Genomic DNA, 57,671 nt, shown 5'->3' with positions numbered 1-57,671 from the left:
CCCCGGTCAGGAGGCGCGGGTCACCGCCACGGTGACCGCGCGCGACGGCCACGGCGTCACCATGTCGTGGGGGACCGAGCTGCCCTGGGTGCAGGTGCACACCGCCGACCGTCCCGAACCCGAGAACGACCGCGTCGGGTTGGCCGTCGAGCCCATGACCTGCCCGCCGGACGCCTTCAACTCGGGTGACGACCTCGTGCTGCTCGCCCCGGGCGAGGCCCACACGGCGAGCTGGACCATCACCGCGTTCTAGCGCGGCCCGACACCTCCGAACCAGCACGACACCCCACGAACCCGGGGCGTCGCGCTGGTTCGGGGGTGTCGCGCCGGGCCGCCCTCAGACGGCGACGGGTTCGGTCTGCCAGGTCATGGCCGACACCGTGCCGGGCAGGCAGCGTTCGAGGGCGGCCTCGAGCGCCCGGCGCGTGCGGCGTGCCGTCAGCTCGTCCCGGACGACGACGTCGAACCGCAGGGCCTCGGGCAGCTCGGTGAGCAGCACGGTCCCGGCGTCGGCGAGCTGCACGAGGTACTGGCCCACCTCGACCTTCGCGGCCCGGTGCTCGGCGAGCAGGCGGCGCGACAACCAGAACAGGCCGGCGGCGTCGTGCGCCGTGTGGACGGTCGCGGTCGCGGTGATCATGGGCACACTGTGACGTGACGACCGCTCACGCGCGTGAACGGCGTGTGGCGAACGTGTAAATCCTGTCGCGACACGCCGGGCGCCGACCGACTTGACAAGCACCTGGACCTCGTTCAGTATTGCCCAGCACCACCGATGTGAGCGCTCACATTCTCAGGTCAGCGCTCGACCGTCCCCGCGACGGGCCATCCCGCTCCACTCCGCGACACCCCAGCCACACGTTTCCTGACGAAGAGGTCAACCGTGAACAGCTCCTCCCTCCGCCGCCCGGCCGCCCACCGGGCCGTCCGCACGTCGCCCGCCCCGCGCCTCCTCGCGGTCGCCCCGGCCTGACGTCCCCCTCAGCCCCGACGGGCAGGCCTCGCGCACCCGTCGGCCCGGCGCGTCCCCGGCCACCCGAGCCGTCGAGCGCCCGCACCACAGAGATCCCCTCACAGCACCATCACCCGTCATCGACGACGCCGTCGAGATGACACCTGACACGAATGGAACAACCGTGAAGAAAAAGCTCCTCGTCGGCATCGTCGCCGTCGGCATGGCATTCTCCCTGGCCGCCTGCTCCGGCGGCGGCGGCGGACGCGGCGGTGACGCCGGCGGCAGCAGCAGCGGCGACAACGCCGGTGCGCTGGTCGGCGTCGCGATGCCCACCAAGGTGTCCGAGCGCTGGATCAAGGACGGCGACGCCGTCAAGAGCGCCCTCGAGGACAAGGGCTACAAGGTCGACCTCGAGTACGCCGACAACAAGATCCCCCAGCAGGTCCAGCAGATCAGCAACATGATCACCAAGGGCGCGAAGGTCCTCATCGTCGCCTCGATCGACGGTGGCTCGCTCAGCGACCAGCTCGACTCGGCCGCCAAGGCCGGCATCAAGGTCATCTCGTACGACCGCCTGCTGACGGGCAACGAGAACGTCGACTACTACGTCTCGTTCGACAACTACAAGGTCGGCGTCGACCAGGGCACCAGCCTCCTGACCGGTCTCGGCCTCGCCGACGCCGACGGCAAGAAGGTCGACGGCGCCTCGCCCAAGACCATCGAGGTCTTCGCCGGCAGCTCGGACGACAACAACGCCACCTTCTTCTTCAACGGCGCGATGGACACCCTGAAGCCCTACATCGAAGACGGTTCGCTGACGATCGGCTCCGGTCAGGACCAGTTCACGCAGGCCGCCACCGCGGCATGGGACCCGGCCACCGCCAAGGCCCGCATGCAGAACCTGATCGCCTCGACCTACTCGGGCGGCACCAAGCTCGACGGCGTGCTCTCGCCCTACGACGGCATCTCGATCGGCATCATCTCGGCGCTCGAGGGTGCCGGCTACACCAGCGACGCCCTCCCGGTCATCACCGGCCAGGACGCCGAGGCCGCCTCGGTCAAGTCGATCATCGAGGGTCAGCAGTACTCGACCATCTACAAGGACACGCGTCAGCTCGCCGACCAGTCCGTGGTGATGGCCGACGACCTGCTCACCGGCAAGACGCCCGAGACGAACGACGACAAGACGTACGACAACGGCGTGAAGGTCGTCCCGACGTACCTCTTCCAGCCGACCATCGTCACGAAGGACAACTACAAAGAGGTCCTGATCGACAGCGGCTACTACACCGAGGCCGACCTCAAGTAGGTCCCTCCCCTGCGAGAACCGAGGAGGCGCCGGTCGCCGACCAGCGCCTCCTCGCTTCTCTGCTCCCCAGCGGCACCCACCCGACACACGGAAGAAGGAACACGTGGCGAACACGATCCTCGAGATGCGGGAGATCACCAAGACGTTCCCCGGCGTCAAGGCCCTGCAGGACGTCACGCTCGAGGTCGAGCGCGGCCAGGTCCACGCGATCTGCGGCGAGAACGGCGCCGGCAAGTCGACGCTCATGAAGGTGCTCTCGGGCGTCTACCCGAGCGGCTCGTTCGACGGCCAGATCCTGCTCGACGGCCAGCCCGTCGACTTCAAGAACATCAACGACTCCGAGGCCGCGGGCGTCGTCATCATCCACCAGGAGTTGGCGCTCAGCCCGTTCCTCTCGATCGCCGAGAACATCTTCCTCGGCAACGAGCAGTCCAAGAACGGCTTCATCGACTGGAACAAGACCAACCTCGACGCCGCCGGCCTGCTGGCCCGCGTCGGCCTGCGTGACAACCCGGTCACCAAGGTGGTCGACATCGGAGTCGGCAAGCAGCAGCTGGTCGAGATCGCCAAGGCGCTCTCGAAGCGCGTGAAGATCCTCATCCTCGACGAGCCCACCGCCGCCCTGAACGACGACGACTCGGCCCACCTGCTCGACCTGATCAAGAGCCTGCAGGGGCAGGGCATCACGTCGATCATCATCAGCCACAAGCTCAACGAGATCAAGGCGATCGCCGACAAGGTGACGATCATCCGCGACGGCAAGACGATCGAGACCCTCGACATGCACGCCGACGAGGTGTCCGAGGACCGCATCATCAAGGGCATGGTCGGCCGCGACCTCGAGAGCCGTTACCCGGCCCACGAGTCGAAGGTCGGCGACGAGCTGCTGCGCATCGAGGACTGGACCGTCCACCACCCCCTCGACTCGACGCGCGAGATCATCCACCAGGCCAACCTCGCCGTGAAGGCCGGCGAGATCGTCGGCATCGCCGGGCTGATGGGCGCCGGACGCACCGAACTCGCGATGAGCGTCTTCGGCAAGAGCTACGGCACCGGCATCTCGGGCACCGTCTACAAGCGCGGCGAGAAGATCGACACGTCGACGGTCAGCAAGGCCATCGCCGCGGGTCTCGCCTACGCCACCGAGGACCGCAAGAAGTACGGCCTCAACCTGATCGACGACATCACGCGCAACGTGTCCGGTTCGGCCCTCGGCAAGCTCGCCAACTGGGGCTTCGTCAACCGGTCCGAAGAGAGCACCGTCGCCGAGCGCTTCCGCAAGAGCATGAACATCAAGGCGCCCACCGTGGCGTCGGTGACGGGAAAGCTCTCGGGCGGCAACCAGCAGAAGGTCGTGCTGTCGAAGTGGATGTACGCCGACCCCGACGTGCTCATCCTCGACGAGCCCACCCGTGGCATCGACGTCGGCGCCAAGTACGAGATCTACACGATCATCAACCAGCTCGCCGACGCGGGCAAGGGCGTCATCGTCATCTCGTCCGAGCTGCCCGAACTGCTCGGCATCTGCGACCGCATCTACACCCTCTCGGAGGGGCGCATCACGGCCGACGTTCCGATCGCCGAGGCGACCCCCGAATTCCTCCTGAAGTACATGACCCTCGAACGAGAGAGCCCCGTCAATGAGCGCGCCTAGCCCCACCCAGGCCACCGACCCGAAGCCCACGGGCGGGTCGCCCACCTCCCGTCAGCCGCAGTCCGGTTCGGGTGGCAACCCGATCACGGGTGCCGTCTCGTACCTCGGCGGGCAGCTGCGCCAGATCGGCCTGTTCATCGCGCTGATCGTCATCGTGCTGTTCTTCCAGGTCACCACGAACGGCATCACGCTGGCACCGATCAACGTGTCGAACCTGGTGGTCCAGAACAGCTACATCCTGATCCTGGCCATCGGCATGGTGATGGTCATCATCGCCGGCCACATCGACCTCTCGGTCGGCTCCATCGTCGCCTTCACCGGCGCCATGGCCGGCGTCATGATCACCCAGTGGGGCCTGCCCTGGCCGCTCGCCGTCGTGCTCTGCCTCGTGCTCGGCGCCCTGGTCGGGGCCTGGCAGGGCTTCTGGATCGCCTACTTCGGCATCCCGGCGTTCATCGTCACCCTGGCCGGCATGCTCGCGTTCCGCGGTGCCGCCCAGATCGCCCTCCAGAGCCAGCAGATCTCGCCCTTCCCCCAGGGGTTCCGCGACATCGGGTCGGGCTTCCTGCCCGCCTTCGGCACGACCGGGTACGAGCCGCTGACGCTCGTCCTCGGCGCCGTCGCCTCGTTGGCCCTCATCGGCACCGGCCTCCGCGGCCGTGCCACGCGTCGCAAGTACCAGCTCGAGGACGAGCCCTTCCTGTGGTTCATCACCAAGATGGTCTTCACGGTCGCCCTGGTCATGTACGTCGGGTTCCTGCTCGCCAGCTACTCGGGCACCCCGATCGTCCTGGTCGTGCTCGCGGTGCTCGTCGTCGCGTACTCGATGATCATGAAGAACTCGGTGTTCGGCCGTCACGTCTACGCGATCGGTGGCAACCTGCACGCCGCCGAGCTGTCCGGCGTCAAGACGAAGCGCGTCACGTTCCTGCTCTTCGTCAACATGGGCGTCATCGCCGCCCTGGCCGGCGTCGTCTTCACCGGCCAGCTGAACCTCGCCAGCCCCAGCGCCGGCAACGGGTTCGAGCTCGACGCCATCGCGGCCGTGTTCATCGGTGGCGCCGCCGTCACCGGCGGCATCGGCACGGTCACCGGCGCCATCGTCGGTGGTCTCATCATCGGCATCCTGAACAACGGCATGTCGATCCTCGGCGTCGGCACCGAGTACCAGTCCCTGATCAAGGGCCTCGTGCTGCTCGCCGCGGTCGCGTTCGACGTCTTCAACAAGCGTCGCGCCGCCTCGTCCGGCAAGTAACGAGCGGTCACCATCCGCGAGAGGCGCGGTTCCCGGTCACGGGAGCCGCGCCTCCTCGTCTCCCCGCCCCCGGCGGGCACCGACCAGACCGCAGGAGGCGCGGGCCGGCCGCACACGACGCCACCGTCCCGAAAACCGAACCGAACTAGGATCACCTCGTGGCAACCCTCTTCGACGTCGCGGCCGCAGCCGGCGTCTCGCACCAGACCGTCTCGCGGGTCGTCAACGGCGACCCGACGGTCCGTCCCGCCACCAAGGCCAAGGTCGACGTCGCCATCGACGAGCTCCACTACCGGCCGAGCCTCACCGCCAGGGCGCTGGCCAGCCGCAAGACGAGGTCGCTCGGCGTGATCAGCACGGGGTTCCCGTTCTACGGGCCGTCGAGCACGATGCACGGCTTCAACGGTGCCGCCCGACGAGCCGGGTACCAGGTGTCGATGGCCACCCTCGACGTCGACGACCGGCAGGGCATGCGGCAGGCCCTCGACTCGCTGGTGGGCCAGAACGTGGCGGCCATCGTGCTCATCGCGCCCGACGCCGAGGCCCTCGAGGTGCTGCGGCGTTCCGGGGTGTCGGTGCCGCTGGTCACCGCCGACAGCGAGGCCGAGGACGGCCACCACACGGTCTCGTTCGACCAGGCCGCCGGGGCCGAGGCGGCCGTCGAGCACCTCGTCTCGCTCGGTCACCGCCGCATCGCCCACGTCGCCGGGCCCGACGGGTGGATGGACGGCCGCGACCGCGAGCGGGGCTGGCGCGAGGCCTGCGAACGGCTCGGCGTCGACTCGACGGTGCTGCTGCGCGGCGACTGGACCCCGGGCTCCGGTCATCGCATCGGCCGAGAGCTGGCCGGACGCGACGACGTCACGGCCGTGTTCTGCGGCAACGACCAGATGGCGCTCGGCGTCGTGCACGCGTACGTCGACGCCGGTCGGGTCGTGCCGCGCGACGTGAGCATCGTCGGCTTCGACGACATCCCCGAGGCCGAACACTTCGTCCCGCCGCTGACCACCGTGCGGCAGGACTTCGAGGCACTCGGGCGCCGACTCATGACGACCGTCGAGGCCGTGCTCGCCGGCGACGAGGCGCCCGTGGCGGCACTCGACCCCGAGCTCGTCGTCCGCCGCTCGACGGCGGCCCCGGCCCGCTGACCGACCCCGAACCGCCCGTGCGAGATTGCACGGTCCCACTCGCTCATGTGAGAATGTGAGCGCTCACTTTCGCATCAGGACAAGGACGTTCCATGGCTGAGACCGCCATCCCCTCCGACCCGTCGCCCGCGGCTCCCGACCCCGCCGGCGCCTCGGCCGAGACGTACGTCGTCGGCGTCGACTACGGCACGCTCAGCGGCCGCGCGGTCGTCGTGCGCGTGCGTGACGGCGCCGAACTGGCCAGCGCCACGTTCGAGTACCCGAACGCGGTCGTCGACCGCACGCTGCCCGGAACGGGCGAGCGCCTGCCCGCCGACTGGGCCCTGCAGGTGCCGTCCGACTACGTCGACGTGCTGAAGAACGCCGTTCCCGAGGCCCTCCGCGCGTCGGGCGTCGACCCCGCCGCGGTCGTCGGCATCGGCACCGACTTCACGGCCTGCACCATGGTGCCGACCACCGCCGACGGCACCCCGCTCAACGAGCTCGACCGCTTCGCCGGCCGCCCGCACGCGTTCGTCAAGCTGTGGCGTCACCACGCCGCGCAGGGCCAGGCCGACCGCATCAACGAGCTGGCCGCGTCGCGGGGCGAGTCGTGGCTGCCCCGGTACGGCGGGCTCATCTCGAGCGAGTGGGAGTTCGCCAAGGGGCTGCAGCTACTCGAAGAGGACCCCGAGGTCTACGCCGCGACCGAGCACTGGGTCGAGGCCGCCGACTGGATCGTCTGGCAGCTCAGCGGCCGCTACGTGCGCAACGCCTGCACCGCCGGGTACAAGGGCATCTACCAGGACGGCGAGTACCCCAGCCGCGAGTTCCTCGCCGCCCTCAACCCCGACTTCGCCGACTTCGCCGAGACCAAGGTCGTGCACGAGATCGGCGCCCTGGGCGACGTCGCGGGCACGCTGACGGCCGAGGCCGCCGGCTGGACCGGACTGCCCGAGGGCATCGCCGTGGCCGTCGGCAACGTCGACGCGCACGTCACGGCCCCGGCCGCCAAGGCCACGCAGCCCGGCCAGATGGTCGCCATCATGGGCACGAGCACCTGCCACGTCATGAACGGCGACAAGCTCGCCGAGGTGCCCGGCATGTGCGGCGTCGTCGACGGTGGCATCGTCGACGGCCTCTACGGCTACGAGGCCGGTCAGTCCGGCGTCGGCGACATCTTCGCCTGGTACGTGAAGAACCAGGTGCCGCAGTCGTCGGTCGACGACGCCGCGGCGGCCGGCAAGAGCGTGCACCAGCACCTCACCGACCTCGCCTACGAGCAGCCCGTCGGGGCCCACGGCCTCGTGGCCCTCGACTGGCACAGCGGCAACCGCTCGGTGCTCGTCGACCACGAGCTGAGCGGCGTCATCGTCGGCCAGACGCTCAGCACGACGCCCGAAGAGGGCTACCGGGCCTTGCTCGAGGCCACGGCGTTCGGCACGCGCCGCATCGTCCAGGCCTTCGAGGAGTCGGGCGTGCCGGTCACCGAGTTCATCGCCGCCGGCGGTCTGCTGAAGAACAAGCACCTGATGCAGACCTACAGCGATGTGCTCCGCATGCCGATCTCGACGATCACGAGCGAGCAGGGCCCGGCCCTCGGGTCGGCCATCCACGCCGCCGTCGCCGCGGGTGCCTACCCCGACATCCGCTCGGCGGCCGAGGCCATGGGCAGCGTCGACCGGGCGACCTACGTCCCCGACGAGGCCGCCGCCGACGCCTACGACGCGTTGTACGCCGAGTACCTCCTGCTGCACGACTGGTTCGGTCGGGGCGGCAACGACGTGATGCACCGCCTGCGGGCGATGCGTCGCGAGGCGACCCGCGCCTCCTCGGCTCCCTCGGCGACGACCGAGGGCGGTGGAGGCACGGATGCCGTCGAACAGGACGCCACCGCCTCCGCCACGAGCGACGCGCAGGTGACCGCATGACCGGCTGGATCGACCGCTCGACGCAGGCGGCCATCGACGCCACCCGAGAAGACGTCGCCACCCTGCACGCCGAGCTCGTGCGCTACGGGCTCGTCGTCTGGACGGGCGGCAACGTGTCGGGTCGCGTGCCCGGCACCGACCTCTTCGTGATCAAGCCCAGCGGGGTGCTCTACGACGACCTCACGGCCGAGAACCAGATCCTCTGCCGCCTCGACGGCACCGTGGTCGAGGGCACGCCGGGCAGCGACCGCAGTCCGTCCAGCGACACCGCCGCCCACGCCTACGTCTACCGCACCATGCCGCACGTCGGCGGAGTCGTGCACACGCACTCGACCTACGCCACGGCCTGGGCCGCGCGCGGCGAGGCGATCCCGTGCGTGATCACGGCGATGGCCGACGAGTTCGGCGGCGAGATCCCCGTGGGGCCGTTCGCGATCATCGGCGACGACTCGATCGGCCGCGGCATCGTCGCGACGCTCGAGGGGCACCGCAGCCGGGCCGTGCTGATGCAGAACCACGGCGTCTTCACGATCGGCAAGGACGCCCGCGACGCGGTCAAGGCCGCCGTCATGACCGAGGACGTGGCCCGCACCGTCCACATAACCCGCCAGCTCGGCGAACCCATCCCCATCCCGGCAGAGAGCATCGACGCCCTCTTCGACCGGTACCAGAACGTCTACGGACAAGCACCCGCAGGAGAACTGAAGTGACGAACGACACCCTCGACCCCACCGCCTTCCTCGCCTCACGCGAGGTCTGGTTCCTCACCGGCAGCCAGGGCCTCTACGGCGAAGAGACGCTCCAGCAGGTCGCCGACCAGTCGCGTGCCATCGCCGACGAACTCGCCGCCGCCTCCGACGTGCCCGTGCGCCTCGTCTGGAAGCCCGTCCTGACCGACGCCGACGCGATCCGTCGCACGATGCTCGAGGCGAACCTCGACGACTCGGTCATCGGCGTCACGGCCTGGATGCACACCTTCAGCCCGGCCAAGATGTGGATCGGCGGCCTCGACGCCCTGCGCAAGCCGCTGCTGCACCTGCACACGCAGGCCAACGTCGCGCTGCCCTGGGCCGACATCGACTTCGACTTCATGAACCTCAACCAGGCCGCCCACGGCGACCGCGAGTTCGGCTACATGCAGACCCGTCTCGGGGTGCCCCGCAAGACCGTCGTCGGCCACGTCAGCGACCCGCGCGTGCAGCAGCAGGTCGGCACCTGGATGCGCGCCGCCGCGGGCGCCTCGGCCATGCGCTCGCTCAAGCTGGCACGCTTCGGCGACAACATGCGCTTCGTCGGCGTGACCGAGGGCGACAAGACCGAGGCCGAGCTGGCCTTCGGCGTCCAGGTCAACACCTGGGGCGTCAACGAACTGGCCGAGGCCGTCGCCGCGGCGTCCGAGACGGCGATCGACGCGCTCGTCGCGGTGTACGAGGCCGAGTACGACGTGGTCCCCGCGCTGCGGGCGGGCGGCGAGCGTCACCAGTCGCTCCGAGACGGTGCGGCGATCGAGATCGGTCTGCGCTCGTTCCTCGAAGAGGGCGGGTTCAGTGCCTTCACGACGAACTTCGAAGACCTGGGTGCACTCAAGCAGCTGCCCGGCCTCGCGGTCCAGCGCCTGATGGCCGAGGGCTACGGCTTCGGTGCCGAGGGCGACTGGAAGACCTCGGTGCTGGTGCGTGCGGCCAACGTGATGGGCGCCGGGCTGCCGGGTGGCGCCTCCTTGATGGAGGACTACACGTACCACCTGGTGCCCGGCGAGGAGAAGATCCTCGGGGCGCACATGCTCGAGGTCAGCCCGGCGCTGACGTCGGGGCGCGCCTCCCTCGAGGTGCACGCGCTCGGCATCGGCGGCAAGGACGACCCGGTGCGCCTGGTCTTCTCCGCCGACCCCGGCCCGGCCGTCGTCGTCGCGATGAGCGACGTGCGCGACCGCTTCCGCCTGACGGTCAACGTGGTCGACGTGGTCGACCCCGACGAGGACCTGCCGAACCTCCCGGTGGGGCGCGCGGTGTGGAAGCCCCGTCCGTCGTTCGCCGTGTCGGCCGAGGCGTGGCTGACGGCCGGCGCCGCCCACCACACGGTCATGTCGACCGCGGTCGGGCTCGAGGCCTTCGAGGACCTCGCCCGCATCGTCGAGACCGAGCTGCTCGTGATCGACGAGGACACCCGCATCCGCGACTTCCGTCACGAGGTCGCCTGGAACGCCGCGTACCACCGCCTCGCCCGCGGCCTGTAGGCCGCGCCCGGCTCGCGCCCTCCGCGCATCGAGTGGTCCCGGATCGTCCTTCGCCCCACGGCGAACGACGGTGCGGGACCATTCGTCGTCGCGATGGCCGGGCCTGCTCGACCGCGTCTGCCCCGAGGAGGCGCGGGTCTAGATCCAACCGAGATCTCGCGCGTCCGAGGCGGCCCGTCCGCGGTCGGGCGCCCCGACCTTGCGGACGGCGGACGAGATCAGGTTGCGCACCGTGCCCTCGGCGAGGTGCAGCTCGGCGGCGCACCGTCTGGTCGAGAGCGACCGGTCGACGAGGCGCAGGACGTCACGCTCGCGTGCCGTGAGCGGGCACGCCTCGGCGCGGAGGACCGTGGCCGCCAACCTCGGGTCGACGTGGTCTTCTCCGGCAGCCGTTCGCCGGACGACGGCGAGGAGTTCGTCGATGCTCGCCCGCTTCGAGACGACCGCGTCGATGCCCGACTGGACGATCTGACGGACGAGCACGGCGGGTAAGCGGCGACCCAGGACGACGACGGCGTCGTGCCCCTCGCGCAGTCGCCGGGCGGCGTCCACGACGTCGGGGTGGTCGTCGGCGTCGATGACCAGCACGCTCCACGGGGGTGGCCCTGGTTCGGAGCAGGGCTTCGCGGAATCGTGGATCGCGACAGCTTTCAGCCCCGGCGTCACACGGATGCACGCCTCGATCGCCGACCGCGTCAGCACCTCGTCGGCGACCACGCACACGTCGATCGGCCCGTCGGTCGACATGGCATCCCCCTACTCGTCATCGACTTCGTGACCAGTATGTCTCATGACGTCGACATGACGGATGCGTGGTGACTTCGTGACGGCCGTGACTTTCGAGTCGAGCTGCCGATGCCGAGACTCGGAGGTGTCTCGTCGACTCGACGTGGGAGGAGGGAACGCATGAAGAAAATCGAGAGCACGACGCTCAAGCCGGGTAGCGCAGCACGCTGCAACGGCGGATGCCTCTGCACCTGACATCCGGGGCGGGCCGCCCATCGGGCGGTCCGCCTTCCCCGTCAGTCCGGTGACCGCATCTCCCGAAAGTCGACATGTCCCTTCCCATCTTCACCCTCTTCGAGGTCGTCCGATACGAACGTCTTTGGTCGGCGCTCCGCGCCGCCGGGCCCGCTGCCGCGTGGCGACTCATGAACGACATCGCCCGGTTCGACCTGCCCGCCTACGACTCGATCGCCGACCCGTCCGACACGAGCGCCGGCATGGCGGCCAAGGCCCGTGCCGCCATGGGGGGCTTGCCAGGTCTCGCCTCCGTCGACATCGACGCTGCAGCGGGGCGATATGGCGACTACGGGCCTCGGATGCAATTCGAGTCGACGTTCGTCACGCTGTGGCTCGACGACCGAGCTCGGCTGGACGAGGTCGTCGAGGTTCGTGGCGGCGAGCACCTCGAGGAGGCGAGGGAGCACGGCCGTGGCGCCCTGGCCTTGCCCCTGCACTTCGGGGCGTCCTACGTCGTCCCGCCGATCATCGCGCACCGACACCCCACGCGCTTCGTCTTCAACAGGATGAACTTCGACGAGCTCCGGGATCGGGCGTTTCCCTCTCTCGATGTCGACGCCTTCGCCATCGACGACGACGCGACCTTCCGAAAGGGGCTCCGAGCGCTCAAGGACGGGCTCGTCTTCGCAATGTTCCCCGAATACGATCCCAGAGGCCGAGGCCGTCACCACACCGTCGTCCCGTTCCTGGGGGCTTCCGTCGTCGCACCGCAGGGGCCGGCCCTCATGAGTCGTGCCGCGGGCGCAGCCATGCTGCCGATGCACCTCGACCGGACGGGAGAAGCTCACTTCGTCCTGACGATCCACCCGGCGATTCCCGCCCCGACAGATGACGTCGAGGTCCAGGGGTCGACGGTCGCGTTGTGGCGACTCATCGAGAGGCTCATCCTCGACGGCCGCGCCGGCGACTGGGAGATGTGGACCGACTTCGATCTGATGCGGACGGAGTCGGCGGCATGAGCACGGTTCCGCTCGTCGAGATCCGAGAAGTGTCACGGCTCTTCGAGAGCCGAGGTGGGAGACCGCCCGCCGTCGACCGTGTCTCGTTGGACCTTCACGAGGGCGAGATCATCGCGATCGTCGGTCGCTCCGGCTCGGGCAAGTCGACTCTGGTGCAGATGGTCGGTGCTCTCGACACGCCCGATCACGGTCAGATCGTCTTCGACGGAATGACACTTTCTTCCCTCTCCGAGGCGGAGCGCACCGTCCTGCGAAGAGATCGCATCGGATTCGTCTTCCAGGACTCCCACCTCGTCCCGACCCTGTCGGTGCTCGAGAATGTCGCGCTCACGTCACTCGTCGCGGGAAGACGCCGCTCGGAATGGGCGGATCGAGCGCACGCGCTGCTCGACGAACTCGGCCTCGACGGTCTCGGATCGGCCCGTCCGGCCACCTTGTCGGGCGGAGAGGCCCAGCGTGTGGCCCTGGCTCGAGCGCTCTTCTCCCGTCCGTCTCTCGTCCTCGCCGACGAGCCGACCGGCGCGCTCGACAGTGCGACCTCACGGGATGTCCTGAGGCTGCTCCGGGGCATGGTCGTCGACGACCAGGCGTCAGCGGTCGTGGTGGTCACCCATGACCTCGAGACCGCCTGCATCGCCGACAGGATCATCGTCCTGCGAGACGGCCGAGTCATCGCCGACGAACGCTTCACACCGGCGGCCACGATCGACAGCGTCGAGGGGAGGGCCCATGAAGAACGCGTTCGCGCTTGGTTGGCGGAACATCGCTGACGGACGGCGGCGGGCAGGACTCACCGCCCTCACGGCAGCCTTGGGGGTCGCCCTTCTCACGGCCTCACTCGTCACCGGGCTGACGGCGCGCCAGACGGTCGTCGACGGAATCGATTCGTTGCTCACGTTCGGGGACGTGGGCATCGTCCCCGAGGTGGATCGTGAGTTCGTCGACGAGGGTCTCGTGGACGCACTCGCCGCCGATGCCGGAGTCGTGTCGTCGCTCCCCACCCTGAGTCGAGAGACGGTCGTGGTCGGCGCGACGGGTGAGGCCGAGGCCCTCCTCCTGACCGGGGCCCCGGCCGGGCCGGACTCACTCGCCTCCCAGGTGGTCACCGACGGTCGAGCTCCTCGACCGGGCTCGGACGAGGTCCTGGTGCCGACAGATGTCGCAGACCGCATGGGCGCCTCCCTGGGGAGTCGAATGTCGATGACGACTCCCTCGGGCGTCCGCTCGTTCGACGTGGTGGGGCTCGTCGACCCCCGCTTGTTGGGTGTCTTCGCCCGGGACAACCTCTTCACCGACCTCGAGGTCGTCCAGAGGGCGTTCGGGCTCGAGGGTGACCTCACCCGTCTCGACCTCGAACTCGATCCTGCAGTTGCGTCCACCTGGGCAGCAGAACACCGAGCGGCGCTCCCGTCCGGCGCCGTCTTCCAGGACACGTCGGCCGTGGCCGACGGCCTCGGGCCCATCGAAACGGCCGTGACGGCGGTGATGGCAGGGCTCGCTCTGGTCGCCCTCGCCGTGTCGGCACTGCTCGGTTCACTGGCGAGCACGGCTGCCGTCCGAGCACGGCGCCGTACCTACGGTGTGCTGCGGGCCACGGGCGCGTCCACACGGTGGTTGGTCTCGTCGGTCGGCGCCGAGATCGCCATCGTCGCAGCGGCCGGAACGGTCGTGGGCGTCGCGGTCGGCGTCGCCGGCGCTGCGGTGGTGATGAGTCGGATGGACGGGGAGGCTCCGTCTCTTCCGACCCTCACCCTCTCGGTCGGTCTCGGCGTCCTCGCGGGAGCGACCTCCGCCACGCTCGGGGCCCGACGAGCCGTCGCCGACGTCCGTCGAATTCCGCCGGCGTTCGTCGTGAGGGGCGTCGAACCCGCAGACGGTTCGCCCGGATCGTGCTCACGGCGACGAGCCGTCGCGGTCGCCGTGGTCGCATCGGTCTCGGGGCTGGTGATCTGGGCCCTCGACGCAGGCGCCGTCCTCGACGCTCTGGGCCTGGTCGCCCTGGCGGTCTGTGCGGTGGCCCTCTCCCGCCTCGCGATCGCGCCCCTGGCGGCGTTCGCGGCCAGGCTCCAGTGGGCCGCCGACCTGGCGCGTCGCCGACCGACCCGCGGCAGGTCGACGGTGACCGGGGCTCTCACCCTGGTGGTCTTCGGTGCGGTGTCGCTCGCCACCTGCGTCGGTGCCGTCGCCTCCGCGACAGGGGAACAGATCGATCGGCAGTTCGGGGCCGACGTGCAAGTCACGTCGGTCGTGCCCTTGTCGGACGACGCCGAGCCGATCGTCGTCGTCGACGGCGTTCGGGACGTCGCGCGGTCGGTGTCCGGTGAAGCCACCGTCCTGTCGGCGTCCGCCGAACTCGACGTGCCGTTCCAGGCGATCGACCCCGAGACCTGGTTCGACGTGTCGGGGCTCGCGTGGTCCGCCGGTGGCGGATCGAGAGGTGTCGAGTTGCTGAGGGCCGGTGGGGGCATCGCTCTGCCGAGGGGGGTCGCCGAGTCCCTGACGGTGGCCCCGGGTGATGAGGTCGTCGTGTCGGCCGGGGGGACCCAGGTGTCCCTCGAAGTCGTCGGGCTCTTCACCTCGGTGGCCACGGGGCAACAGGTCGTCATCGACCGCAGGACGGCGGGCGAACTCGGTGTCACGGGGGTCTCTCGGTGGGACGTGTCGGCAGACGGAGGGGTCGATGTCGCCGACTTGTCAGACCGCGTCGCCGCGCAGGTGGTCGGAGTCCCCGGTGTCGACGTCATCACCGCCGAGGCGACGAGGGATCGTGCAGCCTCCGAGACGGCAGCCCTCACGGCAGGACTCTTCGCAGCGGTGACGGTGACTCTGGCCCTCGGGGCCCTGGGGGCCAGCAGCACGCTGAGCCTCGACGTCGAATCGCGGCGTGATGAACTCGCCGTGCTCCGCACCGTGGGGTGCCGACGTCGCGGCGTCGGTGCCCTCGTCGCCTGGGACGCCACCGTGATCGCCGTGGCGTCGCTGAGTGCAGGACTGCTCCTCGGCTCGTTCGGGGGAGCACTCGGGACGCGGATCGTCTCGAGGCTCCTCGGCGTGGGGGTCGACCCGGTGGTCGATCCCGTGACGATCGCGGGAATCGTCGGCGTGACGGCGATCGCTCTCGCCATCGCCGCCGTGGGGCCGGTCCTGCGGGCCTCCCGCACGGAGCCCCTGACGATTCTGAGGGGCACGTCATGAGCGCTGACGCGAGAACGGGCTCAGCCGCCCGCCCCCGTCTGCGAGACAGCATCATCGTCGTCCAGCTCGCAGACGGTCGCCTGCAATTCAGGGCAACGTACGAGCGGGTCGTGTCGACCTTCTCCGTCGAGCCCTGGGTGGCGGACCTCGTCCCGCTGCTCGATGGGACTCGCACGCCAGTGCAGCTCGCCCAGACGCTTTCCTTGCTTGATCGCGGAGCGCTCGAGGACGTGCTGGAGGTCCTCGAATCCGAACGCTTCCTGGCGTCGGAGGCATCTTCCACCGACCGTGCCACGAGGCATTCGCGTCAGCTGCAGCTGTTCGACGAGATGATCTCGGCCGATGAACTGTCCGCAGTCGCTCGAGGACACGACGCCTCGACGATCCAGAGCCGGCTCACCGGTGCGTGCGTGGTCGTGGTCGGCGTCGGTGGTGCTGGTTCGTGGGTCGTCCAATCGCTGGCCGCGGCTGGGGTGGGAAGGCTCGTGCTCATCGATCCCGACGTCGTCGAACTCTCCAATCTGAACCGGCAGGTGCTCTTCGATTCCGGAGACATCGGACGAGTCAAGGTCGACGCAGCCGCAGAGCGAGTCGCCGAGATCGACGCGGACATCACCGTCGACGTCTGGCGCACTCGGGTGGACACCGCGGAACAGCTCGCGACCCTGCTCTCGGGTGCCGATCTCGTCGTGAGTTGCGCAGACCAGCCCTCGGTGCCCGTCGTGGCCGACGTCGTGGCGACGGCGAGCACCGCGGTCGGTGTCCCGCACATCGTCGGAGGCGCGTACGGCGCCCTGCTCGGGGTGCCGGGTGTCACCGTCCTGCCCGGCCGAACGACGTGCTGGTCGTGCATCCGTGCCGCGACAGCCGACGATCACGGACGTGCCGCGCGAACTCTGAAGGGTTCTTCGCCCGGCGGCTCAGCCGCCCCGTTGGCCGGCGTGGTGGGGAACATGACGGCATGGGAGGCGCTCCGGATACTGCTCGGGGCACCACCGGCACTCGCCGGAGGTGTCCGCGAGGTCGATCTCGCCAGTTTCGACAGCGTCTGGCGTCCGATCCCACCACGTCTCGAATGCGGATGCGTTCCATCGTCCGAGACGACCGGTTCGACCTGACGATCGCCAAGACCGGGCATACGGCGACGACCGTCGTTGTTCACCCCCGCATGAGCATTCCCCTCTCGATCCTCGACCTCGCCCCCGTCGCACCCGGTCAGACCGTGCGCGAGAGCTTCGCGGCCTCCGTGGCCCTGGCGCAGCAGGCCGAGGCGAGCGGGTACCGGCGGGTCTGGTACGCCGAGCACCACAACATGGCCTCCATCGCCTCGAGCGCGACGTCGGTGTTGATCGCCCACATCGCGAGCCAGACCTCGACCATCCGCCTCGGCTCGGGCGGCGTCATGCTCCCGAACCACTCGCCGCTCGCCATCGCCGAGCAGTTCGGCACCCTCGAGACCCTGCACCCGGGGCGCATCGACCTCGGCCTCGGCCGAGCCCCCGGCAGCGACCAGGCCACGTTCCGGGCCATGCGCCGCGACCCCTCGTCGTCCGAGCGCTTCCCGCAGGACGTCGTCGAACTGCAGGCGTTCCTCGCGGGGGAGTCGCGCGTCGCCGGCGTCCAGGCCGTCCCCGGGGCGGGCACGAACGTGCCGCTGTACATCCTCGGTTCGTCGCTGTTCGGTGCCAAGCTCGCCGCCGCCCTCGGTCTGCCCTACGCCTTCGCCTCGCACTTCGCCCCCGGTGACCTGGTGGACGCCGTCTCGGCCTACCGTCGCGAGTTCCAGCCGTCGACCCAGCTGAGCGAGCCGTACGTGCTCGCCGCCGTCAACGCGATCGTCTCCGACGACGCGGACGACGCCGACACGCAGTTCGCCGCCGTCAAGCGTCAGCGCCTCATGATGCTGCTGCGCCAGAGCGGGCAGATCGACCCCACCCGCGAGTTCGGCGACGACGAGCTCGACCACCTGCTGCGCACCCCGGTGGGGCAGCACGTCCAGACCATGACGACCTACACCGCCGTCGGCACGCCCGGCGACGCACGCGAGTACATGGAGCAGTTCGCCCGCACCGCCCAGGCCGACGAGCTGATCGTCGCGCACTCGGCCTCGTCGACGGAGGCGCGCCTCCGGTCGGTCGCGCTCCTCGCCGACGCGATGCAGCTGGCCCCCGCCGCCGCGTAGCCCGCCGGCGCCTCCGGGCGAGACGCGCAGCGCCCCTCCCGCCGGACACCGCCGAGTGGACGAGACACCGAGAAATGCGACGGTGTGTTGTCCGCTCGGCGGTGTCTCCGTCGGGGCAGCCGGTGGCGACGCGGCGGTGGTGACGCCGCGGCGGCCAGGCCGCGGCGGCTACGGCGCGGTGAACAGGAAGACGAACACGACGGCGGCGGGCTGCAGCGTGGCCCCGCCGAGCAGCATCGTGCGCCGCACCCACGGTCGCGACGAGATCGCGGGCGTGCCGAGCAGGGGGCTGAGGGGCATGAGCAGGCGGAACAGGCTCTGCTGGGGCAGGAACACCGCGACGAGGTAGGCGAAGAACCCCGCGGTGAACGCGACGACCTCGTGACCGAGCCGCAGCGTCGAGCGTCGGGTCACCCAGAACGTGAACGACGCGATGATGGCCAGCACGAGCACGATGCCCCCGATGCCCAGCCACCGCCCGGCGAGGAGGAACCACGGGGTCAACGGCACGAACGCCGGGCGGCCGACGTAGTCCACCCACCAGGCCATCTCGGTCTCGAGGTAGGCGTCGGACTGGCCCGTGACCACGTGGGCGACCACCGGCCAGGCGAGTCCCGCCGCGGCCATCGAGAGCCCCGCCACGACGATCGTCGTCAGCTCGCGCTTCGGCATCCGTCCACCGACGACGAACTCGCGCAGCCCGGCCCAGGCACGACGGGCCGACGCCCGGGCGGCGAGGACGAGGGCAGGAGGCGCGCTGCCGATCCCGGCGATCCGTCGCGTCCCGGCGTCACCGGGGGACCGCGGCGTCGACGCGGACGGCGCGTCGGCACTCGCCGTGCCGTGCCCCGTGATCGAGGTCGAGGTCGAAGCGGAGGACGTGGTCGAGGCAGCGGCGGCGGAGGCAGCGGCCGTGCGGGCCTCGGGACGCTCCCGTTCGGTGTGCCAGCGCACGATCAGGTGGATGCCGAGCGCCAACGCGAGGGCGAGCGCCCCGGGTCGGACGAACGAGGCGACGATGCCCGCCGCCGCCACGAGCGGGTAGTTCCGCCGCTGCATGGCGAGCAGGCCGCCGAACATCAGCAGGAGGAAAAGGCTCTCGGCGTAGCCGACCGACATGACGAACGCCATCGGCCCGAAGCAGAACAGCAGCACGGCCCAGAGGGCGCCGGTGCGTCCGACCTTCGTCACGAGCAGGCGGTGGAGGACGACGGCCGCAGCCGCACCGAAGACGGTGGCGAGCAGAGGGGCGGCGACGACGAAGTCCATGCCCGTGGCGACCATCAGCAGGTGGCAGAGGTACGGGAAGACCGGCAGGAACGCCCACTCGTTCGGCAGCACCTCGCCGGTCGCGTCGGTGGGCAGGGTCGAGGGATAGCCGTGCAGCGCGATGGTGCGGTAACGGTCGGCGTCCCACGACGAGGTGAAGTCGAGGAAGCTGCGGTCGCTGCCGGGGGTGATGAAGGTCGCACCGGCGAGTTTCGCGACCTCGTAGACGGCGAAGAGGACGCTCGTCGAGAACAGCCGCGACGCGAGGTAGACGACCAGCACGCTGCGCCAGCTGCCCGAGAACCGGTCGGCGAGACCGATCGAGAAACCGGGTCGGCGCAGCCTCGCCGCCGAGGGCGACGCGATCGTCTCGCGGCTCACCGCCCCGCCCCGTGTCCGGTCATCTGGACGACGCTACCAAGAGTCGGCTGTGACGGGGCAAGATCGTCCCGTGCCCCTTCCGTCCTTCGCCGCCCTCGGGATCGACGACGTGGCCGTCGCGGTCTACCGTCACGTCGTCGCCGGGGCCGGGCTGGCGGACGCCGCGGGAGCGGCGGCCGGGCCGACTCCCCAGGCCGTGGCACGGGCCGTGCACCTCGACGAGGCGACGGCCCTGGCCGCCCTGGAGCGCCTCCGTTCGCTCGGGCTCGTCCAGCGCTCGGCGGGGGGCGAGGGCTACGGCGCGGTCGACCCGCGCGTGGCCGTGCCGGCCGTCGTCGCCGCGCGTGCCGACGCGCTCGTCGAGGTGCGCGCGGCCGTGCCCGAGCTGGGAGCGCTGTTCGACGAGGGCCGCCGCCCGCACGACGCCGACGAACTCACGCGGGTGGTCGTCGGGCACGCGGCCGTGGGGGACTGGTACTCGAGGCTGGAGCACCGGGCGACCACCGACTTCGTCGCCTTCGACCGTCCGCCCTACGTGGTCGCGTCGAACGAGTCCACCCAGCGGGTCGCCCTCGGGCGCGGCGTGCGGTGGCGGGCGGTCTACACGGTCGCCAGCATCTCGGCCGACGGCAGCTGGCAGGGCGTCCACCGCCTCGGCGCCGACGGGGAGGAGGCCCGCATCACGCACGACCTGCCGGTCAAGCTCGCCGTCGCCGACCGCCGGGTCGCCCTCGTCTCGATCGGGCACGACCCCGACCGGCCCGAGGCCCTCGTGACCGAGTCCGAGCCGCTCGTCGCCGCCCTCCACGACCTGTTCGAGGCCCGGTGGCGCAGCGCGTTGCCCGTGCCGGGCACCCCAGGGGCCGGTGGGGCCGCGGTCGACTGGGCCGCGGTGGCCGCGCGACTGGCGTCGTCGTCGTCGACCGTGCCGGCGACGTCGGGAGCCACCGTGCCGTCGCGGGACCAGGAGGCGCGACTCGCGATGCGACCCCCCACCCCCGCCGAGCGCGACCTGCTCGCCCTCGTGGCGGCGGGGGCGACCGACGAGGTGATCGCGGGTCAGCTCGGCATCTCGTCTCGCACGCTCCGGCGGCGCCTGCACGCCCTCTTCGACGAGCTCGGCGCGAGCAACCGGTTCCACGCCGGAGTCGAGGCCGCACGCCGCGGCTGGGTCTGAGTCAGCCGACGCCCAGCCCTCTCACGGCTCACCCATCGAGTCGCCTCGATAGCGTCCGGACGTGATCGATCGTCCCCGTGCGGAGCCCTCGTGCTGAGGCTCTCCCTGATGTCCGCGGGCACCCTCGCGGCCGTGTACGCCGTGGCCGGGGCGCTCGTGGTCTCGACGGTGCGCCGTCCGCGCGGGGCCCGCACCTGGTGGCGCTGGGTCGCCGCAGCCGCCGCGCTGGGGGCCGGCCTCGGCGCGCTGGTCACCTGGTGGCTCGGAGACGTCGAGGACGTCCTCGACGTCCCGCCCACCTGGGTCGACCGTCTCTGGGTCGGGGCCCTGCTGGCGGTGGTCGGCGCGGCCGTGGTCGCCGTGGTGCGCGGAGGCGCGGGGCGGCGGGTCCTCGCGGCCTCGACGATCGTCGTGACGGCCCTCGCCACGGGCCTCGCGATCGACCGCGACAGCGGGCTCTTCCCGACCGTGGGGGCCCTGCTCGGCGTGTCGGACGTCTCGCCGCTCGTCGTCCCGGTCGCGCAGGGGGCGGCCGTGCGGGCCGGACGGACGTCGACCCCGGCGGCCCCGGACCTGGGACGCACCTGGCGGGCACCCGCCGACCTGCCGTCCCGCGGACGGCTCGGCAGCGTCGCCATCCCGGGCACGGCGTCCCACTTCGACGCACGGGACGCCCTGGTGTACCTGCCGCCCGCCGCCCTCGTGGCCGATCCGCCGCCCCTGCCCGTCGACGTCGTCCTGTCCGGACAGGGTCCCGGCGCCGCCCCGGAGAACCTCGTCGACGCCGGACGGATGGTCGAGACCCTCGACACCCTCGCCCGCACGCATCACGGCCTCGCGCCGATCGTCGTGATGCCCGACCAGCTCGAGCGGCCGACCAACAACCCGATGTGCGTCGACGGACCCCTCGGTCACAGCGAGACCTACCTGACGGTCGACGTGCCCCGGTGGATCACGAGCCACCTCTCGGTCCAGGCGCCCGGTCGGGCCTGGGCCGTGTCGGGCTTCTCGGAGGGCGGCACCTGTTCGCTCCAGCTGGCGGCTGGCCACCCGGAGCTCTTCGCCTCGTTCGTCGACGTCTCGGGGCAGCGGGGACCACTGCTGGACGGGGGAGCACGGGTGACGGTCGAGCGCGGCTTCGCCGGCGACCGGGCGGCCTACGACGCCGCCCAGCCGCTCGCCGTGCTGGCCGCCCGGGCCCCCTACGCCGACAGTGCCGGTTTCTTCGCCATCGGCGGGACCGACTCGCGCTACGGGCCCGTGATGCCCGTCGTCGCGGCGGCCGCCCGGGCCGCGGGCATGGACGTCACCCGCCACGTCGTGCCCGGCAGCGGCCACGACTGGTCGACGGCGTCGCGCGGGCTCGGCGCGGGGACGGCCTGGGCGGCGGCGCGGCTCGGGTTGACGACGCGGTAGGGAGGCGCGGCGAGGTGACCGTCCGCCGAAGGGGGGACGACGGCGGTGCCCCGCCCGCGCCTCCTCGTGTGAACTCTGTGGCCGAAGCCGGTCAGTGGCCGGTTTCGGCCATGGCCCCTACTAGAGGGTCACCGACATTCACAGGTAGTTCTTATGGATCGACCGCGGCCCGGGGCTGCGGCGCACCACCGACAGCACGTCCCGAACGACGTGCATCGAAAGGCGATCCGTGATCACACCATCCGGCCGACGCAGGCCGACCGCTCCGCCCCGCACCCGACTCCGTGGCGGTTTCGCCACCCTCCTCGCCACCGGCGTCGTCGCCGCGGGCCTCGTCGCGGTGCCGGCCACCGCCTCCTTCGCCGCCGACGGCCCGGCCGTCGTGGGCGACAGCCAGTTCTCCGACGGCAAGTACATCGTCACGCTGCGCGAGCCGGCGGCCGCGACCTACGAGGGCGGGCAGCCGGGCCTCGCCCGCACCGCGGTGCCCGAGGGCAGCGACCTCGACGCGCAGAGCGCTCCCGTGCAGGACTACGCCGAGCACCTCAAGGGCGTCCAGCAGGACGTCGCGGCGGCGGCCGGCGCCACCGTCCAGGCGAGCTACGCCATCACGACCAACGCCTTCGCGGCCGACCTCACGGCCGCCCAGGCCGCCGAGCTCGCGAGCGACCCCTCGGTCGCCGCCGTCTCGAAGAACGAGCTGCTCAAGCTGCAGGCGACGCCGTCGACCGAGTTCCTCGGGCTGGGCGACGCCGAGGGGAACGGCGGCGTCTGGGACGCCGTCGGCGGACGCGAGAAGGCGGGCGAAGGAGTCGTCGTCGGCATCATCGACTCGGGCATCGCGGCGGGCAACGCCTCGTTCGCCGGCGACCCCCTGGGGTCGGCCAGCGACACCGAGCCCCACCTCGACGGCGACCGGACCGTCTTCGCCAAGGGCGACGGCGGCACCTTCACCGGCGTGTGCCAGACCGGCGTGCAGTTCGACGCGGGGGACTGCAACACGAAGCTGATCGGTGCGCGGTACTTCGTCGACGGCTTCGGCGTCGGCAACATCGGCACCGAGGAGCAGGGCGAGTACCTCTCTCCCCGCGACGGCAACGGCCACGGCTCGCACACGGCGTCGACCGCCGCGGGCAACGCCGACGTCGAGGCCACCATCGGCGACCGTTCGTTCGGCACCGTCTCGGGCGTCGCCCCGGCCGCCAAGATCGCGGCCTACAAGGTCTGCTGGGACGGCCCCGACCGCGTCGCCACCGACGACGACGGCTGCGCCACGCTCGACCTGATCGCCGCCATCGAGGCCGCGGTCACCGACGGCGTCGACGTCATCAACTACTCGATCGGCGGAGGCGGGGCCACGAGCACCTTCTCGGCCACCGACCAGGCGTTCCTCGGCGCGGCCTCGGCCGGCGTCTTCGTGGCGGCCTCGGCCGGCAACGACGGCCCGACCGCGACCACCGCCGACAACGCGGCACCGTGGATCACCACGGTCGCGGCGTCGACCATCCCCAGCTACAGCGCGACGGTGCAGACCGCCGACGGCACGAACTACCTGGGCGGCTCGATCACCGTGCCGACCGGCACCGACGGCCTGACGGGCGACTTCGTCTCGTCGACCGCCGTCGCGGCCGACGGCGCCGACGCCACCGCGGTGACCCTCTGCGCACCGGACACGCTCGACCCGGCGAAGGCCGCCGGCACGATCGTGCTCTGCGACCGCGGCGTCTACGACCGCACGGCCAAGTCGGCCGAGGTCGAGCGCGCCGGCGGCATCGGCATGGTGCTGGTCAACCCGACGAGCAGCTCGGTCGACCTCGACGAACACGCCGTCCCCACGGTCCACCTCAACGCCGACGACTACGACGCGGTCCACGCGTACGCCGACACCGAAGGTGCCACCGTCACCCTGCTCGACGGCAACCCGGGCGCACTGCCCGAGCCCGCCACCCCCCAGATCGCCGGCTTCTCGTCGCGCGGCCCGGTGACGGCCGACGGCGGCAACCTGCTGAAGCCCGACATCTCGGCCCCCGGCGTGGCGATCCTCGCCGACGGTGCCAACGCGCAGGGCGAGCCCGGCACGTACGAGTTCCTCTCGGGCACGTCGATGTCGTCCCCCCACATCGCCGGTCTGGCCGCGCTCTACCTCTCGAAGGACGTCCACCCCGACTGGACCCCGGACGAGGTCAAGTCGGCCATGATGACGACCGCCTACGACCTCGTCGGTGAGGACGGTGCTCCGAGCCGGGACGTCTTCGCCCAGGGCGCCGGCCACGTCGACCCGACCGCGTTCCTCGAACCCGGGCTGCTCTACGAGAACGGTCCGGCCGACTGGCAGGCCTACGTCGACTCGATCGACACCGTCGAGGGCACGGACTCGTCGCTCAACCTGCCGTCGATCAGCGTCGGCTCGCTGGCCGGCACCGCCCAGGTCACGCGCACCGTCACCTCGACCGGGGCGGGGACCTACACGGTCGCCCCGATCGAGATGGACGGCGTGACGGCGACGGTCGAACCCTCGACGTTGACCTTCGGCGCCGCGGGCGAGGAGCAGGACTACACGGTCACCTTCACCCGGACGACGGCGGAGCTCGACCAGTTCGCCACCGGCTACCTCACCTGGTCCGACGGGACCCACGACGTGCGCAGCCCGCTCGCGGTGCGCCCCGTCCAGCTGCAGGCACCGGCCGAGGTGGCCGGCGAGGGCGCCACGGGCGAGAAGGCGTTCGACGTCACGGCGGGCGACACCCTCGAGCTGCCGCTCACCACCGAGGGCCTCGCCGCCGGGCAGGTCACGACCGGCTCGGGCGCGGCAGGCACCGCGGCGGCCGAGACGCCGGTCACGGTCGCCGAGGGCACCAGCCACGCGCGCTTCGTGCTCGACAGCGCCGACGACACCGCGGACCTCGACCTGCTCCTCTACACGGCTGGTGCGGACGGTGCGCCCGACCGGCTCGCGGCGTCCTCGGCCACCGGTTCGGCGGACGAGCAGATCGACCTCGACGCCCCCGCGGCGGGCGAGTACGTCCTGCTGGTCGACTTCTACAGCGGTGCCGGACAGCTCGACTACACGCTGACGTCGTACCTGCTCGACCCGGCGACGGCCGTCGGGGGCTTCGCGGTCGACCCGGCCACCCTCTCCGCAGGGCTGGGCGAGACGGCGACGCTGACCGCGTCCTGGACGGGCCTGCCCTACGAGCAGACCTTCCTCGGCCGCGTCGTGTACGGCGACACCGGACAGGTCACCTATCTCACGGTCGCCTCGGGAGAAGAGCCCGAGACGCCCACCGACCCGGGGCCCGGCCCGGGCCAGCCCGGCCACCCCGGTCAGCCCGGACACCCCGGCGGCTGGAGCCTCGGTGACATCCTGCAGTGGATCTGGAACGCCCTCGGCGACCTCTTCCACGGCTGGTTCCCCTGGCGCGGGTAGCACCCGCGGCCTGACGGCCTGACGGCCTGACGGCCTGACGGCCTGACGGCCTGACGGCCTGACGGCCTGAGCCACCCGGAGGCGGTGGTCACCTTCCCTCGGGAGGGCGACCACCGCCTCCTCGCGTCCCCGCCCCCGCCCGCCCCGCCTGCCCCGCCCCCTCCCGCCCCGCCCCGTGGTGTCGGCAACTCCTGGCCCGTGCTGCGGTGGCGCTCGCCAGCGGGGGAGTCGGGCCGGCGTCGGTCAGCGTGCAGGAGTTGCCGACCGGGGGTGGTCCGTGTCGGCAACTCCTGGCTCGTGCTGCGGTGGCGCTCGCCAGCGGGGGAGTCGGGGCCGGCGTCGGGCAGGGGGCAGGAGTTGCCGACCGGGGGTGGTCCGTGTCGGCAACTCCTGGCGTGTGCTGCGGTGTGGGCTCGCCTGCGGGGGAATCGGGGCGGGTGTCGGGCAGGGGGCAGGAGTTCCCGGCAAACCGCGCACGGCGCAACGCGCACGGCGCACCGAGCACGGCGCACGGCGCACGGCGCACGGAGCACCGCGGAACGTCCGTCGCCCGGGCGCCACCCTCGTCGCCCGTTCCTCGTCCGGGTGATCTGTCCCCCCGATGGTGGACACGGTCGGCACGTCGGCCCTAGTTTGGGTGTCACCCGAGACGTGACGATCCCCGTTCACCCGACCCCGGCGCCGTACCCGAACACGGCACCGGGGGAACAGGTCGAGGCGCGCGTCTGACCTACCCGAAAAAGGCACCACCATGCATTCGCTCACCCTCGCGGGGTCTCCCCGTCGCGGGCGGAGGGCCCTGCGCCTGTCCGCCGCGCTGCTCGCCACCCTCGCCCTGGCCGGCACCGCCGCCCTCACCGGCACCGCGGCTCCGGCCCGGGCCGCCGAGATCGACGGTGCCATCACGAACGTGACGGTCACCCCGACCACGCCGAAGCAGGGTTCCCAGCTCACGACGACGATCGCGTGGCAGGTGCCCGACGACACCCTCGCAGGTGACACCTTCACGCTGGCGCTCAGCGAGCACCTGAAGAACCTGCCCACCGACTTCGCGCTCCGCGACCCCGCCACCGGTGCGGTCGTGGCCGACGCCGCCGTCGTCGGGACGCGCCCGTCCGTGGTCACCTTCACGATGACCGCCTACGCCGAGGACCACCTCAACGTCAGCGGCCAGGCCTTCGTCACGTCCGACTTCGAGGGACGCACCACCCCGTCGGGCGTGCCCACCCCCTTCACGTCGACCACGAACGACGGTCGCGACTTCACGACCGTCGTCACTCCGACCGGTGTGTTGCGCGGATCGGACGTCGTGACGAAGTTCGGCACCTACACCCGTGCCGACCAGGGTCGACTCGTGGCCGACGACTTCCTCGTCTGGAGCGTGAACACGCCGATGGGGCCGTTCGACTCGGCCACCGTCGGTGACTCGGTCCCCGTCGGCGAGGCGTGGTCGTTCGACTGCGACACCGCCGTCTTCACCGAGATCCGCACCAAGGCCGACGGTTCGCTGGCCGCACCGGTCGCCGTGACCCCGGCCTCGTTCGACTGCACCGACTCCGGGTACACGGTCTCGTGGGGCGCGCAGACGCGGACCGCGCAGTACCGTGCCGCCGTCGCCGTGAGCCTCGCCGCCCCCACCGGCACCGCGACCGCCCCGCAGACCTTCACCAACGCCGCGACTGCGTCGACCGTCCGGGCCGGTGTCGCCGCCGGCAGCCGGGTCACGGCCTCGAAGGTCCAGGCCTCCGCCGGGGGAGTGGGCAGCGGTGACGTCCCCGTCTCCGCCGTGACCATCACGAAGGGCGACGCCGCGGGCCACGCGGCCGACACCGCCGACGCCGCCGTCGTGCTCTCCGACGGGACCGCCTCGCTGGCCTACCGGGTCACCAACACGGGTGCCGACGCGCTCGCCGACGTCTCGGTCTCGGACGCGGTCGTCGCCAACGGCACCGTCACGGGCCTGAGCTGCGACTTCAGCGCCCTGGGCGGACCGTCCACCGGTGTCACCTGGGCCGGCCCCCTCGCGGTCGGTGCCTCGTTCGACTGCACCGCCGCCCTCGCGGGTGTCACGGCCGGCACCGCCGACCACCACGACGTCGGCACCGTGACGGCGCGGGGCATCGAGTCGGGCCAGGCCGTGACGTCCTCGAACGCCTGGTTCGCCCGCGTCTCCGGCGCGACCGGCACGACCACCACGCCGACGTCCGCCCCGACGACGACCCCGGCCGCGCTCGCCGCCCCCGCGGCGGGCCCGACCGCCCCGGCCGCGTCGACGCCTCGACCGGCCGCCGCGGCAGCGACCACCGGTCTCGCCTTCACCGGGGCCGAGCTGGCCGGTCCGGTCACGCTGGCCGCACTGCTGACCCTGCTCGGTGCAGCGCTCGTCGTCTCGACCCGTCGTCGTGCGGCCCGCGCGGCGCTGACCGGTGACGCCGACCGCAGCCACCGCGGCGAGTAGCCGACCGCCAGGGGGTGCCGGGTGCGGCGGACACGACGTCCGCCTCACCCGGCACCCCCCTTTCGTCCAACCTGCACCTCCCCGAAACAGACGTGGACTAGGTTCGCTACTCGTGACAGAAGACAACGGACACACGATGCGCGTCGTCAGCTACAACCTTCGCGAGCACACGGCCAAGGGCGAGATCCGGTCGCTCGCCGAGGACAACGACGCCGACGTGCTCTGCCTGCAAGAGGCCGACACGAAGGACATCCCCGACGAGTTCGGCGAGTTCGCCCTCGCGGCGTCGACGCACAACAACCGTCTCGGGCTGGCGGCCTACTACCGCCGTTCGCGCTTCGAGTTGCTGGGGACGAACGTCTACGCGCTGAAGAAGTCGATGCACGACCGGGTGATGTCGCCGGCGCACGAGCGTCTCCTGGCCATGCACCTGGCCGACCGGCAGAGCGGACGTGACGTGCTGATCGGCTCGTTCCACGCCGCCCCGCTCACCGCCACGAACGCCCTGCGGAAGAAGCAGGTCGAGTCGGCGCACCGCCTCATGCGTGCGCTGGCGCCCGGCGTGCCGATGCTCATGGTGGGCGACTTCAACTACCCGTGGTTCCACGGCGGTCTCCGCAAGCACATCGAGCGCGACGGCTTCGTGCTGACCCGCAGTTCGACCCCGACCTACCTCGGCTACAAGTACGTCAAGGGCCACTTCGACTTCGCGACGAGCTACGACCTCAAGATCGAGGACGTCGTCACCCTGCCGGCCGGCATCAGCGACCACCGTCCGATCCTGGTCCGCGCCCGGGGGCTCTGACCTCGCGGGTTCCGCACACGACGAGGGGCCCGGCCACCTCCTCGGTGGCCGGGCCCCTCGTCGTGGTGCCGGGAACCGCAGGAGGCGCGGTGCGGCCGACAGCCTCACCGCGCCTCCTCGGGGCCGGAACCGCTGGAGGCGCGGTGCGGCCGACAGCCTCACCGCGCCTTCTCGGGGCCGGGAACCGCAGGAGGCGCGGTGCGGCCGTCAGCCTCACCGCGCCTCCTCGGGTCGTCGCGCCCGCAGGCGCCGCCGGGGCCTAGGCGGCCAGGGCGAGCTCGCGGGTCTCGACCGACGAGGCCTGCACGATGGTGCGGCTGGGCTCGTGGCGCCAGCTGCGACCGGGGATGACCCAGCCGGCCGCTCCGTCGACGACGACCGACGCACCGACGCGCACGGCGGCGGTGACGTCGTCGCGCCAGGCGCGGACGGCGAACTGGGTGCCGCGGTCGTCGACGACGACGAACTCGACGAGGCGGGCGGTGGTGAGGGTGGGCGCGGTCGTGACCGTGCCGGTGATGCTGATGATGTCGTTCATGATGCTCGATTTCGATGTGTGCTCTGTGTTGCGACAGAATCCGTGGCACGAGATGCCGGATGGGCGCTCGTGGTCCGCCTGACGGCGGTGGTCGGGCCTGCGGTGACGGCGGCCGGAGAAGTAGGGCAACGATGATCGGTGGTCATCGTGCGCATCCGGCGAGGTCGTCTCGCGAGGCTGTTCGGGCGGTGCACCGGTGTGGACTCGGTCGTCACCGCACGGGGCACTTCTGAGAAGAGGGGCCCAAGCGACTCACCACAGTAACACGCCCGGGGTACGTCCACCAGTGTTTCCTCGGAAGGTTCGACGGGGGTGAGTGGTTGGCTCTACACATGACCACGATCCCCACCATCACCCTGAACAACGGAATCCAGATCCCTCAGCTCGGGTTCGGCGTCTACCAGGTCGACCCGGCCGAGACCAAGGACGCCACCCTCACCGCGTTCGAGGTCGGTTACCGCCACATCGACACCGCCGAGATGTACGGCAACGAGGCGGGCGTCGGCGAGGCGATCGCCGAGAGCGGCATCGACCGCAGCGAGATCTTCGTCACCTCGAAGCTCAACAACGGCTTCCACAAGCGTGACGACGCGCTGAAGGCGTTCGACGGCACGCTCGACGCGCTGAAGCAGGACTACGTCGACCTGTTCCTCATCCACTGGCCGCTGCCCGGCATCGACGTCGACTACGTCGAGACCTGGAAGGCCCTCGAAGAGATCTACGCCAGTGGCCGCGCGAAGTCCATCGGCGTCTCGAACTTCCAGCAGCCCCACCTCGAGCGCGTCCTCGACGAGGGCTCGGTCGTCCCGGTCGTCAACCAGATCGAGGTGCACCCCTACCTGACCCAGGACGCGCTGCGCGAGTTCGGCGTCTCGAAGGGCATCCACACCGAGGCCTGGTCGCCCATCGCCCAGGGCGGCGTCCTCAAGGACGAGACCATCACCGAGATCGCCGAGCGCGTCGGCAAGACGACCGCACAGGTGACGCTTCGCTGGCACATCCAGCGTGGCGACATCGTCTTCCCGAAGTCGGTCACGCGCTCGCGCGTGGAAGAGAACTTCGATCTCTTCGACTTCGAGCTGACCGACGCCGACGTGGCCGCCATCACCGCCCTGAACAAGGACGAACGCACCGGTCCGAACCCGGACGAGTTCAACTACATCCCCAGCTGATCGCCTGATCGGCACGTCGTCGCGCTCGGTCGCGACGCCGAGGCACCGAGGCCGGGTCCGCACGTCGTCACGACGAGCGGGCCCGGCCTCCGCACGTCGAGGCGTCGCGCGGGCGCCTAGTACGATCGACGTTTCCCCCGACCACAGCCGACCAGATCCGGAGGGCGTGACACGGTGCGACGGATCGTCGGCGTCCTACGCCTGCTCGCGGCCGCCGTCGGCGTGGTCGCCCTCGTCGCCGACTTCGTCTACGTGCTCGGTTTCAGCACCTTCAGCTCGATCAACTACTTCAGCTACTTCACGCAGCAGAGCAACATGGCGAACGTCGTGGTGCTCGCCTTCGCGGGCGTCGTGTCGTTGCGCGGGCGACAGGAGCCCGGCTGGTTCGCGGGAGTCCACGCCCTGGTCAGCACCTACGTGATCGTGTCGGGCATCGTGTTCGGCATCATCGTCGCCGAGTCGGCGAGTCACGACTACCGCATCGAGGTGCCCTGGTCGAGCCAGCTGCTGCACTTCGTGATCCCGACGTTCGTGCTCGTGGACTGGGTGTTCGGCCCCGACCGGCCGCGGGTGCGGTGGCGGGTGCTCTCGGTGGTGCTGGTCTTCCCGCTCGTGTGGGGCGTGTTCACGATCGTCCGGGGCGCCGACGTCGGCTGGTACCCGTATTTCTTCCTCGACCCGGCGCAGGTCACCTGGCCGGGCGAGTTCCTGCTGTACAACGGCATCGCCCTGGGCACGATCGTCGGGGTGCTCGTGGGGCTCGTCGCGCTGAGCCACGTGCGGCCGCACGCGCGGGCACGGCAGGGTGGCGGGCCGGCGTCGGCGACGGGCACCGCGCCTCCTGCGGTCGACGGACGAGGAGGCGCGGGTCAGGACGTCGGGTCGGCCGTCGGCTCGTCGGTGGGCGCGGGGGACCCGGCGGCCACGAGGTCGAGGTAGGGCGCCAGGCTCTGCATCGCCGAGGCCATCGCCGCGTCGTCGTCGAGGCCGGCGACCTCGGCCGCCGCGTCGCCACCCGTCAGCGCGACCAGCACGGGCGCGCCGGTCGCCGGCATGAGGTTGACGAAGAGCCGGTAGGGGGCGTCGTCGTCGAGCACGGCCCAGACCGTGGCCTGGGTGGACCAGAAGGCCTCGTCGAAGCGCAGCCAGAGCACCTCGCGCGTGCCGACGCCGAGGGCCTCGATCGCGTCCGTGTGGGTGGACGGCAGATCGGGCGAGAACTCGGGCACGCCGGTCTTCAGCACGCCCAGGGGGATCGTCGACACCGCGCGGTCGACCGAGAGCGACTCGCCGGTCGCGAGCCTCAGCCCCACGCCCTGGTCGCCGTACTGGACGCGGACGACGTTGCTGTCGCGGAGCACGTCGAGGCCGTCGAGCAGGCCCGCGACGAAGCCCGAGAGGCCACCCGTCACCACGGAGGCGCCGGTGGGCAGCAGGTCGCGTGCGGGGTCGTCGCCGAGGGCCGAGGCGGCGAGGTCGTCGGCCCCGGCCCCCCATCGGGCCGGGAGGAGGTCGTCGAGCACGAGGGCGAGACGGTCGGCGTCCGAGACCCCGTCCGGACCGGGAAGGGCCGAGACCTCGTCGGCCCCCGAGCCGGAGAGGGCGTCGGTGACGCTCGTACCGGAGTCGGCGTCGGTCGTGGTGGAGCGCCCCACGGCCCAGGACGCGGCCCGGTCGAGACGGTCGGCGGCGTCGCCGAGGGAGTCGACCGCACCGTCGGACGTCCGGACCTCGACGGTGTCGTCGAGCGGCCGGGTGCGGACGCGGGCGAGGGCGAGTGCGGCCTGGAGGGCCACCGACCCGGGGCCCTCGAGCAGGCCGACGCCGAGTTCGACCGGGTAGGGCCAGTCGTCGTCGTGCACGCTGTGCACCCGGCCGCCGACCCGGCCGCGGGCCTCGACGACCACGACGTCGTAGCCCCGGTCGACGAGGGACCGCGCCGCGGTCGCCCCCGCGATGCCGGCGCCGATCACGGCGATGCGTTCGTCGGTCGCGGCGACCCCGGCGACCTGCGCCGCGACGTCGAAGCCCGACTGACGCGCACCGTAGACCGTGCCGCCCATCGTCGAGGCGACGGCTTCTCCGGCGAAGAAGAGGCGGTCGTCGAGCGGGGTGCCGAGCAACCGGCGGTCGGCGTCGGAGGTGCCGGGGGTGAGGTGGCTCGTCGCCCCGAGGGAGTAGGGGTCGTCGGCCCACGAGCTGCGGCGGAAGGCAGCGGGGGCGACCGTGCCCGACGAGGTCGGCGTCGGCGTGGGGGTCGGCGTGGCGGACGGGGTGGGGCTGGCCGTCGGCGCGGGGGAGTCCGTCGTGCAGGCCGACAGCACGAGGATCGCGGCCCCCGAGACCGATCCCGTCAAGAACGCTCGCCGACTGATGCCCATGGTGCGTCCATTCTCGCAGTCGGCGCGCACCGGCGCTCGCCGGGGTCGTCCCGTGGCGTCCTGCGCACCGGCACCGCGCCTCCTGGTCGCGTCCTGCGTTAGGGGACCGCGCCTCCGGGTCGCGTTCTGCGTTCCGGCGCCGCGCCTCCGGGTCGACGACCCGTCGGGGCGGGCCTCAGGCGTCGACGGTCTCGAGGAAGGTGCGCAGCAGGTCGGTCACCTGGTCGACGGGGAGCAGCGACGAGGCGTGGTCCTGGCCGACGAGCGAGTAGAAGACGGCTGCCGGCATCCGGCGGGCGGCCTCCTGGGACTCGCGATGGCGGTCGACGTCCCGCGTGCCGGCCAGCAGGAGGGTGGGGACCTCGACCGAGTCGAGCTGGGGGACCGTCAGGCCGCCACCCGTCTCGGCCGCGGTGAAGAAGGCGGCCAGGGCGATCGGATCGTCCTGCATGAAGGCCAGACGGGTCTCGGGATCGATCGGACGGCCGATCGTCTCGCCCCAGCGGTCGACGAAGCGGGCCATGCCACCCGTCGTCAGGGCGTCGTGCCAGTCGGGCGTGAAGGTCGCGCCGATGTTGCCGTTCATCGGGGCCCAGCTGCCACCGATCGTGGTCAGCGTCCGGAGGCGCCGGGGCTCGTGCGCCGCGACGGACAGCCCGATGCGGGCGCCGAACGAGTAACCGACGTAGTGCGCGGGCTCGAGGCCCGTGGCGTCGAGCACGGCGCCGACGTCACCACGGTGCAGGTCCATCGCGTACGACTCGGGGTCGTGGGGCTTGCCGCTCTTGCCGTGGCCGCGCATGTCGAGCGCGACCACCGTGAAGTCGCGCTGCAGGTCCCGGAGGTAGCCGAGCCCCCGCCAGGTGCCGCGCGAGAGGCCCGAGCCGTGCACGAGCAGGAGCGGCGGCCCGTCCCCGTCGACCTCGTAGGCGATCTCGGTGCCGTCGACAGGGTTCGGGGTGGTCGCACGCATCCCGACAGTCTGGCAGCGCCCCACAGCTCGTGATGGTTGTGGTCGTAGTGCTCGCTGTGCTCGTTCTGCTCGTTCTGCTCGCTGTGCTCGTCCCGCTCGTCGTGCCCGCTGCGCGTCCCGCTCGCTGCGCGCGTCCCGCTCGCTGCGCGCGTCTCGCGCGTCGTGCCCGCTGCACGTCCCGCTCGTCGTGCCCGCTGCGCCTCCCGCTCGTCGTGCCGTTCTGGTCGCGTGACGGTCGACTCGGGTCGGCTCGCGGTCGGGTCGACCGAGGTGCCGAGTGGCGCGCGATGTCGGCAACTCCTCCCTCGTGCCGCCCGTGCCTCCCGTGGGCGGCGCCCTCGGCCGCCTGCGCGTCACAGGCCCGGAGTTACCGACTCGGCCGGTGCCGCACGAGCAGGTCCTCCTCGGCGCGGTGCGGCACGGCGGGGCCCGGCGCCGTGGCGGACCGGGGTGGGCGGCCCGGTCTTCCGGCGGTCGAGGGGAGGAGGGTGGACGCATGGTCGAGGCTTGGACGGCGGCACAGATCCGTGAGGCGGAGCGCCCACACCTGGAGGCGGGCGAACCCTTGATGAGGCGGGCGGCCGACGGTCTCGCGGACGTCGTGCGCGACGTGTTGCGCGCCTCCTCGTCCTCCCGGGACGGTCGTGCGGGCCGCATCCTGCTGCTCGTCGGAAGCGGCAACAACGGCGGTGACGCGCTCTACGCCGGGGAGTCGCTCGCCCGCGAGCTCGTGCCACAGGGCGGCGCGGTGACGGTCGTGCCCGTGGGGTCACGGGTGCACGAGGCCGCCCTGGCCGCGGCGCTCGCGGCAGGGGCCGTGCTCGACGACGTCGAAGCCTGGTGCGATGCTGCGGTCGTGGCGGGGGTTCTGCCCGCGTACGACGTGCTGCTCGACGGACTGGTCGGGACGGGCTCGAACGGTGCGGGGCTCCGGGGGGATTCGCTGCGCGTGGTGGAGGCGGTGCTGCCGGTGGTCACTGGTGCGACATGGGGTGCGGGTGCAGAGGCGGCTGTGGCATCCGTGACGGGGAGGGGCGCAGGGACGTCCCCGGGCGGAGGTTCGGCTGCGGACGGCGACGTCACGGAGCCCGCACCACGAGTGATCGCGGTCGACGTTCCGAGCGGCATCGGGGTGGACGACGGGGCCCTCCCCGATCCGCCACACGTGCTGCCCGCGGACGTCACCGTCACGTTCGGCGGGCACAAGGTCGGGCTCGTCGTGGGCCCGGGGGCGGAGCGAGCCGGACGCGTCGTGCTCGTCGACATCGGCATCGGTCCGGACCTCGCGCGCATGCCCCCGGCGGTCACGACTCCCTGATCGCCGCCCCGCCCCGCCCCGCCCCCGCCTCGCCCCGCCTCGTCTCGCCCAGCCCCCGCCTCGCCTCGTGCCGCCCCTGTCCCGTCCGTCTACTGCCCCCTTCCGTCTCGTCCCGTCGTGTCCTGTCCCGTTCCGCTTGCTGTCACCGCCAAGGGTCTGTCCCGGTCGGCAACTCCGGGCTGTCGACTGGCCGAGGCGGAACCCTCGCGCCTCCGTCACGACGCCGACGCCCGATGCAGGAGTTCCCGACACTGCACCAGCACGGTCGGCAACTCCTGCCCCCAGGGCATCGCCACCCGGCCGGAACCCTCACACCACCTTGGGTCTGGGCAGGAGACAGGAGTTGGCGACGGCAGGCCGTTCCCGACCGCGGAGAAGGTCTCACCGGTTCGGCGTCGTCTCGTCCCCAGGGGCCAGCCGCCGCCGTGCGTCCCCGGTGCGAGTCGTGCGGAGGTGACGGCTCCCGCGATTCCGACACGCTCGTGACATGACCACGATCGCCGAACTGGTCTCGTCCGCCGGAGGCCTGCTCCACAAACGCGACCTCGTCGCCCACGGCGCGACCGACCGACACCTCACCGTCGCCGTGCGTTCCCGCAGCGTCGTCCGGCCCCGGCGGGGGTGGTACTCCACGTGGTCGCCCCATGACCCCCGGTTCGTCGCGGTGGCGGTCGGTGGCCGGCTCACGGGAGCGTCCGCCCTCCACCTGCTCGGGGCGTGGTCGTGGTCGTCGCGCCGACCGCCCGTCACCGTGTCGGTTCCGTTGACGGCCTCGCGCCTCCGGAGGCGTCGAGGGGTCCGTGTCGTCTGGGACCCCGTCGACCTGAGTTGCCGAGGATCGACCTGGGCGGTCGATCCTCGCGACGCCCTGGCCCGGGCGGTCGTGGAGGCGCGATCCTTCGAGGACGCGGTGATCCTCGTCGACTGGGCGAGGGAGGCAGGCATCGTCCAGGACGATGACGACGCCGCCGAGGTGTTGTCCCGCAAGAGGATGGACGCTGCCGGCCTCGTCGCATGGAGTGAAGGAGGCGCGGAGAGCATCCTCGAGAGCGCCGCCGGAACGAGACTCCGACGCGCGGGACGCCACGTCGTGCGTCAGATCCCCGTCTCGGGGACGAACAAGATCATCGACATGGTGGTCGACGGCATCATCGGCTTCGAGACGGATGGACGAGCACACCATGAACGGCGTTTCGACGAGGACCGGGTCAAGGACGCCGACATCGCCCGTGAGGGGCGGGTGCCGTTTCGGGCGAGCGCCATGATGGTGAAGAACAGGTGGCGGTCGACGGCCGAGGCGATCGATGCGCTGATCTTCACGGCGGGTGGCCCCCGTCGCGCCGAGGATGTCGGCAACTCCTCGTTGCCGCGAGTGCTCGGACCCCGGGGTCACCGATCGTGGCGGCTGGCGATTCCCCGACGGCACCCCGGTCAGGAGTTCCCGATCGGGGGAACCTAGCGGTGGAGCGCGTAGCCCGTCCCACTGGCCTTCATCGCGCCGCACGGCCTGGGCAAGCCGCCCGCCGGCCCGGCCCACCTCAGCTCCGCGGCGACTGCTTCGACGAGGGGACGACCGACAGCGGAGTGGTGATCGTCTCGAGCGACTTGCGAGCCGCGTCGACTCCGAAGATGAGCGCGATGACACCGCCGACCAGCATGACGCCGGCGCCCAGGAAGTACCCGCCCGTGAGGGGGCCCCGGTCGCTCCCGTCGCCGATGAGGGCGCCGTAGAGGCTCGGAGCGACGGCGCCGACGATCTGTCCGAGGGCGAAGAAGTAGCCGATGACCTGACTCCGTAGCTCGAGCGGGAAGATCTCGCTCACCGTCAGGTAGGCCGACGACGCGCCTGCCGAGGCGAAGAAGAACGAGACGCTCCAGAAGGCGGTCTGAGTCGCGGCGTTCAGCACGTCCGCCTGGAACAGGATCGCCGACACGGCGAGCACCGCCGCCGACACGGCGTACGTCAGGAAGATCATCTGACGTCGACCCCAGCTGTCGAACAGCGGCCCCAGCACCAGCGGCCCGAGCAGGTTTCCCACGGCGAAGATCAGGAAGAAGTACTGCGTGCTGCTGGGGCTCGTGCCGTAGAAGTTCTGCAGCACGAGTGCGTAGGTGAAGAAGATCGCGTTGTAGAGAAAAGACTGCGTGATCATCATCGCGGCGCCGACGAAGGTTCGCTTCGGGTAGTCGTGTACCAGGGTGCGGATGATGGTGCCGAACCCGATCCGCCCCGCCGCGACCACCTCGATGGCCTGGTCGTCCGACACGGGGGTGAGGTGGTCGGTGCCCTTGTCCTTCTCGACGCGGGCCTCGATGTCGTCGACCGTCGCCTCGGCCTCCTTCTCGCGTCCGTGGGTCATCAGCCACCGCGGGCTCTCCGGGATGTGGCGGCGCAGGTAGATGATCGCGAGGCCGAGCACGGGGCCGATGAAGAACCCGATGCGCCAGCCGACGTTCTCGGCGAACAGGTCGGGGTCGAGCAAGAAGATGTTGGCCGTCGCGCCCAGGGCCGCGCCGCCCCAGTACGTCCCGTTGATCGCGATGTCGACGCGTCCGCGGTACTTCGACGGGATGAGTTCGTCGATCGCCGAGTTGATGGCGGCGTACTCCCCGCCGATCCCCGCACCGGCGAAGAACCGGAACACGGCCAGGAAGACGAAGTTCGGCGACAGTCCCGCGATGGCGCTCGCCACGAGGTAGATCGCCAGGGTCAGGATGAACAGCTTCTTGCGGCCGAGGCTGTCGGCCATCCGCCCGAAGATGAGGGCCCCGAAGACCTGGCCGACGAGGTAGATCGTGCCCAGCAGCCCGACCTCGGCGGCGGTGAGCCCGAGGTCCGCCTGGAACCCGGCCGAAGCCACGATCTGGATCTCGAGCCCGTCGAGCACCCAGGAGAACCCCAGGCCCACGACGATCGACCAGTGGAACCTCGTCCACGGCAGACGGTCCATCCGGGCCGGGACGAGGCTGCGCGTGCCTCCGCCCGGGCCGCCGTTCGACGAGGTGGTGGGTGAGCTTGTCATGGGTCGGCCTCCCGGGGATGCGTGACGTCGGGTGCGCAGCCTGCAAGTCTGCATCATCTGCACGTGCCCGGACGTTACTCGCGCTCGGAGCCCGTGTCCGCGTCGGCCCGCACGTCGAGGAAGCAGGTGCCCGAGGAGGCGCGCGTCGGCAACGCAGGACTTCCGAGGAGGCGCAGGCCGAGAAGACAGGGACCCAGAGGCAGCGCGCACCCCGAGACAGGAGTTGCCCGCACCTGCAGGGGCAGAGGAGGGCGCGCACGGGCAACGCAGCACCGCCGAGGAGGCGCGTGTCGGCAACGCATGACCGCGGAGGAGGCGCGTGTCGGCAACGCAGGACTGCCGAGGAGGCGCGGGCCGAGAAGATAGGGACCCGGAGGCAGGGCGCACCCCGAGACAGGAGTTGCCCGCACCCGCACCCGCACCGAATTCGCAGGGGCTGAGGAGGCGCGGGTGGTGCAGGCCGCACCGTCGGCGCCATGGGGCCGTCGCGGGAACGGGATCACGCGGCTCGGGCCGTCGGTTGCACGACGATCCACGACCTCACGGACGGCTGATGCGACGACGAGCTGCCGACGGCCGGCGCTTCCCCGAGGGGGAGGCCGTGGCCATCGGCAGCTCGGCAGCTCGGCAGCTCGGCAGCTCGGCAGCGCCGACGCACGTCTCGCCACGCGCCACGCGCGACGCGCGACGCGCGCAGGTTAGTGCGCGACGACCGGCTCGGCGCCCTCGACGACCGGCGGGCGCCGGACGAAGAACGACCCCACGACGGCGAACACCGAGATGATCGCGCCGACCAGGAATGCGGCGCGCACGCCGGCTCCCGTGGCGGCGGCTCCGGCACCGGACTGGCTGGCCGCCGCGGTGGCGGCCAGGGTCATCACGGTGACGAACACGGCGGTGCCGGCGGCGCCCGCCAGCTGCTGCACCGTGCCGACGATCGCGCTGCCGTGCGAGTACAGGTTCGACGGCAGCGACCCGAGGCCCGAGGTGAACAGCGGCGTGAACATGAAGGCCAGGCCGATGCTGAGGGCGACGTGGGCGGCGAGGACCATCGGGATCGGGGTGGACTCGGACACCGTGGACATGAACCACAGCACCGCGCTGACCAGGGTGGTGCCGGGCACGAGCAGCACGGTCGGACCGTACTTGTCGAACAGGCGTCCCACGACGGGCGACAGCAGGCCCTGGACGAGGCCGCCGGGCAGCAGCAGCAGCCCGGTGGCGAGCGGGTCGAGGCCGTGCACGTTCTGCAGGTAGATCGGCAGGACGATCAGGGTGCCGAAGAGGGCGATCATGCCGACGCCGAGCACCGACGCCGAGATCGTGAAGGTGCGCGACGAGAACGTGCGCAGGTCGAGCAGGGCGCGGTCGCGACGCTGCAGCGAGCGCTGACGCAGCACGAACGCGACGAGCGCGACGACGCCGACGGCCAGCGGCACCCAGGCGGGGACGGCGGCCTCGGCCCCTTCGCCGATCGAGCTGAGCCCGAAGACGATGCCACCGAAGGCGAAGGCCGACAGGATCACCGAGGTGACGTCGAGGGGCACCTTCTTCGGCGTGGTGACGTTCTTGACGCGGGCGGCACCGAGCGCGAGCGCCACGAGGGCGATCGGCAGCACGAGGATGAACATGAAGCGCCACTCGAGCACGCTCAGGATGACGCCCGAGATCGTCGGGCCGATGGCCGGTGCGACCGAGATGACGATCGAGATGTTGCCCATCGTGCGGCCGCGCGTGGCCGGCGGCACGAGGGTGAGCACGGTGGTCATCAGCAGCGGCATCATGATCGCCGTGCCCGAGGCCTGCACGACGCGGCCGAGCAGCAGCACGCCGAAGCCGGGAGCGATCGCCGAGATGGCCGTCCCGAGGCTGAAGAGGCTCATCGCGGTGATGAACACCGGGCGGGTGTTGAAGCGCTGCAGCAGGAAGCCCGTGATCGGGATGACGACGGCCATGGTGAGCATGAAGCCCGTGGTCAGCCACTGGCCCGCCGTGACGGTGATGTCGAGGTCGCGGGTGAGGCTCGGCAGGGCGACGCCCATGATCGTCTCGTTGAGGATCACGACGAAGGCCGACACGAGCAGCAGCCCGATGACGAGCTTGTTGCGCGCCTCGGTGCCGGCCTGGTCGCCGTCGGCGCCCGCCGTCGCGGTGTCGGCGGCTCGGCTCTCGGGGGCTCGGCTGTCGCCGACGGTCGTCGGGGGAGAGGGGTCGATGCTCAAATGGGGCTCCTCGGAGGTGACGGCGGTGTGCCTGTGCGACCGAACGTACGAGACGGTCCGGTTCTTCCCGATCCGTCCGATCGCGTCGCCGTCACCCCGAGGAGGCGCGGTGCCCGTCGGTCAGACGTCGCGTCGCTTCACGAGCGCGAGCGCCAGACCGAAGAGCACGACGACCCAGCCGACGAGCACCAGCAGGGCGCTCCACGGCTCGAGGACGAGGGCCCCGTCGGGGCTCGGCAGGGCCATGGCCGACTGGCCGGAGACGACGTAGTCGTAGAGCCGGGCGGCGGCGTTCGGCGGGATGATCTCGGCCAGTGTGTAGACCCAGGCGGCGTCGACGAACGCCGTGAAGATCTGCACGATGATCGGCAGCACGAAGACCAGGCCGACCGAGGCCGCGATGGCGCCGGCGCCGTTGCGGATGATCGCCCCGAGCGAGAAGGCGATCATGCCGATGAAGGCGATCGAGGCCGCGGCTCCGACCACGCTGCGCCAGAGGGCACCGTCGCCGAAGTCGACCGTGATGTCGTTCGACGGCAGGATCGCGCTGTTGATCAGCAGGGTCAGGACGAGGGCGACCAGCGACACCACGAAGAGCGTCAGCGCGACGACGACGAGCTTGGCGACGACCGCGGGCAGGCGCTTGGGCACCGTGGCGAAGGTCGACCGGATCATGCCCGTGCCGAATTCACCGGTGATGACGAGAGCGCCCAGGATCGACGCGACGAGCTGGCCGAACACCACGCCGACCGAGACGGACTGCGCGACGATCTGCTGTTGTTGCTCGGTGCTGGCCTCGCCGGCCTGGAACAGGCCCGCGCTCAGGGCGAACAGGGCACCGAAGCCGACGATGATGACGACCATGATCGCCAGGCACCACCAGGTCGAGCGGAGCGTACGTAGTTTGATGACCTCGCTGCGCAGCACGCCGCCGAAGGTGAGCTTCGAGGTCGGGCGCACGGGTCGGTCGCGGTGACGGGTGGGGGTCGTGGCGGTCATCGGGTCGCTCCCTGGGGGGTCTGCGTGTCGGGGGCGACGTGGCTGCCTCGCGCCGCGCCTCCTGCGTGGTATTCGACGGAGTCCTGCGTGAGGGTCATGTACGCGTCCTCGAGCGAGCGGACCAGCGGGGTGAGCTCGTGCAGCACGACGCCGGACGAGGCGGCGAGGTCGCCGACCCGCTCGGCGGTGATGCCCCGCAGCTCGACGACGCCGGGCTCGACGGCCGTGACGGCGACGTCCGGCCCTTGCAGCAGCGAGACGAGGTGGTCGGCGTGCGGGCTGCGGACGCGCACGGCGTCACCCGACGCCTGCGAGATGACGTCCGAGATGGGGGAGTCGGCGAGCACCTTGCCGCGCCCGAGCACGATGAGGTGGTCGGCGGTCTGGGCCATCTCGCTCATCAGGTGCGACGAGAGGAACACGGTGCGACCCTCGCTCGCGAGGAAGCGGGCCAGGGTGCGCACCCAGACGACGCCTTCGGGGTCGAGGCCGTTGACGGGTTCGTCGAGGATGACGGTGGCCGGGTCGCCGAGCAGCGCGGCGGCGATGCCGAGGCGCTGGCCCATGCCGAGCGAGAACCCGCCGACGCGCTTCTTCGCGACCGACTCGAGGCCGGTCAGGGCGATCACCTCGTCGACGCGCTTCTTGCCGATGCCGTGCGTGGCGCCCATGGCGAGCAGGTGGTCGTGGGCGCTGCGACCGGTGTGCACGGCCTTGGCGTCGAGCAGGACGCCGACCTCGTGCAGGGGGGCCGCGTGGTCGGCGAACCGCTTGCCGTTGACCGTGACGCTGCCGCTGGTGGGGCGGTCGAGCCCGACGATCATGCGCATGGTGGTGGACTTGCCGGCGCCGTTCGGGCCGAGGAACCCGGTGACGAGGCCGGGTCGGACCGTGAAGGTGGCGTCGTCGAGCGCGCGCTTGTCTCCGTAGATCTTGGTGAGGTTCCGGGCTTCGATCATCGCGTGCGTCCTGTCGTCGGCATGCTGAGGGGTGTCCGCATCGCCCCAGGCTAGGGGCGCGGTGCGCCCGGGGGCATCCCCCGCCCGGCCGAGACCGGTGGATGCGCGAGTGGTCCGCTCGGTGGACGCCGCGACCCGGGGTGGACCCGTTACAGTCGTCCCTCGTGATCGCCGACACCCTGCTCGCCGCCCTGCCCGCGTCCACCGGCGGGGGGTTCGTCCTCTTCAACCCGGACGAGCTGCTGCCCGCGCTGGGGCCCTGGGCCCTCGCCGGCATCTCGCTGATGGTCTTCATCGAGTCGGGCGTGCTGTTCCCGTTCCTGCCCGGCGACTCGCTGCTCTTCACCGCCGGCGTGCTGCACGAGGCGCTGGGGCTGCAGGTCTGGGTGATCGCCCTCTGCGCCTTCGTCGCCGCGGTCCTCGGCGACCAGGTGGGTTACTTCCTCGGCAACCGCTTCGGCCGACGCCTGTTCAAGGACGACGCACGCATCCTGAAGACGGCCTACCTCGAGCGTGCGGAGGCCTTCTTCGCGAAGTACGGCGGCACGAGCCTGATCCTCGGTCGGTTCGTCCCGATCGTCCGCACCTACGTCCCGCTGGCCGCGGGGACCGCGGGCTACCGGTACCGCAGGTTCCTGCTCTTCAACGTGACCGGCGCCTTCCTCTGGGCCGTGGGCATGACGGTGCTCGGCTCGCTGCTCGGCGGCATCCCGTTCATCCGCGACCACATCGACGTGCTGGCGGTCGTGCTCGTCGTGCTGTCGGTCGTGCCCATCGCCCTGCACGCCCTGCTCGCCTGGCGCCGGTCGCGGCGTGAGGCGGCCCTCACCGAGCTGCGGACCGCGGACGTCGGCGACGAGGCGGGCACCGGTCCGGGCTCGGCCGGCCGCCCCGAGTGACCGGTACGCCGCTCGGTTCGGTGGAGGACCTCGTCGCCCGAGCCCTGGCGGTCCACGCCCGGACGCAGGAGGCGCGGCGCGGCTCCTCCGCGGGCCTCGCGTCCCCCGGCGGTCCCGTCCCGACGTCCGTCCGCACCCTGATCGGCGTCGCCGGCGAGCCCGGGGGCGGCAAGAGCACGGTCGCCGCGGCCGTCGTCGAGGGGCTCACGCGGGTCGGGGTGAGGGCCGTGGTCGTGCCGATGGACGGGTTCCACCTCGCGGGCGCCACCCTGGCCCGGCTCGGCCGCCTCGACCGCAAGGGCGCGATCGACACCTTCGACGCCGACGGCTACCTCGCCCTGCTCGAGCGGCTGCGGTCCCGGTCGGGGACGGTGTGGGCACCCGAGTACGTCCGGGGCGTCGAGGAGTCGATCGGCGGCGCGGTCGAGGTCGATCCGTCCGTCGAGGTCGTGGTCAGCGAGGGGAACTACCTGCTGGCCGAGCTCACGCCCTGGCCCGCGGTGCGCGCGACGTTCGACGAGGTGTGGTTCGTCGACACCCCGGCCGAGCGGCGACGGCGCTGGCTCGTCGCCCGTCACGTCCGCTTCGGCATGACGCCCGGAGCCGCCGAGGCCTGGGCCGCGGGTCCCGACGAGGCGAACGCCCGGCTCGTGCGGGCCACCCGCGCCCGGGCCGACGTCGTCGTGGACGCCGGTCGCCTCTGGCCCGACGCCTGACGACCGCCGGTGTCGGGGGTCCACCGTAGGGTTGACGATCATGCGCCTGTTGTTGATCCGCCACGGTCAGACCCCCGACAACGTCGAGGGCGTCCTCGGCACCGTCGCGCCCGGCGTCGGGCTCACCGACCTCGGTCGACGGCAGGCCGAGGCTCTGCCCGCCGCCCTCGCCGACGAGACGATCGGTGCCCTCCTCGTCAGCACGCTCGTGCGGACGCAGCTCACCGCGGCTCCTCTGGCCGCCGCCCGGGGCCTCGCGCCGACGGTGCTCGACGGGTTGCGCGAGGTGAAGGCGGGCGACCTCGAGGGCCGACACGACATCGAGGCGGTCACGGCCTACGTCGGCTGCGTCTTCTCCTGGGCGTCGGGCGACCTCGACGTCCGGGTGCCCGGTTCCGAGGACGGGCACGAGTTCTACGCGCGGTACGACGCCGCGTTGGCCGACCTGATCGCCGGGGCCGAGGGCGACGGGCACGAGACGGTCGCGGCCGTCAGTCACGGTGCGGCCATCCGGGCCTGGGTCGGCTCGCGGGCGGTCAACGCCGACGACGAGTTCATCCGTCAGCACCTGCTCGAGAACACGGGGGTCGTCACCCTCGAGGGCAGCATCGAGGCCGGCTGGCGCCTGCAGACCTGGCAGGGCCTGCCCGTCGGCGGGGCCGAGCTGCTCGACCTCGAGGCGGCGGACCCCACCGGCGAGTCCTACTGAAGCCCGACCCGGGGCCCGACCCGTCGACCACCTGTCGCGCCTAGGCGCGCACGCGCTCCACGCCGTCGCGCCTAGGCGCGCACGCGCTCCACGCCGTCGCGGCTAGGCGAGCAGGCGCTCCACGGCCGGGCCGCCGAACTTGCCCTCGGGGTCGATGTCGCGCACGAGGTCGGCGAAATCCGTCAGCCTCGGGTAGGCCGCGACGATCGCCGCGTGCGGCAGGGCCGACAGCTTGCCCCAGTGGGGGCGCGGGGTGAACGGGGCCAGCGCCTCCTCGACCCGGGGGATCAAGGCCGCGACCTCGGCGGGGTGCTTCTTCCAGGTGAAGGCGATGCCCAGGCTGTCCTGTGGTGTCGGGCTCAACCAGAGCGGGTCGCCCGCGACGGTGCGGGTCTCGCAGGTGTGCAGGTGCGGGCGTAGCTCGTCGCCGAGGCGTCGTACGGCGCGGAGGGCGGCCGCACCGTCCTCGAGGGCGACGAAGTGTTCGCTCTGCAGTTCGGAACCCACGGACGGGGTGGCGTCGATGCGGAAATGCGGCAACCGGTCGGCCCACGACCCCACGCTGCCGTCCATGGGCGTCGACTTCGTACCGGTGACCTCGGCGTGCTCGTCGACGGGGGCGGGGCGGGCGCCCCACAGGTCACGGGGCATCGACACGTCGGCGAGGCCGTCGGGCACGCGCGACTTGACCAGCACCTCGCGGATGCGGTGGTCGAACTCGTGGAAGAAGCTGACGCTGTACCCGGCTCCCATGACGTCCATCAGGTGGTCGTCGACGCTCGACCAGGGCAGGTCGACGTAGGTGTCCTGTCGCATGCGGAACCCGGGTTGGACGTCGAGGGTCACCCGGACCACCACGCCGAGGGCGCCCAGGGCCACGACGCTGCCGTCGAAGCCCGGCTGTCCACGACGCACGGTCCGGAGCGACCCGTCGGGCCCGACGATCTCGAGGGCCGACACCGCGCTCGACAGGCTCCCGAGGCCGAGTCCCGAGCCGTGGGTGCCGGTCGCGATCGCTCCACCCACCGAGATGTGCGGCAGCGAGCCCATGTTCAGCAGGGCGAGTCCGTGTCGGTCGAGGTGCTGCGCGACGACGGCGTAGTTCGTGCCGGCCCCGACGGTCACGCCGTGGCCGTCGTCCGAGATCACCGGGTCGGCGGGCAACGCCGTGGTCGAGACCAACAGCCCCGGTCCGTCGGCCACGTCGCTGAAGGAGTGGCGCGTGCCCAGGGCCCGGATGCGCGGGGCCCCGGCGACCAGCTCGCTCAGCTCGTCGATCGTGGTCGGCTGCACGACCCGGGTCGCCCCGTAGCTGAAGCTGTCGGCCCAGTTCCGCTCGTCGCGTCGGGGTGGCCGGAGGGTCTCGTGCGTCGTCGTCACCGGTCGAGTCTCGCACGCGTCCCCGGCGGGCCCGGCGCCCGGTGTCGCACGCGTCACCGCCGCGCCCGGCGTCACCGGCGTCCCCGACGCCCTGCGGCTCAGGCGGCGATGCCCTCCTCGTCCTCGCGGACGGCCACGCGCTCGTTCGCGAGCCGGGTGCGGCGCACGCTCCAGAGGTGGGTGAGTCCGGCGAGGGCGAGCCCCGCGGCCAGCCAGAGTGCGAGCGTCAGACCGGCCCGGCCCCATCCCTGGCCGGGGAAGTACACGATCGACTGCGTGGCGTGCAGCCAGGCCGAGCCGTTCCAGAAGGCACCCAACGCGCCGAAGAAGGGCGGCACGAGCTGCGACGAGAAGACTCCGCCCGAGCTGGTGAAGTTCAGCATGACGAAGAGCATGGTCAGGGCCGGCGTGGTCCAGTGGCGGAGCAGGGGGTGCAGGCCGATGCCGATCACGACGACGGCGGTCACGTACAACCAGCTGACGAGGGCGATGCCCCAGAGGCCGGTCGTGACGATGCCGTAGACGGGGCCGACCACGACGGTGCCGATCGCCGCGATCACGGCCGCCGTGACGACCCCGGCGAGGAGGCGCGAGCCGAGTCCCAGCCGGGCGCTCGCCGCCGAGATGGCTGCGGCACTCGCGTATGCGCCGACGCTCAGGGCGACGAGCAGGAAGAACAGGCCCTGTCCGGTCGGGTCGCCCTCGCCGCTCGGGACGACGTCGTCGACCTTCAGGGGCAGCCCGAGTCGGTAGGCGACCGGACCGAACACCTTCTGCAGGACGCTCGCGGTCGTGTCCGACGCAGCGGACGAGACGTACAGCGTCGCGTCGGTGGCGCCCACCTCGAACGCACCCGAGATCTCGCGGTCGGTGATGAGCCTGCGCGCCGAGTCGGCGTCGGCGACGGTGCGCACGTCGAGGGCGTCCGGGTCGGCGTCGTTGAGCTGTTGGGCGAAGACCTCGCTCTGGGCCGAGCTGCCCACGACGGCGACGGGCACGTGGTGGGGGGTCGGGTGGCCGAAGGCGCCGAGGTAGGCGAGGGCCATGCCGGTGGCCAGGAAGAGCGGGATGAGCACGTGCAGGCCGAGGGACCGCCAGGCCGCGGCGTCGGGACGCGGGTGGCGCGCGATCGCGGGCCCGGCGTGCTGGTGACCCCGGTGGAGGCGCGGGTCGGGTCGGTCGTCCCGGTCCCGGAGCGCGTCGGCGCGGAACGAGTCGTGGTCGGGGCGCGCGCCGTCGTCCGGGCGGTGCAGGGTCAGGTCGGTGGTCGTCACGGGGCTCCTCGTGGTCGGGGGCGCCGTTGCCCGTCGGTCTACAGTTGCATTATGCAACACAAACGACCCCCTCGGTGTTCCCGACCACCCGCCGTTAGGCTGACCCCGTGACGGACCAGCGGGGGCAGCGAGGAATCGACACGGTCTACTCGGAGCTCGAGACCGTGTCCCGACGGGCCGTCGCCCGTGCCCGGCACAAGAGTGCCCCGCTGTCGTTCGTCGAGCACTCGCTCGTCACCTTCATCGCCACCCACCCCGGCTGCCGCGCCACCGACATCGCCGCCGACTTCGGGCTGAACCGCTCGACCGTCTCGCGCCAGCTCGGCGGACTCGTCGAGCTGGGCCTGGTCGAGCCCGGCGCAGGGGCCGCGGTCGAGGGTCGCCGCGGCCAGGCGCTCACGCTGACCGCCCGTGGTCGTGACCTGCTCGCCCGATCGGTCGACGCCAACCGGTCCGCACTGGCCGACCGGCTCGAGGGGTGGACGCCCGCCGAGGTCGACGCGCTCGCTGCGGCGCTCCACCGTCTGAACTCGGCCTTCGTCGACTGACCCGCCTGGCGGCTCGGCGCCGGTGCCGGGTGCCCGATGGTCGGCCCGGCCCCGGCCCGGCCCGGCCCGGCCCGGAACGGCGATGCCCGTCGTGGTGGGCGACGGGTGTCGCCGACTCGCGCCTCTTCGTCGATCGGGGTACAGATCGTGTGACGGATGTGACTGGAGTCATGTCGTGAATCCCCCTGTGAACCCCTGACTGGGGACATGCCGATGACGAGAAACCCTGAGGTGCGGGTTTACCCTTCCCGGTTCCGCCCGTAGGCTGAGCGGGTTCCCCACCCCCGACGACCGTCGATCCGGCGCGTCCAGCGGGCTCAGGACCGACCACAGATAGGTGCTCCTCCGTGACTTCGCCCGTGTCCCTGCCCCGCCGTCAGGGCGTCGCCGCCGCCGTGGCGACGGTGCTGCTCAGCCTCACGCTCGTCGCGTCGGGCGCGGTGCTCGGGGGCTCGCCCGCACAGGCCGCCTCGTACCCGACGTGGGACGACGTCCAGGCGGCCCGGTCGAGCGAGTCGGCGAAGGCTTCCGAGGTCAGCCGCATCCAGGGGCTGCTCGACCAGCTCGCGAGCGACGCCACCACCGCCCAGGCCGAGGCCGAACGCCTCGGTGCCGAGTTCGAGCAGGCCCAGGCCGACGCCGACGCCGGTGCCGCCAAGCTCGCCGAACTGCAGTCGCAGGCCGACGAGAAGGCTGCGGTGGCCGACGCCAGCGAACAGCGCGCCGGTCAGGTCTCGGCGCAGCTCGCCCGCACCGGTGGCGGTGACGTGTCGTCGCAGCTCGTGGGCGACACCGAGCAGGCCGACGACCTGCTGTACCGCCTCGGCGCGATGAGCAAGCTCACCGAGCAGACCGACGGCATCCGTCAGCAGGCCGTGAACGACCGCAACGTGGCCCAGTCGCTGTCCGACCAGGCCAAGGTCGCCTCGGACGCGCTCGTGAAGTTGCAGGGAGCCGCCCAGGTCTCGATGGACGAGGCCCAGGCCGCGTCCGACGCCGCCGCGGCCGCCGTCGCCGCCCAGCAGGAGAACGAGTCGCGCCTCCAGGGCCAGCTCGCCGTGCTGCAAGACCAGAGCCTGCAGACCGAGGCCGACTACGCCACCGGCGTCGAGGTCGCGCGTCAGGCCGAAGAGGCCCGCAAGGCCGCCGCCGCCGCCGAGGCCGCCCGCCAGGCCGAGGCGCTCCGTCAGCAGCGCGCCGCGGCTGCCGCGGCCGCCGCTGCCCGACCCTCGACGCCCTCCGCACCCGCGCCCGCCCCGTCCGCCGGCGGCGGTTCGTCCGGCGGTGGCGGTGCCTCGAGCGGCTCGGGCTGGGTGCGCCCCAGCGCCGGGTACATGTCGAGCGGCTACGGCATGCGCGTGAACCCCGTGACCGGCGTGTACCGCATGCACGACGGCATCGACCTGGCCCCCGGCTGCAACAGCCCGATCTACGCGGCGACCTCCGGGACGGTCACCTTCGCGGGCCTGACCGGCGGCTACGGCAACTACATCCAGGTCAGCCACGGCGGCGGCGTCTCGACCGCGTACGGCCACATCGTCAACGGGGGCATCAAGGTGTCCCGCGGGCAGAGCGTCGTCGCGGGCCAGTTGATCGCGCTCGTCGGTTCGACCGGCAACTCCACCGGCTGCCACCTCCACTTCGAGACCCGCGTCGGCGGCGCCTCGACCAACCCCGTGCCGTTCATGGCCGCGCGGGGCGTGCGACTCTAGGCACCCCACGAGGGGGCAGAATCGTCTGGTGACGAACACCGCTCCCTCCGCCCTGCCCCCGCTGCACCTCGAACGCGTCGCCTTCGACGATCCCCGTGCCGTCGCCCTGCGCGACGCCATGGACGCCGAGATGACCGTCCGCTACCACCGCGACGTCGTCGAACCCGTCGACGTCGTCGAGGCCCGGAACGCCGCCCTCACGGTGCACCCGTCGAACGTGCTGGCCACCGTGCTGGTGGTCGTCGACGACGGTGCCGACGGCGGCACGCCCGTCGGCCACGCCCTCGTGCAGAGCCGGGACGGCGAATGGGAGGTCAAGCGGGTGATCGTCGCGGACGGTCAGCGTGGCCGCGGCATCGGCCGGCTGCTGATGGCCGAGCTCGAGGCGGTCGCCCGAGAGGGCGGTGCCCGCCGACTCATCCTGCAGACCGGGGACCGTCAGCCCGACGCCGTCGCCCTCTACGAGAAGATCGGCTTCACCCGCATCCCGACCTACGAGCCCTACGTCACGACCATCCCGCAGTCGATCTGCTTCGAGAAGCCGATCGCCTGACGTCCGGCGGCCGACGCCCCCCGAGGAGGCGCGGGTCGACACGACGACGGAGGCGCGCCCCGGTCGCGTGACCGGGGCGCGCCTCCTGCGTTCCGTGGGTGGGCGTGTCCGTACGGGCCTTGCGTCCGAGGCCGCCCGTCGCCGGCGGACCCGCCCGAGGTCGCGGACTAGAGGCCGGCGGTCGAGCGGATCCAGGTCGCGCTCTGCGACAGCACGGCGTAGTTCGAGCCGGCACGGGTGTTCGCGCCCGGGTCGGCCTCGTCGCCGGTGGAGCAGACGGCCACGATCTGGCCGCCCACGATCAGGGGGCCACCCGAGTCGCCGTGGTTCGCCGCGCCGGTGGTGCCGGTCAGGTGCTGCGCGGCCCCGCCGTAGGCGTCGGTGCTGCGGCCGGTCAGGCCCACCGTCGCCTGGTACAGGCCGTCGGACTGCACCGAGTTGGCGCGTAGGCCGTAGCCCATGATCGTGCCGCTGCCCGACGACGTCGCCTGGAACCCGAGGTTCAGCGTCGGGTAGCTGCCGAGCGCCTTCGGCTGGCCGAGGTGCACGAGCGCGATGTCGCCCGCGGGGGCGGCGGCGACGCGGTCGACGGCGATCGCGGTGCCCGGGTTCGTCGTGCTGTTCGAGTGGTACACCTGCATCGAGGTGACGCCGTCGATGCAGTGGCGGGCGGTCAGCACCCAGCTGGCGTTGATCTGCTCGCCGGTGCAGGCGTAGCTCGCGGTGCCGCCGGTCCGGAAGACCAGCTGCACGGCCCACGGCGTCGTGGGAGCCTTCTCGCCGCCGACGACGTCCGTCGACCGGATGGTGTCGACGGGCCCGGCGGCGACGGCCGAGGTCGAGACCCCGAGCGATCCGACGACGAGGGCTGCGGCGGTGAGGGCGGCGGCGACGGAGGTCTTCATGTGGTTCCCCTTGGTTCGTGTTGTGCGTGTCGGGTGGTGCGTGTCGGGTGGTGCCTGCCGGCGGTCCGGTGATCGACCGACCGGGTGGATCGGACACGTGCCGCCTGGGTCGAGCTTCCGCCTGGCCCTCGTTCGGGGGCAAGTCGGCACTCTGGCCGACTTGACGGCGGGTGTTGCGCGTGGCAACAGTGCCCGTGCTCGCGAGGGGTGGGGGCGGACGGGTAGCGTGTGCGGGTGATCACGCGACGAGACGCCGCCCTGCGACTGGACATCCCGCTCGAGATGGCCAAGCGCCACGGCCTACCGCCGAAGATGACGGTCGACGAACTCGTCGCGATCGAGCGGACGCCGCCGGCCTGGCTGGTGCAGTCCCGGGCGAACCGCACGGGCAAGCCGGTGTGGGTCGAACTGGAGTGCGTCGTCTGCGGCTACCACGAGGCGGCTCGCCCCAAGAAGTGGTGGCCCGAGTACACCTACCTCAGCTGCGACGACCACGGTGCGGACGAGTTGCCCGAGCCCGAGCCGGGCGTCGTGCGCGCCGAGGTCGACGGCGTCGGCACCCGCTTCGTCGCCATCGTCGACGTCGCCCCCTGACCCGACTGCCTGCCCGGGAGGCGCGCGCCACGTCGGTCAGATCGTGTACTGCACCGAGACGGGCGGCTCGAGCCCGGCGAGCAGGTGCACGTACGCCTGGCGGGCGTCCTCGACGAGCAGTTGCCGCTGGATGTGTTGGTCGTGCCAGTCGACCAGGTCGTCGGGCGTGACGTCGTCGACGTCGTCGGCCACGAGGTAGGTGAACGCGTAGGCGCTGCCGCCGTCGTCGAGGGTGCGACGGTAACCGAGGGTCTGGCGGCTCAGGGCGTCGACGAAGACCTCCCAGCCGGGGTCGCTCGCGTCCGGCAGGGTGACGTCGACCACGGGGTGGGCGGCGCCGACGGCGGGGGAGGCGAGTCTCGTCCCGAGGGTGGCCGTCCGCATCGTCGTGGCGGCGGGCCCGGCCGCCGCGAGGTCGACCGGGTCGGAGTCGTCGGGCACCGGACGGCCCCTGACCGGGCCCGGGTCAGGCGAACCCGCGGCCGCAGGGGCTGCCGCCCGGGCCGCAGCGGAGGCGCCGGCCAGCGACGCCTCGGGAGAGCTCGTGTCGACGCCTCGGACCACGTCGTGGTCGACCCGGGCGACGGCACGCGCGAGGGCGCCGTCGAACAGCTGCAACCGTCGCGCCGTCGCCCGCAACCAGGCCTCGAGGGCGTCTCGTTCGTCGGACGAGAAGGGCTCGGGCTCGAAGGAGTGCACGGCGAAGGACGCCGCCTCGACCGACCACTCCCACGCGAGCACGACGCGGAGGAGTGCCGACCGTCGGGGCATCAGGGCGAGCGTCCCCTGGCGCAGCCCGGGTGAGAAGTGCAGTTCGGGTTCGTCGAGCAGGTGCCGGACGCCGCGGGCCGCACCGGTCGAGGTGGTCGGCACCAGGAAGTCCACCCGGACCTCTCGCCAGGGTGTGGCCCGGACCGGCGGCGCGTCCTCGTCACGCAGCACCGTCAGGCTGCGCGGCATCTCGGGCGGCAGGGGTGACGGGGCGTCTGTGGGGTCGACGGGATCTCGGTCGTTCGGTGCCATGGCCCGAGAATGCTGGCACGGCCCGATGCGAGCCGCCTGGACGAGCCGGGGCCGCGTCGCCTGGCGGTCAGAACGACAGCTGGTCGACCGACGTGAGCGGCACCCACCCCGCGCGGATGCCGTCCGGCGGCTCGATCGTGGGCACGGGCCGGAGCGTGTCGGCCTCGGCGAGTTGGGCGAGGTCGAAACCGGTCATCTCGGCGATGTCGCGGACGGGCACCTGGTAGGTGCGGTACGGCCCGAGGGGCGGCGGGTCGCCCTGCTCGTGCGCGCGGGCGAAGGCCGCCTCGAGGTCGACGCCGTCGAGTTCGGGGGACTGGTCGAGCAGGTACGCCGCGCTGCGCAACGAACCGCCGTCGGAGGTCGTCCAGGCCGCGACCTTGAAGAACCGACGGGGCAGGCGGATGCCGCGGTAGGGCGCGTCGTCGTCGAGCAGCACGGGCGCCGTGAAGACCGTCAGCCGCTGCCGATGCGTGGAGGCGTACTGCAGCACCTGGTCCTCGAGGCCGAGCCACAGTTCTTTCGACTGGTTGAACTCGGCGGCCTGGGGTGCGGCGTTGGTGAAGCTGAAGGTGTCGACGTTCGCCGCGGCCGCGACGGCACGCTCGCCCCAGACCGGGTCGCGCCGACGCACGAGGTGCCCCCGGTCGAGGTCGTTGGAGGCGTACACCTCGGGACCCGTCTGCTCGTCGTCGGGCACGCGCTCGTCGAGGTGCCAGTCGTCGCCCCGGCCGAGGTCGACCAGCGACGACCCGTCGATGTTGACGGCCGTCAGGGCGGCCAACCGCCGGACGGGGTCGAGCAGCACCGTGAAGTGGACGTAGGGCAGCTCGCGGACGGTGGCGTGGACGGCCGGCAGGGGCACGTCGACCGTGAGGAATGACGGGTCGTACCCGGCGCGCCCGAGGTCGGCGGTGCTCGCGGTGGTGCGGTCGTCTGCGGTGCTCATGCGCGCCTCCGGCGGGGTCGTCGTGCTCGTGGGCCCATCATGCCCACGACCCCGGACATCGGTCCGGCCGCCACCGGAGGACGGCCCACCGGAGGAGGGCCGGCCGGGGCTCGGTCGGCCGAGCCTCGGCCCGCCGGGGCTCAGTCGGCCAGGATCGTGTAGAGCGCGCGGCGTGCCTCGTCGAGCTTGGCGGTGGCGGCGGCCCGCTGGGCGTCGCTGCCGTCGTGGTGGAACTGCTTGACGACGCCCATGAGCTTCATGAGGCTGGTCTGGAACTCGCGGTCGGTGTCGCTCGCGTCGTCCGCCGTGGCGGCCCAGGCCCTCTCGATCTCGTCGGCGTGTTCGGCCACGTAGGCCCGGCCTGCGTCGGTCAGCGTGAAGACGCTCTTGGTCGCGGCCTCGTCGGACGAGATGAGCTCTTCGTCGACGAGTTGCTGCAGCGTGGGGTAGACCGAGCCGGGGCTGGGCTTCCACGTGCCGTCGGTGCGCTCGGCGATCGCCTTGATCAGGCCGTAGCCGTTCGACGGGGCGTCGGACAGCAGCGAGAGGATCGCGAGGCGCACGTCGCCGCGTCGTGCCCGGCCGCGTCCTCCGCGGCCCGGTCCGAAACCGCCGGGACCGAAGCCCGGGCCGCCGGGGCCGAAACCGGGGCCGAAGCCGCCGAAGCCCGGACCGGGGCGGAACCCGCGGCCGAACGGACGGCCGAAGCGGCCGTGACCCTCGCCGCGGCCGATCGGGTCGTGCCGGGCGTCGGGGGAGTCGTGGTGCCGGCGACGGGGGTCGCCGTGGTTCTCGGTGGTGAAGTCGGTACCCATGGGGTACTCCTCTCGGGTCGGGGGGAAGAGATCGAGGTCGCGACGTCCTGTCGCGATGTGTCAAAGATATGTCGGTGACTATCGTCTGTCAACGGTCCGGCGGACATCCGGGCAGAAAGAAAGGAGGCGCGTCCCGAGTGGGACGCGCCTCCTTCCGTCGAGCCGTCAGTTCGCGGCTTGCACCCCGAACGCCGAGGCGAGCTTCTCGATCTTCTGGGCCCGGCCCAGGCGGGGCAGGTCGCTGCCGTCTCGGATGACCCGGCCGCGTCCCTCGAAGTCGGCGAGGAAGTCCTGGGCCCAGGCGACGTCGGACGGCGTGGGGCTGATGACCTCGTTGATCACGGGCAGCTGCTCGACGTCGAGGCAGAGCTTGCCGGTGAGGCCGAGGGCGACCGCGACCCCGGACTGCTCGCGCAGGACGGGGTGGCTGCTGCCCACCGTCGGGCCGTCGATCGGGCCGGGCAGCCCGCCGATGCGGCTCGCCACGACGAGGCGGGAGCGGGGGTAGGCCATGGCCAGGTCGTCGGCGCTCGTGCCGGTGTCGCGGCGGTAGTCGCCGCTTCCGAACGCGAGGCGGAACGCCCCGCGGGCCTTGGCGATGGCGGGGCTCTCCTCGATGCCGAGGGCCGACTCGACGAGCGCGAGCACCGGCACCGCGCCTCCGAGCCGGTCGAAGGTCTCGGTGACGTGTTCGGGCGCCTCGGTCTTGGCGAGCATGACGCCGTGCAGTCCGGGCAGGCCCATCAGGGCGTCGACGTCGTCGGACCAGAAGTCCGTCGAGCGGTCGTTGATGCGCACCCAGGCCTCGCCGCCGCCCGTGAGCCAGGCGACGACGTCGTCGCGTGCGGCTGGCTTGCGGGCGGGGTCGACCGCGTCCTCGATGTCGAGGACGATCTGGTCGGCGCGGGACGCCTGGGCCGAGTCGAAACGGTCGGGGGCGGTGCCCGGCACGAGCAGCCACGAACGGGCGATGTCGGCCTTCGGTCGCGTGCGGGCGGCCGCCGCGGCCCGGCGGCCCGTCGCCGCGGAGTCGGTCGCGCCGGAGGCCGTCGCGGTCGGGTCGGAGGGGGTCTGGCTGGTGTCGGTCATGACGTCGTCGTCCTTCGTCGCTCGGCGGTCCGGTCCACGCTACCGGCTCGTCCGCGCCCGTGAGTCCCGCGGGCGCGGGCGGGGGCTCCCGGCCCGGGGTGCCGTTCGGGCGTAACGTTCAGGCGGATCACAGATCCAGGGAACGACCCCACCGACAGGAGTGAGCCATGACCGACGCGAACGATCCGCGGCGCGACCGCCCCGACCACGAGGGACGCGATCCCCAGTACGGCGACACGAACGACGCCCCGCGGTCCGACGAGACCGGCGAGACGGTCGAGCCGACCGAGGTGCCGTACGGCTCCGAGGTCCCGACCCAGCAGCCCCCGGCCGTCGACTTCGGCGGCGACGCCCCGACGCAGCAGCAGCCCGCCGTCGACTTCGGGTCCGACGCCCCGACGCAGCAGCAGCCCGCCGTCGACTTCGGGTCCGACGCCCCGACGCAGCAGGCCCCCGTCGCCGACGCCGAGGACCGCCCGGTCGTCGCCGAGGCCCCCGCGAACCCCGAGGCGTCCGGCCTGGACGCGCACGGGGCTCCCGCGTCGTCCGACGAGGAGGCGCTGCCCGATTCGGTGCCCGCCGAGTACGTCCCCGGCGACACCGGGTCCGACCAGCACGCCGACGCCGACGCGTCGACCGACGCCGACGCGTCGACCGACGCCGACCGCCGCGACACCGAGGTCCTCTCGGAGTCCGACCGCGACGCGGCCTCGACCGGCCGTCCCACCGAGGCGGTCCCCATGGTGGCGCCGACCGAGCCCGCCCAGCGGGCCTGGTCCGCCTCCTCGGACGGCACGCGCCGTCCGCTGCACGACGACGAGGCCCTCCGTGCGGCCGAGGCCGCCCGCGCCGGCGAGCCCGCCACCGGTGACCGAGGGGACGACACGGCCACCGCGGCGTCCGCGACCGCGGCGACGGGCGCCTCCTCGTCCTCGCACGACGGGTGGGTCGACGACCGCTCGGACGCCGAACGCGACGCCACCGACCGCGCCGCGGCCGAGCGTCAGCCCTCGTTCGGTCAGGACGCCCCCACCGCCGTCGCGCCCACCGCGGCGGCAGCCGGAGGCGCGGCCGCAGGAGCCGCCGCGGGTCGCGACACCGGCTCCCACGCCTACCCCCTCGTCAAGGACTCGGGCATCGACCACGTGTCGGTGCGCCGTGAGCTGCTCGCCCAGCAGAAAGAGGAGTTCGGCGGCATCCGCTTCGGCGCCGGCCTGCTCGGCTGGTTCGCCGCGACGGGCTTCGGCCTCGTCATGATCACGATCTTCGGCGGCGTCCTCGCGGCCTGGGGCGGGGTCGCATCCGGTTCGACCGCCATGGCCGACCTGCGCAGCTTCACGACCGACAACGCCGACGTGCTCGCGCTGACCTCGGGCATCGTGGTGCTCGCGATCATCTTCTTCGGGTACCTCATCGGTGGTTACACGGCGTCGCGCATCGCCCGCTTCAGCGGCTTCAAGCAGGGGCTCGCGACCTGGCTCTGGGGTCTGGTCATCACGATCGTCCTGGCGATCGTCGTCGGCGTCGTCGGCACCCAGACCGGAGACTCGTCGTCGCCGAATCCGTTCGTGCCCTCGATGGACGACCTGCAGTCGTCGTCCCTCGCCGGTCTCATCGGCCTCGGCCTCGTCGTCGTCCTGAGCTTCGCCGGTGCCGTCCTCGGTGGCCTGCTGGGTCAGCGGTACCACCGCAAGGTCGACCGCTTCTTCTCCGAAGAGGACTGAGCGCCGCGAGGGGGCGTCCCGGCCGGGTCGCCCCCTCGCCCCATCCGACGCGGCCCGGGCGTCGAACACCGATCAACTCCACCGGGCAGCACAGACAAGGACCATTCATGCGCACCCCCTTCCGTTCCTCCCTCGGTCGAGGCGTCCTCGGCGTCGTCGCCACCGGAGCCCTCGTGTTCTCGCTCGCGGCCTGCGCCTCGACCTCGGACTCCGAGAGCAACAACACGGCCCCGACGCACCCCGTCAACCAGACCCGTGAACCCGGCCCCGGCGAGAGCATGCTGCCCGAGGCGTCCATCCCGGATCTGTCGAACGGCGTCGACACGCAGGTCGCCGTGGACGCGTCCTTCGTCGAGGCCCTCACGAGCCTGGGCCTGACCCCCGGCGTCGTGGGCACCGCGACCTTCACCGACGGCACCTTCGCCTTCCCCATCACC

Annotated in this window: 47 protein-coding genes (1 of these 47 only partly in view); 30 read left to right on the top strand and 17 right to left on the bottom strand. The window is 71.9% G+C overall.

What is annotated here, in order from left to right; genetic code table 11:
* Window positions 1-253 carry the final stretch of an aldose 1-epimerase family protein gene (locus ASL10_RS09910; RefSeq protein ID WP_082460335.1) on the top strand. 800 nt of this gene lie to the left of the window's left edge, so the window shows 253 of its 1,053 coding nt (coding positions 801-1,053); its start codon lies beyond the left edge, outside the window; its stop codon occupies window positions 251-253.
* A gap of 84 nt (window positions 254-337) precedes the next feature.
* Here ASL10_RS09910 and ASL10_RS09905 read toward each other — a convergent pair whose 3' ends face one another.
* Window positions 338-640, bottom strand: coding sequence for a hypothetical protein (locus ASL10_RS09905; RefSeq protein WP_056046737.1), 303 nt, complete (start codon window positions 638-640; stop codon window positions 338-340).
* 469 nt (window positions 641-1,109) lie between these two features.
* Between ASL10_RS09905 and chvE the strand changes: the two genes are divergently transcribed.
* From chvE to araA, 7 genes are all read left to right on the top strand, one after another.
* The gene (gene chvE, locus ASL10_RS09900) at window positions 1,110-2,264 is read left to right on the top strand and encodes a multiple monosaccharide ABC transporter substrate-binding protein (RefSeq protein WP_056046734.1); all 1,155 of its coding nucleotides are present in this window, start codon (window positions 1,110-1,112) and stop codon (window positions 2,262-2,264) included.
* Window positions 2,265-2,367: 103 nt separating this feature from the next.
* Window positions 2,368-3,918 carry a multiple monosaccharide ABC transporter ATP-binding protein gene (gene mmsA, locus ASL10_RS09895; protein WP_056046732.1) on the top strand — a complete coding sequence of 517 codons (1,551 nt, stop codon included), beginning with the start codon at window positions 2,368-2,370 and terminating at the stop codon, window positions 3,916-3,918.
* Window positions 3,905-5,173 carry a multiple monosaccharide ABC transporter permease gene (mmsB, locus tag ASL10_RS09890; RefSeq protein ID WP_082460334.1) on the top strand — a complete coding sequence of 423 codons (1,269 nt, stop codon included), beginning with the start codon at window positions 3,905-3,907 and terminating at the stop codon, window positions 5,171-5,173. The genes mmsA and mmsB overlap by 14 nt, the downstream gene beginning before the upstream one ends.
* 158 nt (window positions 5,174-5,331) lie before the next feature.
* Complete coding sequence (locus ASL10_RS09885; protein WP_056046729.1) at window positions 5,332-6,321, top strand: LacI family DNA-binding transcriptional regulator; 990 nt, start codon at window positions 5,332-5,334, stop codon at window positions 6,319-6,321.
* A gap of 92 nt (window positions 6,322-6,413) precedes the next feature.
* Window positions 6,414-8,231: a ribulokinase gene (gene araB, locus ASL10_RS09880; RefSeq protein ID WP_157485363.1), complete on the top strand. Its 1,818-nt coding sequence runs from the start codon at window positions 6,414-6,416 to the stop codon at window positions 8,229-8,231.
* The gene (locus tag ASL10_RS09875) at window positions 8,228-8,941 is read left to right on the top strand and encodes an L-ribulose-5-phosphate 4-epimerase (RefSeq protein WP_043595113.1); all 714 of its coding nucleotides are present in this window, start codon (window positions 8,228-8,230) and stop codon (window positions 8,939-8,941) included. The genes araB and ASL10_RS09875 overlap by 4 nt, the downstream gene beginning before the upstream one ends.
* Window positions 8,938-10,467, top strand: a complete 1,530-nt coding sequence (gene araA, locus ASL10_RS09870; RefSeq protein WP_056046727.1) for an L-arabinose isomerase — start codon at window positions 8,938-8,940, stop codon at window positions 10,465-10,467. Before ASL10_RS09875 ends, araA begins: the two co-directional genes overlap by 4 nt.
* A 138-nt stretch (window positions 10,468-10,605) precedes the next feature.
* Here the strand turns inward: araA and ASL10_RS09865 are convergent, their stop codons facing one another.
* Entirely contained in the window at window positions 10,606-11,214 is a 609-nt protein-coding gene (locus tag ASL10_RS09865; RefSeq protein ID WP_056046725.1) for a response regulator transcription factor, read from the bottom strand.
* 476 nt (window positions 11,215-11,690) lie between these two features.
* On the opposite strand from ASL10_RS09865, the gene ASL10_RS09860 reads away from it, so the two are divergent.
* The 5 genes from ASL10_RS09860 (at window position 11,691) to ASL10_RS09840 (ending at window position 17,826) form a co-directional block, all read left to right on the top strand.
* The gene (locus ASL10_RS09860) at window positions 11,691-12,449 is read left to right on the top strand and encodes a lysophospholipid acyltransferase family protein (RefSeq protein WP_158612863.1); all 759 of its coding nucleotides are present in this window, start codon (window positions 11,691-11,693) and stop codon (window positions 12,447-12,449) included.
* Between the two features lie 86 nt (window positions 12,450-12,535).
* On the top strand, window positions 12,536-13,219 hold the full coding sequence (locus ASL10_RS09855; RefSeq protein WP_200922586.1) for an ABC transporter ATP-binding protein: 684 nt from the start codon (window positions 12,536-12,538) through the stop codon (window positions 13,217-13,219).
* Window positions 13,179-15,644: an FtsX-like permease family protein gene (locus tag ASL10_RS09850; RefSeq protein WP_157485362.1), complete on the top strand. Its 2,466-nt coding sequence runs from the start codon at window positions 13,179-13,181 to the stop codon at window positions 15,642-15,644. Before ASL10_RS09855 ends, ASL10_RS09850 begins: the two co-directional genes overlap by 41 nt.
* Window positions 15,641-16,762, top strand: coding sequence for a ThiF family adenylyltransferase (locus tag ASL10_RS09845; RefSeq protein ID WP_082460331.1), 1,122 nt, complete (start codon window positions 15,641-15,643; stop codon window positions 16,760-16,762). Before ASL10_RS09850 ends, ASL10_RS09845 begins: the two co-directional genes overlap by 4 nt.
* 50 nt (window positions 16,763-16,812) lie before the next feature.
* A complete protein-coding gene (locus ASL10_RS09840; protein WP_056047824.1) occupies window positions 16,813-17,826 on the top strand; it encodes an LLM class flavin-dependent oxidoreductase in 1,014 nt (337 codons plus the stop codon).
* Window positions 17,827-17,994: 168 nt separating this feature from the next.
* On the opposite strand, the gene ASL10_RS09835 is transcribed toward ASL10_RS09840, so the two are convergent.
* Window positions 17,995-19,476 (bottom strand): mannosyltransferase family protein, encoded by a 1,482-nt coding sequence (locus ASL10_RS09835; RefSeq protein ID WP_056046716.1) that lies wholly within the window; start codon window positions 19,474-19,476, stop codon window positions 17,995-17,997.
* A 70-nt stretch (window positions 19,477-19,546) separates the two neighbouring features.
* Between ASL10_RS09835 and ASL10_RS09830 the strand changes: the two genes are divergently transcribed.
* The 5 genes from ASL10_RS09830 (at window position 19,547) to ASL10_RS09810 (ending at window position 28,759) form a co-directional block, all read left to right on the top strand.
* Window positions 19,547-20,653, top strand: a complete 1,107-nt coding sequence (locus tag ASL10_RS09830; protein WP_056046714.1) for a helix-turn-helix transcriptional regulator — start codon at window positions 19,547-19,549, stop codon at window positions 20,651-20,653.
* Between the two features lie 108 nt (window positions 20,654-20,761).
* A complete protein-coding gene (locus ASL10_RS09825) occupies window positions 20,762-22,069 on the top strand; it encodes an esterase family protein (RefSeq protein WP_056046712.1) in 1,308 nt (435 codons plus the stop codon).
* A 229-nt stretch (window positions 22,070-22,298) separates the two neighbouring features.
* On the top strand, window positions 22,299-25,496 hold the full coding sequence (locus ASL10_RS09820; protein WP_056046709.1) for a S8 family serine peptidase: 3,198 nt from the start codon (window positions 22,299-22,301) through the stop codon (window positions 25,494-25,496).
* A 751-nt stretch (window positions 25,497-26,247) separates the two neighbouring features.
* On the top strand, window positions 26,248-27,954 hold the full coding sequence (locus ASL10_RS09815) for an Ig-like domain-containing protein (RefSeq protein WP_056046707.1): 1,707 nt from the start codon (window positions 26,248-26,250) through the stop codon (window positions 27,952-27,954).
* 112 nt (window positions 27,955-28,066) lie between these two features.
* A complete protein-coding gene (locus ASL10_RS09810) occupies window positions 28,067-28,759 on the top strand; it encodes an endonuclease/exonuclease/phosphatase family protein (protein WP_307785101.1) in 693 nt (230 codons plus the stop codon).
* 259 nt (window positions 28,760-29,018) lie between these two features.
* Here the strand turns inward: ASL10_RS09810 and ASL10_RS09805 are convergent, their stop codons facing one another.
* Window positions 29,019-29,297 (bottom strand): hypothetical protein, encoded by a 279-nt coding sequence (locus ASL10_RS09805; protein ID WP_056046704.1) that lies wholly within the window; start codon window positions 29,295-29,297, stop codon window positions 29,019-29,021.
* A 332-nt stretch (window positions 29,298-29,629) separates the two neighbouring features.
* Between ASL10_RS09805 and ASL10_RS09800 the strand changes: the two genes are divergently transcribed.
* Window positions 29,630-30,469 carry an aldo/keto reductase gene (locus tag ASL10_RS09800; protein WP_056046702.1) on the top strand — a complete coding sequence of 280 codons (840 nt, stop codon included), beginning with the start codon at window positions 29,630-29,632 and terminating at the stop codon, window positions 30,467-30,469.
* A gap of 174 nt (window positions 30,470-30,643) precedes the next feature.
* Entirely contained in the window at window positions 30,644-31,408 is a 765-nt protein-coding gene (locus ASL10_RS09795; protein WP_056046700.1) for a Pr6Pr family membrane protein, read from the top strand.
* On the opposite strand, the gene ASL10_RS09790 is transcribed toward ASL10_RS09795, so the two are convergent.
* Entirely contained in the window at window positions 31,339-32,850 is a 1,512-nt protein-coding gene (locus ASL10_RS09790; protein ID WP_056046699.1) for an FAD-dependent oxidoreductase, read from the bottom strand. The two genes, ASL10_RS09795 and ASL10_RS09790, sit on opposite strands and share 70 nt — an antisense overlap.
* A 175-nt stretch (window positions 32,851-33,025) precedes the next feature.
* The gene (locus tag ASL10_RS16000) at window positions 33,026-33,823 is read right to left on the bottom strand and encodes an alpha/beta fold hydrolase (RefSeq protein ID WP_056046697.1); all 798 of its coding nucleotides are present in this window, start codon (window positions 33,821-33,823) and stop codon (window positions 33,026-33,028) included.
* Window positions 33,824-34,319: 496 nt separating this feature from the next.
* Here ASL10_RS16000 and ASL10_RS09780 point away from each other — a divergent pair, with 496 nt between their 5' ends.
* Window positions 34,320-35,141: an NAD(P)H-hydrate epimerase gene (locus tag ASL10_RS09780; protein WP_056046695.1), complete on the top strand. Its 822-nt coding sequence runs from the start codon at window positions 34,320-34,322 to the stop codon at window positions 35,139-35,141.
* 487 nt (window positions 35,142-35,628) lie between these two features.
* Window positions 35,629-36,600, top strand: a complete 972-nt coding sequence (locus ASL10_RS09775; RefSeq protein WP_056046693.1) for a hypothetical protein — start codon at window positions 35,629-35,631, stop codon at window positions 36,598-36,600.
* A gap of 79 nt (window positions 36,601-36,679) precedes the next feature.
* Here the strand turns inward: ASL10_RS09775 and ASL10_RS09770 are convergent, their stop codons facing one another.
* From ASL10_RS09770 to ASL10_RS09755, 4 genes are all read right to left on the bottom strand, one after another.
* On the bottom strand, window positions 36,680-38,164 hold the full coding sequence (locus ASL10_RS09770) for an MFS transporter (RefSeq protein ID WP_082460329.1): 1,485 nt from the start codon (window positions 38,162-38,164) through the stop codon (window positions 36,680-36,682).
* A 698-nt stretch (window positions 38,165-38,862) separates the two neighbouring features.
* The gene (locus tag ASL10_RS09765; RefSeq protein WP_235452646.1) at window positions 38,863-40,386 is read right to left on the bottom strand and encodes a DHA2 family efflux MFS transporter permease subunit; all 1,524 of its coding nucleotides are present in this window, start codon (window positions 40,384-40,386) and stop codon (window positions 38,863-38,865) included.
* 120 nt (window positions 40,387-40,506) lie between these two features.
* Window positions 40,507-41,385 (bottom strand): ABC transporter permease subunit, encoded by an 879-nt coding sequence (locus ASL10_RS09760; protein WP_056046690.1) that lies wholly within the window; start codon window positions 41,383-41,385, stop codon window positions 40,507-40,509.
* Window positions 41,382-42,344 carry an ABC transporter ATP-binding protein gene (locus tag ASL10_RS09755; protein WP_043593111.1) on the bottom strand — a complete coding sequence of 321 codons (963 nt, stop codon included), beginning with the start codon at window positions 42,342-42,344 and terminating at the stop codon, window positions 41,382-41,384. The genes ASL10_RS09760 and ASL10_RS09755 overlap by 4 nt, the downstream gene beginning before the upstream one ends.
* Before the next feature lie 164 nt (window positions 42,345-42,508).
* Between ASL10_RS09755 and ASL10_RS09750 the strand changes: the two genes are divergently transcribed.
* From ASL10_RS09750 to ASL10_RS09740, 3 genes are read left to right on the top strand one after another with little or no spacing between them, the layout of a single operon-like run.
* Window positions 42,509-43,243 (top strand): DedA family protein, encoded by a 735-nt coding sequence (locus ASL10_RS09750; protein WP_235452643.1) that lies wholly within the window; start codon window positions 42,509-42,511, stop codon window positions 43,241-43,243.
* A 20-nt stretch (window positions 43,244-43,263) separates the two neighbouring features.
* Window positions 43,264-43,959 (top strand): nucleoside/nucleotide kinase family protein, encoded by a 696-nt coding sequence (locus ASL10_RS09745; protein WP_200922585.1) that lies wholly within the window; start codon window positions 43,264-43,266, stop codon window positions 43,957-43,959.
* A gap of 40 nt (window positions 43,960-43,999) precedes the next feature.
* On the top strand, window positions 44,000-44,668 hold the full coding sequence (locus tag ASL10_RS09740; RefSeq protein ID WP_056047815.1) for a histidine phosphatase family protein: 669 nt from the start codon (window positions 44,000-44,002) through the stop codon (window positions 44,666-44,668).
* A gap of 102 nt (window positions 44,669-44,770) precedes the next feature.
* Here the strand turns inward: ASL10_RS09740 and ASL10_RS09735 are convergent, their stop codons facing one another.
* Entirely contained in the window at window positions 44,771-46,048 is a 1,278-nt protein-coding gene (locus tag ASL10_RS09735; RefSeq protein ID WP_056046688.1) for an FAD-binding protein, read from the bottom strand.
* A gap of 98 nt (window positions 46,049-46,146) precedes the next feature.
* Window positions 46,147-47,322 carry an ABC transporter permease gene (locus tag ASL10_RS16570; protein WP_056046686.1) on the bottom strand — a complete coding sequence of 392 codons (1,176 nt, stop codon included), beginning with the start codon at window positions 47,320-47,322 and terminating at the stop codon, window positions 46,147-46,149.
* Between the two features lie 107 nt (window positions 47,323-47,429).
* Between ASL10_RS16570 and ASL10_RS09725 the strand changes: the two genes are divergently transcribed.
* The 3 genes from ASL10_RS09725 (at window position 47,430) to ASL10_RS09715 (ending at window position 50,135) form a co-directional block, all read left to right on the top strand.
* Window positions 47,430-47,870: a MarR family winged helix-turn-helix transcriptional regulator gene (locus tag ASL10_RS09725; protein ID WP_056046684.1), complete on the top strand. Its 441-nt coding sequence runs from the start codon at window positions 47,430-47,432 to the stop codon at window positions 47,868-47,870.
* Between the two features lie 347 nt (window positions 47,871-48,217).
* Window positions 48,218-49,582: a peptidoglycan DD-metalloendopeptidase family protein gene (locus ASL10_RS09720; protein ID WP_148053639.1), complete on the top strand. Its 1,365-nt coding sequence runs from the start codon at window positions 48,218-48,220 to the stop codon at window positions 49,580-49,582.
* A gap of 28 nt (window positions 49,583-49,610) precedes the next feature.
* A complete protein-coding gene (locus ASL10_RS09715; protein ID WP_235452638.1) occupies window positions 49,611-50,135 on the top strand; it encodes a GNAT family N-acetyltransferase in 525 nt (174 codons plus the stop codon).
* 167 nt (window positions 50,136-50,302) lie between these two features.
* On the opposite strand, the gene ASL10_RS09710 is transcribed toward ASL10_RS09715, so the two are convergent.
* Window positions 50,303-51,040: a trypsin-like serine protease gene (locus ASL10_RS09710; RefSeq protein WP_056046680.1), complete on the bottom strand. Its 738-nt coding sequence runs from the start codon at window positions 51,038-51,040 to the stop codon at window positions 50,303-50,305.
* 234 nt (window positions 51,041-51,274) lie between these two features.
* Between ASL10_RS09710 and ASL10_RS09705 the strand changes: the two genes are divergently transcribed.
* Complete coding sequence (locus ASL10_RS09705; RefSeq protein ID WP_056046678.1) at window positions 51,275-51,634, top strand: hypothetical protein; 360 nt, start codon at window positions 51,275-51,277, stop codon at window positions 51,632-51,634.
* Window positions 51,635-51,670: 36 nt separating this feature from the next.
* On the opposite strand, the gene ASL10_RS09700 is transcribed toward ASL10_RS09705, so the two are convergent.
* The 4 genes from ASL10_RS09700 to ASL10_RS09685 all read right to left on the bottom strand — a co-directional run bounded on the left by ASL10_RS09700 (window position 51,671) and on the right by ASL10_RS09685 (window position 55,510).
* A complete protein-coding gene (locus ASL10_RS09700; RefSeq protein WP_157485361.1) occupies window positions 51,671-52,657 on the bottom strand; it encodes a hypothetical protein in 987 nt (328 codons plus the stop codon).
* Window positions 52,658-52,724: 67 nt separating this feature from the next.
* Window positions 52,725-53,606, bottom strand: coding sequence for a DNA/RNA non-specific endonuclease (locus tag ASL10_RS09695; protein ID WP_056046674.1), 882 nt, complete (start codon window positions 53,604-53,606; stop codon window positions 52,725-52,727).
* 140 nt (window positions 53,607-53,746) lie between these two features.
* Window positions 53,747-54,421: a PadR family transcriptional regulator gene (locus ASL10_RS09690; RefSeq protein WP_082460323.1), complete on the bottom strand. Its 675-nt coding sequence runs from the start codon at window positions 54,419-54,421 to the stop codon at window positions 53,747-53,749.
* 165 nt (window positions 54,422-54,586) lie between these two features.
* Window positions 54,587-55,510 carry a CoA ester lyase gene (locus tag ASL10_RS09685; protein ID WP_082460322.1) on the bottom strand — a complete coding sequence of 308 codons (924 nt, stop codon included), beginning with the start codon at window positions 55,508-55,510 and terminating at the stop codon, window positions 54,587-54,589.
* Window positions 55,511-55,677: 167 nt separating this feature from the next.
* On the opposite strand from ASL10_RS09685, the gene ASL10_RS09680 reads away from it, so the two are divergent.
* Window positions 55,678-57,234, top strand: a complete 1,557-nt coding sequence (locus ASL10_RS09680; RefSeq protein ID WP_056046672.1) for a CvpA family protein — start codon at window positions 55,678-55,680, stop codon at window positions 57,232-57,234.
* Window positions 57,235-57,671 lie beyond the last annotated feature (437 nt).

Origin of the sequence: Frigoribacterium sp. Leaf8 (assembly GCF_001421165.1) — a bacterium.
GTDB lineage: Bacteria > Actinomycetota > Actinomycetes > Actinomycetales > Microbacteriaceae > Frigoribacterium.
The sequence above is the reverse complement of the archived record's forward strand: the minus strand, read 5'-3'. Positions and strand labels throughout refer to the sequence as shown.

Bases quoted from the DNA above. Each gene is read 5' to 3' on its own strand.
- ASL10_RS09905 (WP_056046737.1), bottom strand. From the start codon at position 640: ATGATCACCGCGACCGCGACCGTCCACACGGCGCACGACGCCGCCGGC.
- chvE (WP_056046734.1), top strand. From the start codon at position 1,110: ATGACACCTGACACGAATGGAACAACCGTGAAGAAAAAGCTCCTCGTC.
- mmsB (WP_082460334.1), top strand. From the start codon at position 3,905: ATGAGCGCGCCTAGCCCCACCCAGGCCACCGACCCGAAGCCCACGGGC.
- araB (WP_157485363.1), top strand. From the start codon at position 6,414: ATGGCTGAGACCGCCATCCCCTCCGACCCGTCGCCCGCGGCTCCCGAC.
- ASL10_RS09875 (WP_043595113.1), top strand. From the start codon at position 8,228: ATGACCGGCTGGATCGACCGCTCGACGCAGGCGGCCATCGACGCCACC.
- ASL10_RS09865 (WP_056046725.1), bottom strand. From the start codon at position 11,214: ATGTCGACCGACGGGCCGATCGACGTGTGCGTGGTCGCCGACGAGGTG.
- ASL10_RS09860 (WP_158612863.1), top strand. From the start codon at position 11,691: ATGGCGGCCAAGGCCCGTGCCGCCATGGGGGGCTTGCCAGGTCTCGCC.
- ASL10_RS09850 (WP_157485362.1), top strand. From the start codon at position 13,179: ATGAAGAACGCGTTCGCGCTTGGTTGGCGGAACATCGCTGACGGACGG.
- ASL10_RS09845 (WP_082460331.1), top strand. From the start codon at position 15,641: ATGAGCGCTGACGCGAGAACGGGCTCAGCCGCCCGCCCCCGTCTGCGA.
- ASL10_RS09840 (WP_056047824.1), top strand. From the start codon at position 16,813: ATGAGCATTCCCCTCTCGATCCTCGACCTCGCCCCCGTCGCACCCGGT.
- ASL10_RS09825 (WP_056046712.1), top strand. From the start codon at position 20,762: ATGTCCGCGGGCACCCTCGCGGCCGTGTACGCCGTGGCCGGGGCGCTC.
- ASL10_RS09815 (WP_056046707.1), top strand. From the start codon at position 26,248: ATGCATTCGCTCACCCTCGCGGGGTCTCCCCGTCGCGGGCGGAGGGCC.
- ASL10_RS09805 (WP_056046704.1), bottom strand. From the start codon at position 29,297: ATGAACGACATCATCAGCATCACCGGCACGGTCACGACCGCGCCCACC.
- ASL10_RS09800 (WP_056046702.1), top strand. From the start codon at position 29,630: ATGACCACGATCCCCACCATCACCCTGAACAACGGAATCCAGATCCCT.
- ASL10_RS09790 (WP_056046699.1), bottom strand. From the start codon at position 32,850: ATGGGCATCAGTCGGCGAGCGTTCTTGACGGGATCGGTCTCGGGGGCC.
- ASL10_RS16000 (WP_056046697.1), bottom strand. From the start codon at position 33,823: ATGCGTGCGACCACCCCGAACCCTGTCGACGGCACCGAGATCGCCTAC.
- ASL10_RS09780 (WP_056046695.1), top strand. From the start codon at position 34,320: ATGGTCGAGGCTTGGACGGCGGCACAGATCCGTGAGGCGGAGCGCCCA.
- ASL10_RS09775 (WP_056046693.1), top strand. From the start codon at position 35,629: ATGACCACGATCGCCGAACTGGTCTCGTCCGCCGGAGGCCTGCTCCAC.
- ASL10_RS09770 (WP_082460329.1), bottom strand. From the start codon at position 38,164: ATGACAAGCTCACCCACCACCTCGTCGAACGGCGGCCCGGGCGGAGGC.
- ASL10_RS09760 (WP_056046690.1), bottom strand. From the start codon at position 41,385: ATGACCGCCACGACCCCCACCCGTCACCGCGACCGACCCGTGCGCCCG.
- ASL10_RS09755 (WP_043593111.1), bottom strand. From the start codon at position 42,344: ATGATCGAAGCCCGGAACCTCACCAAGATCTACGGAGACAAGCGCGCG.
- ASL10_RS09740 (WP_056047815.1), top strand. From the start codon at position 44,000: ATGCGCCTGTTGTTGATCCGCCACGGTCAGACCCCCGACAACGTCGAG.
- ASL10_RS09710 (WP_056046680.1), bottom strand. From the start codon at position 51,040: ATGAAGACCTCCGTCGCCGCCGCCCTCACCGCCGCAGCCCTCGTCGTC.
- ASL10_RS09700 (WP_157485361.1), bottom strand. From the start codon at position 52,657: ATGGCACCGAACGACCGAGATCCCGTCGACCCCACAGACGCCCCGTCA.
- ASL10_RS09695 (WP_056046674.1), bottom strand. From the start codon at position 53,606: ATGAGCACCGCAGACGACCGCACCACCGCGAGCACCGCCGACCTCGGG.
- ASL10_RS09690 (WP_082460323.1), bottom strand. From the start codon at position 54,421: ATGGGTACCGACTTCACCACCGAGAACCACGGCGACCCCCGTCGCCGG.
- ASL10_RS09685 (WP_082460322.1), bottom strand. From the start codon at position 55,510: ATGACCGACACCAGCCAGACCCCCTCCGACCCGACCGCGACGGCCTCC.
- ASL10_RS09680 (WP_056046672.1), top strand. From the start codon at position 55,678: ATGACCGACGCGAACGATCCGCGGCGCGACCGCCCCGACCACGAGGGA.